The sequence below is a fragment of the Parasutterella secunda genome (assembly GCF_023336895.1).
Classification (GTDB): Bacteria; Pseudomonadota; Gammaproteobacteria; order Burkholderiales; family Burkholderiaceae_F; genus Aphodousia; species Aphodousia faecalis.
This window is the reverse complement of sequence record NZ_JAMBLT010000003.1, coordinates 1-57,671: the sequence shown is the minus strand read 5'-3', so window position 1 is coordinate 57,671 and position 57,671 is coordinate 1. Positions and strand designations below refer to the sequence as shown.

General features: G+C 49.0%; 49 protein-coding genes and 3 tRNA genes (1 of these 52 running past the window's edge). 21 read left to right on the top strand and 31 right to left on the bottom strand.

The annotated features are described in order from the left end of the window. A protein-coding gene (gene prfB / locus M3080_RS04285) for a peptide chain release factor 2 (protein ID WP_249092043.1) occupies positions 1–400 on the bottom strand; the annotation gives its coding sequence in 2 pieces (ribosomal slippage) (positions 1–318 and positions 320–400; 1,104 coding nt in all); it reaches 705 nt to the left of the window's first position. 37 nt (positions 401–437) lie between these two features. Then, positions 438–1,214, bottom strand: a complete 777-nt coding sequence (locus M3080_RS04280; protein ID WP_249092042.1) for a class I SAM-dependent methyltransferase — start codon at positions 1,212–1,214, stop codon at positions 438–440. A gap of 173 nt (positions 1,215–1,387) precedes the next feature. Here M3080_RS04280 and M3080_RS09360 point away from each other — a divergent pair, with 173 nt between their 5' ends. Beyond that, positions 1,388–3,637, top strand: a complete 2,250-nt coding sequence (locus M3080_RS09360; RefSeq protein ID WP_249092041.1) for an autotransporter outer membrane beta-barrel domain-containing protein — start codon at positions 1,388–1,390, stop codon at positions 3,635–3,637. A gap of 37 nt (positions 3,638–3,674) precedes the next feature. On the opposite strand, the gene parC is transcribed toward M3080_RS09360, so the two are convergent. From parC to M3080_RS04260, 3 genes are all read right to left on the bottom strand, one after another. Beyond that, the gene (parC, locus tag M3080_RS04270; protein ID WP_249092186.1) at positions 3,675–6,029 is read right to left on the bottom strand and encodes a DNA topoisomerase IV subunit A; all 2,355 of its coding nucleotides are present in this window, start codon (positions 6,027–6,029) and stop codon (positions 3,675–3,677) included. 290 nt (positions 6,030–6,319) lie between these two features. Beyond that, positions 6,320–8,290, bottom strand: a complete 1,971-nt coding sequence (locus M3080_RS04265) for a DNA topoisomerase IV subunit B (protein WP_249092040.1) — start codon at positions 8,288–8,290, stop codon at positions 6,320–6,322. Positions 8,291–8,384: 94 nt separating this feature from the next. Beyond that, positions 8,385–8,460 (bottom strand) — tRNA-Arg (locus tag M3080_RS04260). Between the two features lie 188 nt (positions 8,461–8,648). Between M3080_RS04260 and M3080_RS04255 the strand changes: the two genes are divergently transcribed. The 3 genes from M3080_RS04255 (at position 8,649) to M3080_RS04245 (ending at position 10,221) form a co-directional block, all read left to right on the top strand. Continuing rightward, complete coding sequence (locus tag M3080_RS04255) at positions 8,649–9,656, top strand: IS4 family transposase (protein ID WP_249092039.1); 1,008 nt, start codon at positions 8,649–8,651, stop codon at positions 9,654–9,656. A gap of 372 nt (positions 9,657–10,028) precedes the next feature. Beyond that, positions 10,029–10,104, top strand: a tRNA-Asn gene (locus M3080_RS04250). A 41-nt stretch (positions 10,105–10,145) separates the two neighbouring features. Continuing rightward, positions 10,146–10,221 (top strand) — tRNA-Asn (locus tag M3080_RS04245). A gap of 114 nt (positions 10,222–10,335) precedes the next feature. On the opposite strand, the gene M3080_RS04240 is transcribed toward M3080_RS04245, so the two are convergent. The 3 genes from M3080_RS04240 to argH are packed head-to-tail and all read right to left on the bottom strand — an operon-like array spanning position 10,336 to position 13,814. Further along, complete coding sequence (locus M3080_RS04240; RefSeq protein WP_249092038.1) at positions 10,336–11,457, bottom strand: aminotransferase; 1,122 nt, start codon at positions 11,455–11,457, stop codon at positions 10,336–10,338. A gap of 2 nt (positions 11,458–11,459) precedes the next feature. After that, complete coding sequence (locus tag M3080_RS04235) at positions 11,460–12,416, bottom strand: ornithine cyclodeaminase family protein (protein ID WP_249092037.1); 957 nt, start codon at positions 12,414–12,416, stop codon at positions 11,460–11,462. Between the two features lie 3 nt (positions 12,417–12,419). Next, entirely contained in the window at positions 12,420–13,814 is a 1,395-nt protein-coding gene (argH, locus tag M3080_RS04230; RefSeq protein WP_249092036.1) for an argininosuccinate lyase, read from the bottom strand. A gap of 469 nt (positions 13,815–14,283) precedes the next feature. Between argH and M3080_RS04225 the strand changes: the two genes are divergently transcribed. Then, positions 14,284–15,723 (top strand): amino acid permease, encoded by a 1,440-nt coding sequence (locus M3080_RS04225; protein WP_249092035.1) that lies wholly within the window; start codon positions 14,284–14,286, stop codon positions 15,721–15,723. Positions 15,724–15,881: 158 nt separating this feature from the next. Further along, positions 15,882–17,384, top strand: a complete 1,503-nt coding sequence (locus M3080_RS04220) for a UxaA family hydrolase (RefSeq protein WP_249092034.1) — start codon at positions 15,882–15,884, stop codon at positions 17,382–17,384. A 131-nt stretch (positions 17,385–17,515) separates the two neighbouring features. On the opposite strand, the gene lolA is transcribed toward M3080_RS04220, so the two are convergent. Together lolA and M3080_RS04210 are read right to left on the bottom strand one after the other, a co-directional pair. Then, positions 17,516–18,151 (bottom strand): outer membrane lipoprotein periplasmic chaperone LolA, encoded by a 636-nt coding sequence (gene lolA, locus M3080_RS04215; RefSeq protein ID WP_249092033.1) that lies wholly within the window; start codon positions 18,149–18,151, stop codon positions 17,516–17,518. Further along, positions 18,151–20,568, bottom strand: coding sequence for a DNA translocase FtsK (locus tag M3080_RS04210; RefSeq protein WP_249092032.1), 2,418 nt, complete (start codon positions 20,566–20,568; stop codon positions 18,151–18,153). The genes lolA and M3080_RS04210 overlap by 1 nt, the downstream gene beginning before the upstream one ends. Positions 20,569–20,715: 147 nt before the next feature. Between M3080_RS04210 and trxB the strand changes: the two genes are divergently transcribed. Genes trxB through M3080_RS04195 form a run of 3 tightly spaced genes read left to right on the top strand, consistent with a single transcriptional unit; the run spans position 20,716 to position 23,039 of the window. Beyond that, entirely contained in the window at positions 20,716–21,675 is a 960-nt protein-coding gene (gene trxB, locus M3080_RS04205) for a thioredoxin-disulfide reductase (RefSeq protein WP_249092031.1), read from the top strand. A 5-nt stretch (positions 21,676–21,680) separates the two neighbouring features. Beyond that, positions 21,681–22,385 carry a Smr/MutS family protein gene (locus tag M3080_RS04200; protein WP_249092030.1) on the top strand — a complete coding sequence of 235 codons (705 nt, stop codon included), beginning with the start codon at positions 21,681–21,683 and terminating at the stop codon, positions 22,383–22,385. A gap of 9 nt (positions 22,386–22,394) precedes the next feature. Continuing rightward, positions 22,395–23,039: a nitroreductase family protein gene (locus M3080_RS04195; protein ID WP_249092029.1), complete on the top strand. Its 645-nt coding sequence runs from the start codon at positions 22,395–22,397 to the stop codon at positions 23,037–23,039. A 255-nt stretch (positions 23,040–23,294) separates the two neighbouring features. Here the strand turns inward: M3080_RS04195 and M3080_RS04190 are convergent, their stop codons facing one another. The 3 genes from M3080_RS04190 to uvrB form a co-directional block, all read right to left on the bottom strand. After that, positions 23,295–23,927 (bottom strand): carbonic anhydrase, encoded by a 633-nt coding sequence (locus tag M3080_RS04190; protein WP_249092028.1) that lies wholly within the window; start codon positions 23,925–23,927, stop codon positions 23,295–23,297. A 6-nt stretch (positions 23,928–23,933) separates the two neighbouring features. Continuing rightward, entirely contained in the window at positions 23,934–24,461 is a 528-nt protein-coding gene (locus tag M3080_RS04185; protein WP_022472875.1) for a pyridoxamine 5'-phosphate oxidase family protein, read from the bottom strand. Positions 24,462–24,556: 95 nt separating this feature from the next. Continuing rightward, positions 24,557–26,587, bottom strand: coding sequence for an excinuclease ABC subunit UvrB (gene uvrB / locus M3080_RS04180; RefSeq protein WP_022472874.1), 2,031 nt, complete (start codon positions 26,585–26,587; stop codon positions 24,557–24,559). Between the two features lie 96 nt (positions 26,588–26,683). Here uvrB and yjgA point away from each other — a divergent pair, with 96 nt between their 5' ends. Together yjgA and M3080_RS04170 are read left to right on the top strand one after the other, a co-directional pair. After that, positions 26,684–27,250, top strand: coding sequence for a ribosome biogenesis factor YjgA (gene yjgA / locus M3080_RS04175; protein WP_249092027.1), 567 nt, complete (start codon positions 26,684–26,686; stop codon positions 27,248–27,250). A gap of 11 nt (positions 27,251–27,261) precedes the next feature. After that, complete coding sequence (locus M3080_RS04170; protein WP_249092026.1) at positions 27,262–28,188, top strand: 2-hydroxyacid dehydrogenase; 927 nt, start codon at positions 27,262–27,264, stop codon at positions 28,186–28,188. 23 nt (positions 28,189–28,211) lie between these two features. On the opposite strand, the gene M3080_RS04165 is transcribed toward M3080_RS04170, so the two are convergent. From M3080_RS04165 to orn, 8 genes are all read right to left on the bottom strand, one after another. Beyond that, positions 28,212–28,880 (bottom strand): TetR/AcrR family transcriptional regulator, encoded by a 669-nt coding sequence (locus M3080_RS04165; protein ID WP_022472871.1) that lies wholly within the window; start codon positions 28,878–28,880, stop codon positions 28,212–28,214. Continuing rightward, positions 28,877–29,974: an ABC transporter permease gene (locus M3080_RS04160; protein WP_249092025.1), complete on the bottom strand. Its 1,098-nt coding sequence runs from the start codon at positions 29,972–29,974 to the stop codon at positions 28,877–28,879. Before M3080_RS04160 ends, M3080_RS04165 begins: the two co-directional genes overlap by 4 nt. Further along, positions 29,971–31,065, bottom strand: a complete 1,095-nt coding sequence (locus M3080_RS04155) for an ABC transporter permease (protein WP_249092024.1) — start codon at positions 31,063–31,065, stop codon at positions 29,971–29,973. Before M3080_RS04155 ends, M3080_RS04160 begins: the two co-directional genes overlap by 4 nt. Then, positions 31,062–32,789 (bottom strand): ATP-binding cassette domain-containing protein, encoded by a 1,728-nt coding sequence (locus M3080_RS04150; protein WP_249092023.1) that lies wholly within the window; start codon positions 32,787–32,789, stop codon positions 31,062–31,064. Before M3080_RS04150 ends, M3080_RS04155 begins: the two co-directional genes overlap by 4 nt. A gap of 6 nt (positions 32,790–32,795) precedes the next feature. Then, positions 32,796–33,782: an HlyD family secretion protein gene (locus tag M3080_RS04145; protein ID WP_249092022.1), complete on the bottom strand. Its 987-nt coding sequence runs from the start codon at positions 33,780–33,782 to the stop codon at positions 32,796–32,798. A 105-nt stretch (positions 33,783–33,887) separates the two neighbouring features. Next, positions 33,888–36,065 carry a polyribonucleotide nucleotidyltransferase gene (pnp, locus tag M3080_RS04140; RefSeq protein WP_249092021.1) on the bottom strand — a complete coding sequence of 726 codons (2,178 nt, stop codon included), beginning with the start codon at positions 36,063–36,065 and terminating at the stop codon, positions 33,888–33,890. A 188-nt stretch (positions 36,066–36,253) separates the two neighbouring features. After that, positions 36,254–36,523: a 30S ribosomal protein S15 gene (gene rpsO, locus M3080_RS04135; RefSeq protein ID WP_022472865.1), complete on the bottom strand. Its 270-nt coding sequence runs from the start codon at positions 36,521–36,523 to the stop codon at positions 36,254–36,256. 141 nt (positions 36,524–36,664) lie between these two features. Next, entirely contained in the window at positions 36,665–37,234 is a 570-nt protein-coding gene (gene orn, locus M3080_RS04130) for an oligoribonuclease (RefSeq protein WP_022472864.1), read from the bottom strand. A gap of 43 nt (positions 37,235–37,277) precedes the next feature. On the opposite strand from orn, the gene M3080_RS04125 reads away from it, so the two are divergent. From M3080_RS04125 to potE, 3 genes are all read left to right on the top strand, one after another. Beyond that, positions 37,278–39,428, top strand: coding sequence for a M48 family metalloprotease (locus M3080_RS04125; RefSeq protein WP_249092020.1), 2,151 nt, complete (start codon positions 37,278–37,280; stop codon positions 39,426–39,428). Next, positions 39,400–40,341, top strand: a complete 942-nt coding sequence (gene rsgA / locus M3080_RS04120; protein ID WP_249092019.1) for a ribosome small subunit-dependent GTPase A — start codon at positions 39,400–39,402, stop codon at positions 40,339–40,341. The genes M3080_RS04125 and rsgA overlap by 29 nt, the downstream gene beginning before the upstream one ends. Before the next feature lie 102 nt (positions 40,342–40,443). After that, positions 40,444–41,772: a putrescine-ornithine antiporter gene (gene potE, locus M3080_RS04115; RefSeq protein WP_022472861.1), complete on the top strand. Its 1,329-nt coding sequence runs from the start codon at positions 40,444–40,446 to the stop codon at positions 41,770–41,772. Positions 41,773–41,909: 137 nt separating this feature from the next. On the opposite strand, the gene rplS is transcribed toward potE, so the two are convergent. From rplS to M3080_RS04065, 10 genes are all read right to left on the bottom strand, one after another. Next, positions 41,910–42,272, bottom strand: coding sequence for a 50S ribosomal protein L19 (gene rplS / locus M3080_RS04110; protein ID WP_249092018.1), 363 nt, complete (start codon positions 42,270–42,272; stop codon positions 41,910–41,912). A gap of 217 nt (positions 42,273–42,489) precedes the next feature. Then, positions 42,490–43,224 carry a tRNA (guanosine(37)-N1)-methyltransferase TrmD gene (gene trmD / locus M3080_RS04105; protein ID WP_249092017.1) on the bottom strand — a complete coding sequence of 245 codons (735 nt, stop codon included), beginning with the start codon at positions 43,222–43,224 and terminating at the stop codon, positions 42,490–42,492. An 11-nt stretch (positions 43,225–43,235) separates the two neighbouring features. Beyond that, positions 43,236–43,427 (bottom strand): Fe-S cluster assembly protein IscX, encoded by a 192-nt coding sequence (gene iscX / locus M3080_RS04100; protein ID WP_022472163.1) that lies wholly within the window; start codon positions 43,425–43,427, stop codon positions 43,236–43,238. Positions 43,428–43,429: 2 nt separating this feature from the next. After that, positions 43,430–43,765: an ISC system 2Fe-2S type ferredoxin gene (gene fdx, locus M3080_RS04095; RefSeq protein WP_022472164.1), complete on the bottom strand. Its 336-nt coding sequence runs from the start codon at positions 43,763–43,765 to the stop codon at positions 43,430–43,432. A 3-nt stretch (positions 43,766–43,768) separates the two neighbouring features. Further along, positions 43,769–45,640, bottom strand: a complete 1,872-nt coding sequence (gene hscA / locus M3080_RS04090; RefSeq protein ID WP_249092016.1) for a Fe-S protein assembly chaperone HscA — start codon at positions 45,638–45,640, stop codon at positions 43,769–43,771. Between the two features lie 9 nt (positions 45,641–45,649). Continuing rightward, positions 45,650–46,147, bottom strand: coding sequence for a Fe-S protein assembly co-chaperone HscB (gene hscB / locus M3080_RS04085; protein WP_249092015.1), 498 nt, complete (start codon positions 46,145–46,147; stop codon positions 45,650–45,652). Between the two features lie 11 nt (positions 46,148–46,158). Next, the gene (gene iscA, locus M3080_RS04080; protein ID WP_022473435.1) at positions 46,159–46,482 is read right to left on the bottom strand and encodes an iron-sulfur cluster assembly protein IscA; all 324 of its coding nucleotides are present in this window, start codon (positions 46,480–46,482) and stop codon (positions 46,159–46,161) included. A 1-nt stretch (position 46,483) separates the two neighbouring features. After that, complete coding sequence (gene iscU / locus M3080_RS04075) at positions 46,484–46,867, bottom strand: Fe-S cluster assembly scaffold IscU (protein WP_022473434.1); 384 nt, start codon at positions 46,865–46,867, stop codon at positions 46,484–46,486. A 23-nt stretch (positions 46,868–46,890) separates the two neighbouring features. Next, entirely contained in the window at positions 46,891–48,099 is a 1,209-nt protein-coding gene (locus tag M3080_RS04070; RefSeq protein ID WP_249092014.1) for an IscS subfamily cysteine desulfurase, read from the bottom strand. Between the two features lie 271 nt (positions 48,100–48,370). Then, the gene (locus M3080_RS04065; protein ID WP_249092185.1) at positions 48,371–48,865 is read right to left on the bottom strand and encodes a low molecular weight protein-tyrosine-phosphatase; all 495 of its coding nucleotides are present in this window, start codon (positions 48,863–48,865) and stop codon (positions 48,371–48,373) included. Positions 48,866–48,995: 130 nt separating this feature from the next. On the opposite strand from M3080_RS04065, the gene M3080_RS04060 reads away from it, so the two are divergent. The 7 genes from M3080_RS04060 (at position 48,996) to M3080_RS04030 (ending at position 57,569) form a co-directional block, all read left to right on the top strand. Beyond that, a complete protein-coding gene (locus M3080_RS04060) occupies positions 48,996–49,685 on the top strand; it encodes an alpha/beta hydrolase (RefSeq protein ID WP_249092013.1) in 690 nt (229 codons plus the stop codon). Between the two features lie 187 nt (positions 49,686–49,872). Next, positions 49,873–51,123 carry an MFS transporter gene (locus M3080_RS04055; RefSeq protein ID WP_249092012.1) on the top strand — a complete coding sequence of 417 codons (1,251 nt, stop codon included), beginning with the start codon at positions 49,873–49,875 and terminating at the stop codon, positions 51,121–51,123. Positions 51,124–51,303: 180 nt separating this feature from the next. Then, on the top strand, positions 51,304–53,133 hold the full coding sequence (locus M3080_RS04050; RefSeq protein WP_022473429.1) for a carbon starvation CstA family protein: 1,830 nt from the start codon (positions 51,304–51,306) through the stop codon (positions 53,131–53,133). A gap of 182 nt (positions 53,134–53,315) precedes the next feature. Next, complete coding sequence (locus tag M3080_RS04045) at positions 53,316–53,558, top strand: hypothetical protein (RefSeq protein WP_022473428.1); 243 nt, start codon at positions 53,316–53,318, stop codon at positions 53,556–53,558. A 5-nt stretch (positions 53,559–53,563) separates the two neighbouring features. Continuing rightward, positions 53,564–55,060, top strand: coding sequence for a sodium:solute symporter family protein (locus tag M3080_RS04040; protein WP_249092011.1), 1,497 nt, complete (start codon positions 53,564–53,566; stop codon positions 55,058–55,060). A 51-nt stretch (positions 55,061–55,111) separates the two neighbouring features. Beyond that, on the top strand, positions 55,112–55,879 hold the full coding sequence (locus M3080_RS04035; RefSeq protein ID WP_249092010.1) for a creatininase family protein: 768 nt from the start codon (positions 55,112–55,114) through the stop codon (positions 55,877–55,879). 22 nt (positions 55,880–55,901) lie between these two features. After that, a complete protein-coding gene (locus M3080_RS04030; protein ID WP_249092009.1) occupies positions 55,902–57,569 on the top strand; it encodes a M28 family metallopeptidase in 1,668 nt (555 codons plus the stop codon). The last annotated feature ends 102 nt before the right edge of the window (positions 57,570–57,671 follow it).

Below are 57,671 nucleotides of genomic sequence, written 5' to 3'. Positions count from 1 at the left end.
TTCCAAATAGCAGTTGGCAGAATCCATCGGCTGATTAAACATCCGCTGGAATTCCAATTTTTCAACAGATTTTTCTAACTCGAAAACGTCTCCGCCCACCGCTTCAACGGTTGGATAATCTTCTTCGGCCATGGATAACTCGAAGAGTTCGGCCGCGTCATTGACACCGGCTGTAAGCGTTTTGAAAGCGCCCACCGTGTCATCGAGACGTTTCTTTTCTTTACTGACTTTTTGCGCGTTTTCCGGATTGTCCCAAAGCGCAGGATTTTCCATTTCGCGATTGACTTCTTCTAACCGGCGTTCCTGTCGGTCGATGTCAAAGATACCCCCTCAGCTCAACCAATCGAGCTGTGAGGTCAGAGATCTTGGCCTCAATTTGGTTTATACGCTCAGCGTCCATATTTCCCTTGAAGAAATAAAAGTGTTGAAATGTTTGATTATAAAGAAATTACAGGTTCTTTGAACGTAGGATTAAGCGCTTTGAGCCCATTAACCCAACGAATGCATCCAAGCTTCCATCGAGCTCGAAGCATTTGGGCGCGCTCGTAGAGTTCATCAACGGTGGTCTCAAGCTTGTCACCAGCAAAAGCCAATACCACACGATTGCCCTCATCAATTTCCGGCATAACGAGTGTACGGCCGGCGAAAGCTTCGTTAATGGCTTGATAACTTTTATCAAAACGACTGCCGAAAAGATTAAAACTGGCAACCGATCCTTTTTTATTCATCGCACGGCGACACAAACGGTAAAAGTCCACGTCATCGTAAACCGGTCCACGCGCTTGTTCGTCATAAATATCCACCTGCAGCCAGTCACAAGGATTAAAGTCCTTACGGGCCGCGATGAATTCTTTGGCATCGGCCAAATGAATGTCGAGCCGATCATCGGGCATCGGACATTTAAACCATTGCTGAGCACTCATCACGACATTGGGTGAAATCTCCGCCACATCAATCCGAGCCTTCGTGTATTTCCAACAAAATTTGGTGAGCGACGCTGCCCCCAAGCCCAATTGAACAATCTGACCTGGTTCTGGGTAGAAAAGCCCGCAGGCCATCATTTGTCTCGGGTATTCCAACACTAATTCAAAAGGTCGGCCGACTTTCATGGCGCCCTGAATCCAAGGCGAACCAAAATGCAGGTAACGAAAGCCTTCCTCTTCGGAGAAAAAGAGATTGGGACAGGGATCGGTGTCGTGACGGTGTTTTTTCATGGCAAGGCAGATAAAAATTTTTGCATTATTTTAGCGCCGAACGCCTAGTTTACAGGCAGTTCATAGCATAACGATAAGAAAATAATTTTGATTTTTCTCATCAATTTTTACCGACTGCCCCCGATAGAATCAATGCCCTTTGTATAACCTCCCACTAAATGAAAGGATAAGAAGTGGCTACTATCCAAAACCACCTCCTCTCTTTTAGCGTGCTGGCTCTTCTCAATGCTCACCTACCGGCGAGTCTTGCTCACACGCACCTCAATCTTTCTTCCAAACAACTGACAATCCACGACTTCACCGACTACGACGGCGTTTTTGTCTATAAAGACATTGAAGGCGATGCAACCCTTGCAACCGATGGAATCGTCTGGCTTGAATATGAAAGCCCTTCCGAAATGAGTCCTGCCCAGGACGATGAATGGATAGAAACTGTCTTTTTTCGCCAAAGCGGCGGCAAACTCAATTCGGGGAATTCATTGTCCATTGAGCTTAAAGCTCAAAATGTTCAATCAGCCGTTGGCATGGAAAGTAATTTTATTGACGGCTTTATTGCCCCAAATTTCCACCATTTAAACCTCTCCCTAAACGCTTCCTCGACAACACAAACGCTGGAAAATGCCGTGACTTGGGCTATTAACGATAGTGTTCTAACAAATGAGCAATTGCCTGAAGTCATTGACATCAAACTGCAAACTCAGGGACTGGCTGATGATGCGATCGCCAATGCCCTGCAAGTGTCAGAGTCGACCGTGAACTACAAAGGAACGTTGCGATTATCCGCCCAAGATCTCGATCAAAATGAAAAAGTCTATGCGTTAAGACTTTATGGCAGTCAATTTCATTTTGAAAGTTCAGGAAACTCTGTCATCAAAGGCGATGTACGACTAAACCAAAACTCAAAACTTTACCTTCACCTATCTCATGCGAGCGACCTTTTTGAAGGACGCATCGTCAACTCCGCTTACGAAAGTGCTCAGTCTCATATTGTGCTTTCTTCATCGGCTAAATGGATCACGCATGGTGATAACGCTCTTAACCGGTTTGACTGGAAAAAAGACGGCATCCTCGACTTAACCCATGCGCAAGACACTGTTCGGATCAATAACCATAACCTCAATAGCGACTGCACCTCAACCACTCAGATTGAGGACGGTGCTATTTTGCGTGTGAATATCCGAGATTCCGACATTGCCTCCAATCACTATAAACTCGCGTTAGGCGAAGTCTCCCCTATTACTTCTGACGGCTCTCGCGTTTTCGTCGAAATCATTGATTCACGAACCGATAAAACGACCGATGAAATCAATGTAGGCCTGATTTCGGTTGAAAATGTTGACGACAGTCACAGTAAGTTTTTTGCCGAAGCTCTGCCCTCTTATTACGAAACGGCGCTCGGCTCCTTTAAAACTCAAGGAGCGATCGGCACAGACGGTCGTGACGGTTTTGTGATCACCTCCATGGTGACAGACCGCATTGGCGCATCCGGCCTCGTAAAAAATATTCTGGATTTCACCTCAGGCGCAACCGTTACCCATGAGCAAAACGCCGATCGGGTTTTCTCCGCCGTCAGCGATCGTCTCTCACAAAGCCAAAATCGAGGTCTCTGGACAGATGTCAGAATTCAGGAGACCGAACTTAATCTTGACCACCGCTCTCGCTCTCATCGCATTGACACAAAGGCCTTAACCCTTGGCTATGACCGAAATGTCAAACTGCCGGTTATGAACGATGGAATCGCCGGTCTTTGGCTCTCACACAACCAAACCGATTCCGATTTAGAGGCGGCAAGTGGAGAAATTAATGAAACCGCTTTCGGTTTTTATCTTCACGGTATTACAGAGGACAATTACCGATTAATCCTTCTGGGGCATTATGGGGTTGGGGACCATTCGATCACGTCCGACGGTGTTTTTGGCACGGATCTAATCCGAAAACGCTCCCACTTTAAAGAGGATACTCAAACCTATGGCGTTGGACTTTATTTCGGATTCGTTCATCCGGAACTCTCCAGTGAATGGTTTTTTGAACCGTTTGTAAGCGGCTACACCTATTGGATAAAAAGAGATCCCACCAACACATTTGAAGGCGTCTCTTTTCAAACAGAAAAGGAGCATCAATCCATCACGAAGATTGGTGTCACGGCCGGCCACCGGATAACGGGCAGCGCTCCCCTTTCGCTTTACGCCCAAGCTGCTTGGGTTCACCGCTTTGGTCAATCCATGACCCTTGAAGGACAAGAAAATGGCAATGCTGAAACCTTCAAGACGGAGAATCTGCAGGAGTCCTGGGGGTATCTGAAACTTTCCGGTCAATGGCAAATAGACCGACAGTTCGCCATCGGCGCACAGGCTTTAGCGTTTGCTTCAAAGGTAGTCAAACCAAAGTACGAAATCGGAATTAACGGCAGTTACCTGTTCTAGAGACAATTCAGGGGGCCGGAGCCCCCTGATAGTTTCGTTAAAAGAGTGTTTCGGATGGCTCTTGCGGAGTATCCTGACTATCCTCAGTCTGAGCTTCTTTCTTTGGTAAAGGTTTCAAATCCGTGGCTTTCCAGCGGATATCCAACTGTTTACCCTTTCTGGCTCGGTGACCCATGTGGTACTCAAGCACGGCCTTTTTCACAGCGTATTCTCTTTCCTTGCCCCCGCGGCCGATTCCGGTGACGAGCACACCCTCGGCATCAATGGGTTTAGCCAAAAGAAGCGTTTCTGTCAGATTAAGATCCATGAGAACAACGCCCTTGCCGCCGCCCGGAAGCGTTCTTACTTCATTCATGTCATAAATGAGCAGTCGGCCTTCTTCAGACAAGCAAGCCAGGAGTGTTTGACCGTTGGCAACCACCTGAGGCGGCAGGATCTTCACGCCTTTTTCGGGTGCCTTGATGAAGTTCTTACCGGCACGAACTCGAGCAAAGAGGTCTTTAAACTGACAAATAAAGCCCATCCCTTCACTGGTAGCCATCACCACACGATCGTCAGGTTTAGCCACGCAGTAACCGATGATGTTTGTTCCTTTTTCAAGATCAATGAAACTGTTAACCGGCAGACCGTCACCTCGAGCGCTCGGCAAATCTGAAACCGCTATGGTGTAAACGCGGCCGTTGTCAGCCACCGCCACCATTTGATCGGTTGTGCGGCACTCGAACGCCACTCCAAAAGCGTCACCCATCTTATAAGTCATCACCGTCGCGTCATGGCCATGACCGGTGCGCGAGCGGACAAAGCCCTTTTGACTGATGACCACTGTCACGGGTTCATCCAACACCGACTGGCCCATTTCCGCACGAGCGGCCTCTTCGACCAAGGTACGACGCTTATCGCCATATTCAGCGGCATCCTGAGCGATTTCCTTGGCAATGAGGTTATTCATGAGTTTTTCGGAACCAAGCAGTCTTTCAAGTGAACTCTTAGTCTTATTGAGTTCTGCCAATTCGGCTTCAATTTTGATACCCACCAACCGAGCCAATTGGCGCAGGCGAATTTCCAAAATGTCTTCGACTTGGATTTCGCTTAACGGGAAACGCGCCATCAAGGCTTCTTTGGGATCATCGGCTTCACGAATAATTGCAATCACTTCATCCAAATTCAGGTACACCAAATGACGGCCTTCTAAAATATGGATGCGTTCAACGGTCTTCGTGAGTCTAAACTGCGTGCGCCGACGGACCGTTTGCACGCGGAAAGCCAACCATTCGTTAAGAATGTCGATAAGAGCCTTCTGACGCGGCTTACCGTCTGAGCCCACCATGACAAGATTGATGGAAACGTTGCTCTCAAGACTTGTCTGAGCCAAAAGGGCGTTCACAAACTCATCGCGGTCCACGTTCTTGGTTTTCGGTTCAAACACAAGTCGCGTGGGGGTTTCCTTGTCACTTTCATCACGAACAGTATCCAAAAGCGCCAACATGGCGGCTTTAGCCTGCTGCTGTTCGGCAGACAAAGTCTTTTTACCGGGCCTGACCTTCGGATTGGTGATTTCGCCCACTTCATTTAACACACGTTGAGCCGATGTATTGGGCGGCAACTCCGTCACAATTAAACGCCAGTGACCGCGTTGCATTTCTTCAAACGTGTAACGTGCGCGAACCTTCAGTGTGCCGCGTCCGGTCCGGTACGCATCTCGAATATCGTCCTTTTTGCTGATAATTTGTCCGCCCATCGGAAAGTCCGGTGCGGGCAATACCGTCATGACATCATCGAGCGTTGCCTCGGGCTTATCCAAAAGCATCAGGCAGGCTGCGGCCACTTCCTTGATATTGTGCGGCGGAATTTCCGTGGCCATACCGACGGCAATACCGCTTGATCCATTCAAAAGCACAAAAGGCAAGCGCGCAGGCAGCATTTGCGGCTCTTGGAAGGCACCATCGTAGTTGGGCATAAAGTCCACCGTGCCCTCGTCAATTTCGTCGAGAAGCAGACGGGAAATCTTGGTCAGACGAGCTTCGGTGTAACGCATAGCCGCCGCGCCGTCTCCATCTCGGCTGCCGAAATTACCCTGGCCCAACACCAAGGGATAGCGCATATTAAAGTCCTGCGCCATGCGAACCATGGCGTCATAAGCGGCGGTATCGCCGTGCGGGTGGAATTTACCTAACACATCACCCACCACACGGGCGCTCTTTACCGTTTTGGCTTCCGCACGCCCCAACCCCATCTCATGCATGGCATAAAGAATGCGGCGCTGCACGGGCTTTTGACCGTCACCGATGGCAGGCAACGCACGACCCTTCACCACCGACATGGCGTACTCGAGATAGGCGTGGCTTGCAAAGTGGGCAAGCGTCAACTGCTCACCATCGTCACCTGAGAGCACCGGGCGCGCTTCAAGGGGTACTGGCGTTTCCTCGGGCTCGTTTTCTTGCTCTTTGTCTTCGAGATCCTCGGCTTTTTCTGCTTGAAGAGATTCAACTGAAGATTTTTCCGAAGACAATTCTTCGCCGCTCACACCCTCGTCCTTTTCCTCAGTCACAACAACGTCTTCGGCGGGTTCCTCTGTGACTGACTCCTGCGCTTTTTGTTCTTCGTTTTGCTCAACGTTTTCTTCGCCGAAAAGATCAGCCGAAAACAAATCATCGGTATGCTTATTGCTCACGTCCGATCTCCTTAAATATCCACTTCAACCTGATCACCGTTGTTTTCCATCCATGCTCGGCGCATCGCGGCTTCCGAACGGCCCATCAACATATCAAACATTTCCCGGCTTTCCGACAATGTCATGTCTCCAAACGTCACCGGCATTAATCGGCGGGTTTCGGGATTTAAGGTCGTTTCCCAGAGCTGTTTATCGCTCATTTCCCCCAAACCTTTAAAGCGTGACACGGACACTTTTTCCATGTTGACTTTCTCTTTTTCGAGTTTTTTACGCTCAACGGCAAGTTCTCTTTCGTCCAGACAGTAAATGGTTCTGGCGGGCTTTCTTCCCGTTTTCGGCACATCCATACGGAATAGCGGCGGTCTGGCCACAAAAATGTGACCTTTTTTGATCAACGCCGGGAAGTGACGGAAAAAGAGCGTCAAAAGCAACACTTGAATGTGAGAGCCGTCCACATCGGCATCGGCCATAATGCAGATCTTGCCGTAACGAAGTTCGGACAAATCAGGCTCTTCATCAGGGCCATGCGGGTCGACGCCGATTGCCACCGAAATATCGTGAATTTCATTATTGGCAAAAATACGGTCACGATCCACTTCCCAAGTATTTAAAACCTTGCCTCGTAGCGGCAAAATCGCTTGAAAGTCTTTGTTGCGGCCTTTTTTAGCAGAACCACCGGCGGAGTCACCTTCGACTAAGAAAAGTTCATTTTTACTGATATCTTCACTTTCGCAATCAGTGAGCTTACCGGGCAAAACGGCCACGCTTGAGCCTTTGCGTTTTGTGACCTTTTTAGCTGAATTTTGTCGGGCTTGAGCTTGCTTAATTACGAGTTCGGCTAATTTTTTGCCCTCTTCCACGTGACCATTGAGCCAGAACTCAAATTGAGCACGCACAAAATTACTCACCAAACGCAGCGCATCACGGTTATTCAAACGCTCTTTCGTTTGGCCTTGGAATTGAGGATCGAGTACCTTGGCACTTAAAATGGCGCTCGCACGGGCAAAAACGTCTTCGGTTAAAAGCTTCACGTTCTTTTGCATCAGTCCATGCGCCTCAATGAAAGCCTTCATTGCAAGGTAAAGACCTTCACGCAAACCGGATTCATGCGTGCCGCCCGCGGGGGTCGGAATGAGGTTGACGTAACTTTCACGAACCGGCACCCCTTCTTCTTGCCAGGCCACCACCCAGCTTGCGCCTTCGCCAACGGCAAAGCCCATGGACTCATCGGTCGCATAGCCGCTCGATTCAAAAGGAGCGATCAAGGGTTCAGCCGTCATCTCAGAGAGCAAATACTCACGAAGTCCGCCTTCAAACTTCCAGGTCTGTGTGGTGCCGTTTTTCTCGTTATTAAAGACTACTTCGCAGCCGGGCATGAGCACGGCTTTAGAGCGCAATAAGCGTGTGAGTTGCTCCACAGGGATATTGGGGCTGTCAAAATATTTTGGATCAGGCCACACATGAACTTGCGTGCCGGTAGCCGATTTCGGACGAGGACTTTTTTGGCTAGTCAACGGTTCGATAACGTTGCCATCGGCAAACACAATACGGTGTTCTTTGCCTTCGCGCCAAACGGTCACTTCCAATCTTGTCGATAAGGCATTGGTCACGGAAACACCAACGCCGTGCAAGCCGCCGGCAAAGGAATAGGCTCCGCCTGATTCTTTTTCAAATTTGCCGCCTGCGTGAAGTTGAGTGAACACAAGCTGAACCGCCGGCACTCCCTCTTCTTTATGCAATCCAACCGGAATACCACGGCCATCATCGGTTACCGTGACGGAGCCGTCAGTGTGAAGCGTCACTTCAATGCGCGAAGCTCCCCCTGCCAACACTTCGTCACTTGAGTTATCGATGACTTCTTGAATGATGTGCAAAGGATTGTCCGTAAGGGTATACATGCCGGGGCGTTGTTTAACCGGTTCCAACCCTTTTAAGACCTTAATACTGGATTCGCCGTAATCAGAACGTTTGCTAGTAGCCATTGAAAAATAATCCGTATACCAAAACCGAGATCGCCTCAGACAACTTAATCTCAGGCGCATGGAGATGTGCTTTAAATTTTTCTAATGTCGACAATGGTGGCCCCGCCGGGACTCGAACCCAGAATTACAGCTTAGGAGGCTATCGTGATATCCTGTTTCACCACGGGGTCACACATCTCAGAATCGGCTAATTTTAAATGATTTCACTAACAAATGATGAGCTTGTACAGTGTTGTCCAAATAGAATTTAAAAAGTGAAGTCAAATTCTGTACGTTTGCGGTAGGGAAATAACGGACAGAAAAATGGCGGTTTTCTTTGTAGATTTTGAGTTTCCACACTAAAAATCAAAAAACCGCCATGGACACTTATTTTAGCGAAACTGCCAACCAAAATGCTCCGATCAGCTTCTTTGCGCAGCTGTTGAAATATCTCCCCCAAGCCTGGATCTTTGACGAAGATAAACGATTAAGCCCTAGAAGTAATGCTCGTCAATTTACTTTTTGGGATCAACTGGTTTGCTTACTGTTTTGCCATTTGGCTGGCTGTGACTCGTTAAGAGAGATTGAAGACGGTCTCATTTCTGCCGTCGGCAAACTTCAACATGCATCCGCTAAGGCCATGGGACGAACCACCTTGGCCTACGCCAATGAGCATCGTTCCTATGAGATAGCTAAGAATCTTTACTTTCGTTTATTGCAAACTTACGCCCAGCTTTTTAAAGGGCATTTGGACCAAGACTATTTCCATCCCGTCTACGCACTGGACTCTACAACCATTTCTGTGTGCCTATCACGTTTCCAATGGGCTCGATATCGACGAGCTAAAGGCGGTTTTAAGCTCCATACTGTGTTAGATGAAGATCTGCAACTGCCCGTTGTCATGAATATGACCCACGGGAAAAGAGCTGACGTGAAAGAAGCCAAGGCGGCCATTGAAGCTTTAGGATCAAAAGATATCACCGTCGTCATGGACAGAGGTTATAACGACTACAAACTGTTTATGTGGTTAACCCAACGGGGAACGAAGTTTGTCACGCGCATCAAAGATAATGCCAAAACCACACGTTTAAAGGATGACATCATTGAGGAAAAAGATAACTATGGGGACTATGGCTTTCAATTCACACAAGAACAAGCGAGAAAAGTTTGCGGAAATACTCGCTTCAGACTGGTGCAATGGTATGACTCTGAGAATAATCGCTGGTTTGATTTCCTGAGCAATGATTTCGATCTGACGGCCACACAGATAGCCGATCTATACCGTAAGCGCTGGCAAATCGAGTTGTTTTTCAAAAAGCTCAAGCAGAATCTAAAGATTAAAAGCTTTATAGGGACCTCGGAAAATGCCGTGATGACTCAAATATAGACAGCAGCCGTCGCAACCCTACTGATTGAGATATTAAGGCGCGTTGCTCGTTATCGTTGGAGTTTTTCGAGACTGTTGAAATTTGTAGGTTTGAATCTTCTGACGTATAAAAAATTGGACGTATGGATAAATCGACCGGATTTTCGAATACAGAAGCAGTCGCCGCCTAAAAAACAGCAACAAATGGAGTTTAATTTTGGGTAAAAATCAGTCAGAGGGCCTACTTTTAGAGGCTACCCTGGCAAGCCCTGTATTTATTGAAAAGGACTCCCAGAAATTAACCTATGCATATTTTCTATTTGGACGGCACTGAAATTTTTCAGAAAGAACCTTGCTTTTTTTTAAAGAATGCGTAGAATTCTCAATCTCGATTCCCCGATAGCTCAGTCGGTAGAGCGACGGACTGTTAATCCGCAGGTCGTTGGTTCGAACCCAACTCGGGGAGCCAAACAATTTATATGATTGAGTTCGATTTTCGGACTTCTTCATTCCCCGATAGCTCAGTCGGTAGAGCGACGGACTGTTAATCCGCAGGTCGTTGGTTCGAACCCAACTCGGGGAGCCATATTGAAAAACCTGCACTTTTCGCGAAGTGCAGGTTTTGTTTTTTCAGCGCCTATTTAAAGAGCTATGCCGAATTCCAACACTTTATTCAGAATTCGGCATCTCTGTCACCGTACTACGGGATTTCTTTCAAGAATTCACTCGTCAAAGCGAGTCCCTTCTTCAAGACTTCCTTGTTATTAGCGTAGCCGATTCTGACATAACCTTCGGTATGCAAGGCAGAACCCGGCGTAAACATCACGCCTTTTTCTTTGACTAAACGCTCGCAGAATTCATGTGAAGACAAGACCGTATCGATTTTGACGAACGCGGTTGTACCGGCTTTAGGTTTGACATAAGAGGCTCGAGGCTCACTTTTAACCCATTCGTCCAAAATCTGAAGGTTCTCACGAATGATTTGACGATTGCGGGCCAAAATTTTGTCTTTAGCGCCAAGGGCGATTTCCGTAAAGTATTCATCGAGCATGCCAACACTGATGGTGTTGTAGTCACGATGATGCAAAACCGCCTCAATGAGTGTTCTGGGCGCTGCGATCCAACCGAAACGCAAACCGGCCAAACTAAACACCTTGGACATACTGCCTGTGCTGATTCCCCTTTCGTAGAGATCAGCCACAGAGGGGCTATATACATCGTCTTGGGTTAAACCACGATAGACCTCATCACAAAGAACCCAAGCACCAACCGAGCGGGCAATCTCGCAAATATCACGAAGCAGTTTTTCATCCATCAAAGCGCCCGTGGGATTATTCGGATTGTTGATACAAATGAGTTTGGTGTGCGGCTTGACCATGGCACGCAATTCATTTAAGTCCGGCAAAAAACCGTGTTCCGGTTTTAACCTCAAGGTTTCAATATGTGCGCCGAAACTTTCCGGAATGGAATAGTGCTGCTGATAGGTTGGAATCACGGAAATCACATGATCACCAGGTTCCACCAACGTTTCATGCACCAACATGTTCGCACCGATGCAGCCATGCGTTGTGAGAATGTTTTCTGGCGTTTGCTTTTGATACAGCCCAGCAATTAATTCACGGACTTTCGTGCTGCCTTCGATCCAACCGTAGGTTAATTTTTTATCCAGAAGGTCAGCAGTCATCTTTTGCTCGCTGACTCCTGCTAATTCAAGAAGTTCTTTAACCGTAATGGACTCCACGCAGGTTTCCGCAACGTTGTAGGCGCACTTCGTTTCCCACTCATTCATCCATTGTTCTACACCGAACGCTTCAATTTTCATTTTTATTTATCCTTCTTTTGAACTTCTTTGAACACTGCCAAAGCCACGGCAATATCTTCCAGACCTTGACCGATTGAGCGGAAAAAGACCGGTTTGTCATAGACGGGACAATCACAGGTGTGATTTACAAGGGCTCCTAAATCGCCTTTAACTTGCTCTGCGCTCCATATTCCGGCTTCAATAGCCTGTTTCATTTCGCCGGCCACCGTAGCGGTCGTAGCCGAGCAGTCGCAATAAACGTCCATCACGGGCAACAGGGCAGGATCAATTTCATGGGCGCCCGGCGCATTGGTGGAGATTGACGTAATTAAGGGAGCGCCATCAATATCTTTGGCTTCAAGAACGGAGGCGGCCGCGCTGGTGCAGAGCATGATCACATCGGCCTTTTCTATCGCCTGAGCTTTCGTCTGCACAAATTGCAGCTTGCCTTGACCGGCTTTAAAGAATTCTTCCCGCTTGTCTTCGGATAACTCATGACTGTTCAGGGACCACACTCGAATACTGTCCCAATCGCGAAGACCCTGTACGTAGCGAATATGCGCCAACGCTTGAGGACCTGTACCGATTACGGCCAGACGGCGAGCTTTGGCACAAGCCAAATATTTCACGGCAACGGCTGTCGTTGCCGCGGTTCTCTCGAGCGTAAGTCTGGAGCTATCGACTAAAAGCAAAGGATTGCCCGTTTGCGTGGACATTAAAAGAGTCCAGGCGGTGACTGTATAGCCCTTCTCCTGAACAATAAAGGGTGATGTTTTTAAACCGTACACGCCGGCACTCATCCAAACGCCACTGTAGTTGATGAAGTCACCTTTACCTTGAGGGAAAAGCGTTTGAACCTGTTTAGGCTGAACAGCCTCTCCCCGCCCCAAGGCGGCAAACATGGATTCAACCGTTGAAAAAACATCCACTTTTGGTAAAACACCGAGAACATCATCTTGCGTCAACGTTAAAACTGACATTTTTTAAACTCCGCAATGAGTAAGAGCTAGGCGGGCGCGAGCGCGCTCAATTTGTTCTTTGACCCGTTCCGGCGCGGTGCCGCCGAATGAACGTCGCGCGGCAACACAGGCTTCAAGCGTGATGAATTGATGAATATCGTCTTCAATCGCATCGGAAAACTGTTTGTACTCTTGCAGCGTCATGCGTTCAAGATCCGTATTGTGCTTAATGCAGTAATTGACGATGTGACCGACGATGTGGTGGGCCTGACGGAAAGGAATACCTTTGCGGGCGAGGTAGTCCGCCAAGTCCGTGGCATTGGAGTATCCCCTGCCCGCTCCCACTCTAGCCTGCTCCGCGTTAACCGTCATCTTCTCAAGCATGGGTTTCAATATACGAAGACTCATGTGAAGCGTATCCACAGAATCAAACGTCGGCTCTTTATCCTCACTCATATCGGTATTGAAGGCCAGGGGCAACCCTTTCATCATCGCAAGCATCGCCTGAAGGTTGCCGAACACTCGGCCGGCTTTGCCGCGAATCTTTTCGGCGATATCCGGATTTTTCTTATTAGGCATGATGGAAGAGCCCGTGCAGAAATCATCAGACAATTCAAAAAAGTGAATGTCTTGACTGGTAAAGAGCACAATTTCTTCGCACAAACGACTTAAATGCATCATGCAAATGGCGGCAGCGGAGTCTGTTTCAATCAAATGATCACGATCGCCGATCGTATCGACTGAATTTTCACTCGGTCCCTCAAAGCCCATTTCTTTAGCGGTCATTTCACGATCAATCGGGAAAGTGGTCCCTGCCATGGCGGCTGCGCCCAATGGGCAGACATTTAAGCGTTTATAAGCGTCTTCAAAACGCCCGATATCGCGCTCAAGCATCCAAAAATAAGCCATCATCCAATGGGAAAACAAAATGGGTTGCCCGGTTTGAAAATGCGTATAGCCCGGAAACATCACCCCCATGTATTGCTCGGCTTTGGCGATAATCGTTCGCTGCAAATCACGGATCGCTTTAATAATTTCCTCGATTGCGTGTCTCGTGTAAAGTCTGACATCCAACTGCGCCTGATCGTTGCGGGAACGGGCCGTGTGCATCTTTCCGCCCACCGGTCCCACGATTTCCGTGACGCGCCGCTCAATGGCCATCTGAATGTCTTCGTCCGCTACATCAAATACAAATTTGCCGTCCTCAACTTCTTGACGGACGGCTTGCAAACCCTGGAGAATCGCTTCGGCTTCTGACTGCGTCAGAATGTTTTGCGCAGCAAGCATATGCACATGCGCCGTGCTGCCGATAATCGAAAAAGGCGTCACGCGCTTTTCAATCAAAATCGTCGCATTGAATTCCTGAACCAAATGATCCATCGGCAGGTCAAATCGCCCGCCCCACATAGCATCGGACATTTCTCTCTCCGCTTAACACAAAAACATCCACTATTTTAATCGCCTTAAATCCGAACTTTGTAGTCGATTTTGCCTACAAGCGTCTTATTTCTGTCCCTAAAAACACACACCATAGATTGGAAAATATGCCCTTTTGATCGCTATTCATGGTATATATTGTGTGTAGTTTGACAGTTAGAAAAAATATTTCGTCCTGCTCTTGATATCGCGGTCATTTATCCCTAATATCGCGGTGTCAAACAACCAAAAACTGTTAAATGTGTTGACCACCGTATCGGGGGAGACAACCTCCGAGAAAACGCGAGATGAACGTTTGGACGACGGACATCTTTTTAAAACAAGTTGTTATTGTCGGACTAGCTTCGAAGCGAGAAACTACTCGTCGAAGACAAGATCCTGAGTCCTTGGGTAATAGCCTGTGTACCCTCGGCGCTAGAACGCAATAGCAGCACTTTGGGGGAAAGGCATTATGAACTCCCAAAACATTACGGCGAACAACGAGTCCCAATTTCAACGCTCGATGCAATTGCGCCATTTGATTATGTTGAGTCTTGGCGGCGTGATCGGCAGCGGACTCTTTTTTGGAACGGGTCATATCATCGCAAACGTCGGTGCTTTCGGTACCGTGCTTGCGTACTTGATCGGTGCATTTATGGTGTACCTGATCATGTTGAGCTTAGGCGAACTTTCCGTCGCTCACCCTGATCCCGGTTCTTTCCATCTTTATGCAAGCAAATACATCTCCCCTGCTTCGGGTTATGCCGTGGCATGGCTGTATTGGCTCAACTGGACCGTCACCCTCGGCACGGCTTTTACCGCTGTGGGCTTTGCCATGCAATACTGGTTCCCGCAGGTGCCGGTGTGGTCCTGGTGCTTGATTTTCGGCACGATTATTTTCTTACTTAATGTGGTGGATACGCGCTTTTTTGCTGAAAGCGAATTTTTCCTCTCCATTATCAAAGTCGTGACGATTCAGGTTTTCATCGTCTTGGGCGCATGCGCGTTCTTTGACGTGATTCCCTTCGGTGAATCCGGCTCTCCGGGTCTGACGCACTTGGTGGGCGAAGGAGGTTTGCTGCCTAATGGCATCACACCGCTTCTGTTTACGATGGTAACGGTCTGCTTTGCCTACTCCGGCACGGAATTGATCGGCGTGGCCGCCGGCGAAACCAATAACCCCGAAAAGGTTATTCCGATGGCCGTGCGCGCTTCGCTTTTGCGCCTGGTCGTCTTTTTCGTGGGTACGGTTTTGATTGTCGCAACGCTTTTGCCCTCAGAAGCGGCCACAGTCTCCAAGAGCCCCTTTATCACTGTCTTTGAACAAATGGGCATCCCCTATGCCGCCGACATCTTCAATTTCGTGATTATCACGGCGATTTTGTCTTCGGCCAACACGGGCTTATTTGCGTCCGGCCGTATGGTTTGGTCCTTGGGACACGACGGCATGATGCCCGCCGGTCTTGCCAAGCTCAATAAGCGCGGCGTGCCGGTCAACGCTCTTGCCTTTAGCATGCTGGGCGGTCTCTTGGCTCTGGCTTCAAGCGTCATGGCGGCTGACACGGTCTTTGTGATTCTCACCTCGATTGTGGGCTTTTCCACCGTGGCCGTGTGGCTCAGTATCTGCGTGGCCCACTACCGCTTCAGAAAGCAATTTATTGCCTCCGGCCACAGCTTGTCTGAACTCAAGTACAAGAGCCCGTGGTTCCCGTGGGTGCCGATTGTGGGCGGGGCCATGTGCGTCATTGTCATGGTGGGTATGGGAATCGATCCGGCACAACGCATCGCCCTTTACTGCGGCGTGCCCTTCACGGTTCTGTGCTACGTGATTTACCACCTCACACAAAAAGTCAAAAAAGGCAATTTGTCTCAAAAGAGTCAAGGCAATCAAACACGAGCCATTGCCGGCTGATTGCTCTTTGCCTTTCCTCTAAAAACTCAACCTCCCGTTTAGCATTCGTCTAACGGGAGTTTGAGTTTTGTCTAAAGAAAACCAGTTTTTCTATGCGTCCATAAAAATCAGCGTTATGCTATGGAGCGAAAAAACTATAACTTCCCGGAGGTCGCTTCATGGACATCAATGCGTTGTTAATGGACACTAAGGACAACATCGTCGTTTGTGTTAAAGACGTTGCCTTGGGTTCAAAAGTTATTTATTCGCAAAACGGTCAACTCTGTACTCTTAGCGCTAAAGACAATATTCCTGCCTGTCACAAGGTCGCCATTAAACCGATTGAAAAAGGAGCGGATGTTTTAAAGTATGGCGAACGTATCGGCCGCAGCACCTGCGCCATTGAAGTCGGTCAATTGGTTGATCACAATAATATTTACAGCGTTCCGCGTGATTACGAAAGCGAACTCATTGAAGAAACTGACGAAGAAGTTCCTCAGTTTGTACCAACAAAGAGCGGCGTTAAATTCTGGGGCTATCGTCGCGCAGAAGGCCGTCCCGGCATCCGCAACCACGTGCTTATTTTGCCGGGCTGCGCATGCGGCAGCGAAACCGCTCGCATCGTAGCCAGCCAAGTACGCGGCGCTGTCAACATCATTTTCAACACTGGGTGCTCGGACGTGGCCGCCAATACGGCCATGTCTCAGAAAATTCTCACTGGGTTTGCCTGCAATCCCAATGTCTACGGTGTTGTCATCATTGGTCTTGGTTGCGAGACGGTCGGACACAAACAATTGCGCGAAAAGATCTGCGCCATGACCTCAAAACCGGTTGTCTCCTTTGGCATTCAGGAAGAAGGCGGCACGCTCAAGACGATTGAAAAAGCGGTACGAGCCGCACGCGAAATGGCCGCCCAAGCCGGCATGCAACAAAAAGAGCTTTTTGATCTGAGCGAACTCTTTTTAGGTATTGAATGCGGAGGATCGGATGCGACTTCCGGTATCGGCAGCAATCCGGCCGTGGGTGAATTAAGCGATCTTTTGGTTGATCATGGAGCCAGTACGCTTTTAAGCGAATCCATTGAATGGATTGGGGGTGAACATGTGCTTGCCCGACGCGCCGCGACCACAAAATTGCACAACGAAGTCATCAAAATCTGCCGCGACTACGAAGACCATCTCAAAGCTGTCGGTCAAGACTGCCGAGCCGGCCAGCCCACTCCAGGCAACAAAGCCGGAGGCCTCTCGACTTTGGATGAAAAGAGCTTAGGCTGCATTCGAAAAGGCGGCACGCGTCCCATCGTTGAAGTGCTTCAGCAAGCCGAACGCCCCACTCGCCAAGGCGCCATTGTCATGGACACCGCGGGCTATGACATCTCATCGGTCACATCAATGGTTGCGGCCGGCTGTCAAGTGGTAATTTTCACGACAGGACGGGGCACTCCCACGGGTAACGCTATTGCTCCGGTGATGAAAGTGACCGCCAATGAGCGGACTTATCGGTGCATGGAAGACAACATGGACTACGATCTCTCACCTATTGTGCGCGGTGAAAAAAGCTACCAAGCGATGGGAGCGGAACTCTTTGACGAGATCGTCGCTATCGCCAACGGCAAACTCACGAAAGCCGAAGCATACGGTTTCTCCGACATCGCCGTTGATCACGTTTGCCGCTTCGTCTAAAGCGCTTCTGCAGACTTGGAGAAAACTTCAGGTCTTAGCACGCAAAAAACTCCCGCTTTGAGAATATGGTTTAAGCGGGAGTTTCTATTTCGTGTAGGGCTCTGGTTATTAACGTTGAAGAATCTGAACTACTAAAAAGAACTACTATCTTTAAGCACTTCCACACCCTTGGGAATCTTGAAAACAAAGTCTGAAGCCTGCAATTTAACGTTGGTTTTGAAATTTTCAAAAGACAAGCGTGTTTCCTGCCCGAAATTATCTTTAAGTGTCATTTCCTGCGGCAAACCGTTTTTAAAGCCAATTCGCACTTCAGAAAAGGCATTACTGTCATCTTTCGGTGTTGCTTTTAGCCAATCCAACCCGTCTTTTGAAGCTAAATTTTCGACATTGAAATCTTTACGAAAATCCTGTGCTCCAAATAAAAGCAAGGCAGGAGACGCAGGAATCGCTCCTGATAATTGTTTTTGCGTAACTTGCTCAAGTTCCGTGTCATAGAGCCAAAGCGTTTTCCCATCGGTCACAATGAGCTCTTCAAAAGGCGCGTTATAGTGCCACTTAAATTTGCCGGGGCGAAGAAAAGCAAAATCGCCGGTACCGGCCGCCTCTTTATTTTCACCTTCACGAGTAAAAACTTTTTGCTCAAAGGAGCCTTGCGCACTCGTCACATTCTTTAGAAAACGACTCAAATCATCGGTCGCGGCTGCAAAAGAAGCCAGGCTGAAACAGCCAAGCGCTGTTAAAACTGCCGCACTCACAAAGCTCTTCATCACAAGTCCCCATTATTTCTGGCGTTAATGGTTCGGCGACCGCTGGAATCGGCCGGACTGACAATCCCCTCGGCTTCCATGTCTTCGACTATGTTGGCCGCTCTCGGATAACCCACTCCAAGCCGTCTTTGCAAATAGGTAACCGAACACTTGTTGCTCTCAACCACAATCTGAACGGCTTTATCAAATAGCGGATCTTTTCTGCCGCCGTTTGTGCCGCGCGGCTCATCGGAATCTGCCGCTTCCTCTTCTTCGGACACGAGAACATCGTCAACATAGTTGGGTTTAGCCATCTGACGCAGGGCTTGTGCAACGCGTTCCAATTCTTCATCCGTAACAAAAGCCCCCTGGATACGTTCAAGCACTTGAAGGCTTGGCATCTTAAAGAGAAAGTCCCCGTTACCCAAAAGATTTTCAGCTCCTGTCTGATCCAAAATGATGCGGCTATCGGAACCGGTGGCCACCTGAAACGCCGCGCGAGAAGGAATATTGGTGCGCAAAAGCCCGGAGATGACATCGGCGCTGGGGCGCTGCGTGGCCAAAAGCAAATGAATGCCGGCCGCGCGAGCCTTTTGAGCCAGACGAATAAGCGACTCTTCCACACCCTTTTTATCAATCATCAAAAGGTCCGCCAATTCATCGACCACGACGACGATATAAGGCAGTTCTTCAAGTTCAACTTCCTCGCCGGCATTTTTCGCCAGAGGATTCATGAGGGGCGTGCCCGCTTCACGCGCTTCTTTAACCTTGGCGTTGTAGCTTTCAAGGTTTCTCACCTTAATGCTATGGGCCAATTTATAGCGGCGCTCCATCTCCTTAACACACCATTGCAAACCGTGCTTTGCCTCATTCATTTGGTCGACGACCGGACAGAGAAGATGCGGGATGTCTTCGTAGTAGGCAAATTCCACCTTCTTCGGGTCAATCAAAATCAGACGTAACTTTGAGGGCTCAAACTTGTAAAGAAGGGACAAAATCATGCTGTTGACGCCAACCGATTTTCCTGAGCCCGTGGTACCGGCTACGAGCAAGTGAGGCATCTTGGCTAAGTCAACAACAAACGGCTCACCGGTAATGCGTTTGCCCAAACACAAAGGCAAAAGCGCCTTGGATTTTGCAAAGTCCTGAGAGCCTAAAAGCTCCGAAATTCTCACGAGCTGACGACGCGGATTAGGCACTTCAATACCCATGTAGGGCGTATTGGGCACAGTGTCGAGCACACGGACAGACTGAACGGACAAAACTCGAGCCAAATCAGACTCAAGACTTTTAACGCTTGAGCTTTTCACCCCTTCGGCCAATTCAATTTCGTAACGGGTAACAACGGGACCCGGGTTGGCGGCTTTCACCTTCACTGTCACGCCGTAGCTGGCCAGCTTACTTTCAATCAATCCGCTCATAACAGCCAGTGAAGCCTTATCAATAGATGGCTCGGTATTACCCGCCGGATCAAATAAACGGAGCGACGGACGGATCGGCTGAGAAGCGTCTTCAAACAAAGTGTCTTGTTGAGCTTCAAGCGCCACTTCCGACTTTTTCACTTTTGCCTGCGGATTAATTACCGGGCGGCTAACGGCAGGAAGCACGGGTTCCGGTTGCACATCAATGACATCATCCGAATTTCTCAACGCAGGGATGTCTTGCTTAAACTGTTGAGCCAATTCTTCCTGAGCGGTTTTTCTCTGCTCCTGATCAACCTTAGCCTCATGCCGATCGGTAAAGAAATGCCAAAAGCGATCCAAGCGCGTGCCGATTCTCTCGGTCACATCCAACCATGAAAAGTCGAAAAAGATGGCCGCGCCGCTCATGGCAAGCACCACCATCAAAAGCGTTAAGCCCAAAACACCGACCACCGGGACGCAAGCGGTCATGACGGATTGGCCCAGAACACCGCCCGCCTGTCCGGGCAAGGGCTCGGCCAAGTAATACAACCTGAGCGCCTCAAGAGACGTGCTCGCGCACAACAGAATCAGTAAACCGAAAAGGTGCCAAATTCTGCCGAAAGAAAGCTTTCTGTAATGAGGACTCAGGCAGCGCCAGGCGCTCATCAAGGCTACGGGGAAAAGCCAATAAGCCGACCACCCTAATGCAAACAAGGCAATATCGGACACCCAAGCTCCCAGTAGACCGATCCAATTTTTAGGAGCAACATTGGGAGCCGCGTGTGTAAAAGACGGATCTGCCTGGTTATAGGAGATCAGCATCAAAAGGTATAGAACGGAGAAAACGAGCAGGCAAACGCCTGCCACCGATCCGAGCCTGACTTTTCTGCGTTTATCCTCAACGGGAACAGGATCGTTAACAACGGCGCTCACCGTGACAGGAGCGGTTGCGGCCTTCGTACGTGAAGATTTTCGGGCTGACGGTTGCAATATGTTTTTCTTAGCTTTTTCTTTTATGAGAGCCGGTTTTTTCATCAATCTATCGTCTGAAATCAACCCTACCATTTTACGGTGTTTGTTTTCATTTTGAACGCTTCTTGACTATTGTTTTCAATTTTTCTGTGCTTTTCGTAATGGCACTCGGATACAATGAACTGATCTACTGAGTAAAGAGGTTTAAAAATGTCAGAAAACATTCAACATGAAAAGCTTATTATCATCGGTTCCGGTCCCGCAGGCTACACGGCAGCCATTTACGCTGCCCGCGCCAATTTAAATCCCCTTTTAATCACCGGCATGGAGCAGGGCGGACAACTGATGACGACCTCTGAAATCGAAAACTGGCCCGCAGACGTCAACGGTGCTCAAGGACCCGATCTCATGCAACGCTTCATGGATCACGCCGAACGTTTCGGCACGCGAATTGAATTTGATGTCATCACGGCCGCGCATTTAAAGGAAAAGCCTATTCGCTTGGAAGCCGATTCCGGTAAGACTTTCACGTGCGATGCACTCATCATCGCCACAGGCGCCAGTGCCAAATACCTTGGTTTGGAATCGGAAACCCGTTACAAAGGACGCGGCGTTTCGGCTTGTGCCACTTGCGACGGATTTTTCTATCGTAAGAAACCCGTTGCCGTGGTGGGCGGCGGCAATGCCGCTCTTGAAGAAGCACTTTATTTATCCAACATCGCAAGCATCGTGCACCTCGTTCACCGCCGCGACACTTTCAAGGCCGAGCCTATTATGGTCACAAAACTGATGCACGCAGTCGAAGAAGGTAAGATCGTGCTGCATCTGTTTGCCGAAGTCAAAGAAGTGCTCGGTGACGATCAGGGCGTTACCGGCGTTCTGTTAAAGAGCACCGACGGAAAACCCGATGAAAGCATCTCTGTAGATGGCCTTTTTGTCGCCATCGGCCACTCCCCCAACACGAAGATTTTCGCCGATGAGTTGACTCTTGAGGGCGGCTACATTGTTACCCAAGGAACCGGTCATCACGCCGCTACGGCCACCAACATCGAAGGCGTATTTGCCGCAGGTGACTGCCAAGACCCTGTTTACCGTCAAGCTGTAACCAGTGCCGCCACCGGCTGCATGGCCGCCTTGGACGCCCAACGCTACTTGGAAAGCCTGGAGTAAAAGCCATGCGGGCAAAAGGTTTTGAAGCTTTAAAAGGCATTAAAACAAAACTTTCGGAAGAGTCGATCATCCGGGAAAAGCAAGCCGCCGCCCGACTTCAAAGACGCGAAAAAGAAGACGATGATCGCGCCCTTTTTGCCGCAGAGATGAAGCGCATCGGGGTTACACCAACCGAAAGGGATGTTTCTGAAATCGATCTTTTTGAAAAAGAAATGCAACGCCTGGGTGTCACTAAGCTGGAAAACAAAAATGTGCGGGCGATGTCGACAAAAAAGCCTCCCCGCCCTAAGGTTCAACAAACCCCTTTGAAATTGCGTGCCGAAGTGGGTCTCTCGGATAGCTACGATGGGGCCAGCGCTGATGATTGGGGTGATCGTGAGTACATCGCTGTGGGTTGCGGCATCGACCTTGCGCAAAAATTATCCCGGGGACTTTGGCCTGTCGGAGCGCACCTTGATTTACACGGCTACCGTACCGAAGAAGCCAGACGTGCCCTTGTGGACTTTATCCTTCAGGCTCGCGAAGCTCATATCCGCTGTGTTCGCATTGTCACGGGAAAAGGCATTAACAGCGGCGAAGAAGGACCGGTTCTCAAAGGTCTTGTCAGACGGTGGCTGCGACAAATGCGAGAGGTTCAGGCATTTGTTCAAGCTCCGATCGAAGAAGGCGGATCCGGTGCCCTGCGTGTTCTGATTGCTAAAAAGTTTTAGGAGTTCGCCATGGATATTCTTGAATTAATGCGCACTCGCTACACCACCAAACACTACGATCCGAATCGCCGAGTAAGCGATCAGGACATGGATACGCTTCTGGAAGTACTGCGACTCTCACCCTCTTCGACAAATATTCAACCGTGGAAGTTCTACGTCATCGACACGCCCAAGATGAAAGAAAAAATCATGCCGGCTGTTAAGGACTTTAACTTTGAACGCATGCAGGCTCCGCAACTGATCATCTTCACGGTTCCAACTTGCTTTAGCGAAGAATTTTTCGAGGAACTTTACCGCCAAGAAGAAGCAGATGGCCGTTATACCGGGTGGAAAAGTCCTGAACGGCCGGATGTGATCCGTCTGACTTACTCGCACAAATTTGATAATGATCCGGAAGGACTCTTTCGGTATGCGAGCAATCAGGCCTTTATCGCCTTAGGATGCGTGACTGTGGCGGCTGCGGCAATTGGCGTTGACTCGACCATATTGGGCGGGCTTGACTTTGATAAGCTCGATGAGATTCTTGGCTTTAAAGCTAAAAATGAACGCTCGGTTGTAGGCATCGCCTTGGGTTATCGGGCAGACAACGACTCTAATGCCAGTCGGCCCAAATCTCGCCTTCCGAGAAAACGTGTGATCGAATTTTTGCGCTAGATAATTCATAGAGTCGGGTGACTGGACATCCGACTCTATTTTGAGACATCAAAATGGAAACGAACTTTTCAGTTTTCGTTCATCTCCTGGATTGTTGGGTTTGCATTCCACCCAATCGATGTTGAACTGCGTTGCATTTAATAAAAGAAAAGCGCACTAACCGTAGCATTAAGTTTTGCATTTTCAAACGCTTAAATCACCTTCTGACTCAATAGGCAACACTACGCAGCCTCCGCCCGAGTCAGAGCATCCAACCTACTTGGCAATAGGCTCAAAATTTTCCGAGTCACCATTCCACACGCTTAATAATCCTTTGCGCATATCGTAATAAAGAGCGTGCAGGGTTAACGTTCCCGCTTGAACCGCTTCCTCCACCCAGTGGTACGAGAGCAAATTTTCTATTGACAACAAAACCGTGGCTTCTTCACACAGGCGCGCCTTTTCTGCCTTAGACTCATCCGGATTTTCTTCATCGATTTTATGAACAGCCGGACACGCCAAAGAGACCCAACGATTGATATATCGCTCATCTTTTAAGGTTTGCGGATTAAAAAGTCCGGCAATGCCTCCACAATTTGAGTGACCCATAACAACGATATTTTCAACGTTGAGGTGTTTGACGCCGTACTCCACCGCGGCCATGACCGCGTCATACTCACCGGCTTTTTCCGGAGGCGGCACAATCGCCGCCACGCTTCTGACAACAAACAAGTCTCCGGGCTTGCATCCCAAAACGATGGCCGGATCCGTTCTGGAGTCGCAGCAGGCAATCACCATTGTCTTGGGACTTTGCGAATGAGCCAATGCCTCAAAGAATTCTTTTTCTTTGAGAAAATAGTTGGCTCGAAAATGGTGAAAGCCTCCTATTAAATCGTGAAAATTTTGCATATCAGACTACTTTCTGAAAGCCATTTCCTGACGAGTCTTGGCGGACAATTCGTGTACACGAAGAGCCCAGAAGGCCATATTGTCCAGCATCTCCTGAGGATAGGTCCAAGAAAACTCGCCGTTGTCTCCCATATAGTGGTGCATGATGGCGTCCATCGCCTTAACGCGATCATCGCCCGTTAAACGTTCCATCACACCACGACCCACCACAGAAAAATAGTTCTGACCGGAACGGCATGCGGGGTTATCTTCGATGATGGTTGCTGCCGGTTCGGCCACGCAGAAACTGACATGAGGGTTTTTGTTATAAAGCTCAATCTTGTGGCCTTCAGCCGCGCCATGGAAGTAAAAAATCAAGCCGTCATTGTTGACTTCGTAGCCATAGCTCAACGGGACAATGTACGGGAAAGGCTCATCGTGAATAGCCAATGTCACCATCTTGCAGCGATGCAAGAACGCTTTGATGATGGTGGGATCATCCACCGCCCGATCTTGGCGGCGCATTTCCGTATGAATTGTTGTGGTAATCGACATTTTTAAGTCCCTTTTTGATCATTCGACAGTTTTGTCATTTTAGTCTATTGGCGCAAACCGACTGACTTAGACGTATACACAATCGGTCAATTTTGTCAGGTTTCCGTCGGCGCTCCTGCCCCCAACACCCGACTCTTTAATTCAGCCAGCTTGTCACGTACAGCGGCCGCCTTTTCAAAATCAAGATTCTTAGCGTACTCGAACATTTCTTTTTCGAGTTTCTTAATTCGGGCTGAGAGTTCTTTTTCAGTCATCGAACCCACATTTTCCGCGATATCTTCCCGACTGGGTGCATCAGGCCTATAAACACCGTCAATAATGTCGCGAACTTCTTTTTTAACACTCTTAGGCGTAATGCCATGCGCTTCGTTATAAGCTTTCTGTTTAGCGCGGCGGCGCTCCGTTTCTCCGATTGCCCGCTTCATCGAATCGGTCATCTTATCGGCGTACAAAATAGCGGTACCCGCCACATTTCTGGCCGCGCGGCCAATCGTTTGGATCAATGAACGCTCACTTCGCAAAAAGCCTTCTTTATCAGCATCCAAAATAGCCACGAGCGACACTTCCGGAATATCCAACCCTTCACGCAAAAGGTTGATGCCAACCAACACATCAAAAACACCCGCGCGAAGATCGCGAATGATCTCGACACGCTCAACCGTATCGATGTCGGAATGCAAATAGCGAACTTTGACACCGTTGTCACTTAAAAAGTCCGTCAAATCTTCAGCCATCCGTTTTGTGAGCGTTGTCACTAAAACCCGTTCGCCCTTTTTCACCCGCTCATTGATTTCCGAGAGCACATCGTCAACTTGAGTGCTGGCCGGCCTTACGATCACCTCCGGATCAACCAACCCTGTCGGTCTGACCACTTGCTCGACCACTTGAGAGGAATGCTCAAGCTCATAGTCCGCAGGCGTTGCCGAAACAAAGATGCTGCGTCGCATCTTGCGTTCGAATTCATCAAAGCGCAACGGCCGGTTATCCAACGCAGAAGGCAATCTGAATCCATAGAGCACAAGCGTTTCTTTTCTGGAACGGTCTCCTCTGTACATACCGCCTAACTGACCGATCATCACATGGGATTCATCGAAAAACATCAGACAGTCCGAAGGCAGGTAATCAATTAAGCACGGGGGCGCAACACCCGGGGCCAAGCCCGTCAGATGGCGCGAATAATTTTCAATTCCCTTGCAAAAGCCCACCTGATCGAGCATTTCCAAGTCAAAAAGCGTGCGCTGCTCAAGACGCTGTGCTTCAACAAGTTTGCCCTCATCCAAGAAAAATTTCTTTCGCTCCCGCAATTCTTCTTTGATGGTTTCTATCGCCCGAAGAATTTCATCACGAGGAGTGACGTAGTGGCTTGCCGGATAAATCACAAAACGTGTGACTTTTTGAACAATTTTTCCGGTAAGCGGATCAAAGAGCGCGATGGATTCCAATTCATCATCAAAAAGCTCAAATCGAACCGCCATCTCGGCGTGTTCGGCCGGGAAAACATCAATAGTGTCTCCCCGGACGCGGAAGGTGCCGCGAGCGAAATCCATTTCACTGCGCTTGTACTGCATGCGAACCAGCTGCGAAATAAAATCCGAGCGGCTTTTGACATCACCCGTTCGCATAATCAAACGCATCTGTGTGTAACTTTCCGGTTTACCGATACCGTAAATTGCCGAGACGGTGGCCACGATAATAGTGTCACGGCGCTCAAGAATGCTTTTGGTGGCAGCCAAACGCATCTGCTCGATATGCTCATTGATGGCCGAATCTTTTTCTATGAAAAGATCTCGACTGGGAACATAGGCTTCCGGCTGATAGTAGTCGTAATACGAAACGAAATATTCCACCGCGTTATTAGGAAAAAATTCCCGCATTTCCGAATACAGCTGCGCGGCCAATGTCTTATTCGGAGCCATGATCAAGGCGGGCACTCCCTGACGTGCGATGACGTTAGCCATCGTAAATGTTTTACCCGACCCGGTTACCCCCAACAGTGTTTGAAACGCCAAACCGCTCTCGAGCCCCTCATTTAATTCTTCAATGGCCTGAGGCTGATCACCGGACGGCTCATAAGGAGCGTGCAGTTCAAATGGCGAATGGGGAAATGTTTTAACGATATCGCTCACAAACTTTCTCGAGATAGTCTTAATCCATCAATAATAATGCTGAAAAAGAAAATTTCCCGTTACAATCCGTCTATTATCTTTAGGAATAACTGGATCATGGCTCAATACCGAGACAACCGCGACGATTTTGAAGACGAAGAAGACGGTTATGACCGTCCGAGTAAATCTCAAATTAAACGAGAATTACAAGCCCTGCAGGATTTGGGCAAAGAAATGACCAAGCTCGGCGCAGATACTTTAAACCGCATTCCGCTTCCGGAAGATGTTCGTGAAGCGATTGATGAATACGCCAAAATGAAGTCTTTCGGAGCGCAGCGCAGACAACTGCAGCTGATCGGCAAACGCATGAATGGGCTGGATCCTGAAAAAGTACGGGCCGCTATTGACATGGCCACGGGTGAGAGCCGCGCGGCTGTGGCCGCGCACCATAGAGCCGAGCGTCTGCGCGATAAATTAATTGCAGACGATGCCGCTCTCACAGACTTTATCAAAGATTTCCCCGAGGTTAATGTTCAAAGTTTGCGTCAACTTATTCGCTCAGCACGCAAAGAGGCCCAAATGGGCAAGCCCCCGAAGAGTGCACGTGAACTTTACCGACTCATCCATCCGATGGTCAGCCCTGAAGTAACGCTTGAAAAAGAAGACAATCAGGAAAACGAATAAGGAGTAGCATCGTGCGAATTGTGAGTTTTTTTAAAAAACCTCTCCCTGAGAGCCTATTAAATGGGCTCAAAGATATCGCAGAGATTCAGTACTGGGAGGATTTAACAGACAAAGAACGCTCAGAACTCGATGATGTCGAAATCGTCATCAGCAATCCTCCGGTGTCGATGCAGCAAGATCTTCTGTCGTCTTTTCCTAATCTCAAAATGATCGCCAGTCTCGGTGTAGGTTTTGATAAGTTTGATCTTGAGGAAATGAAGCGACGCAACATTGTTCTGACCAATGCGCCAACAGCAACAAGCGATGATGTGGCCGATTTTGCCTGGGCGCTTCTTACAGCGCTTGCCCGTCAAACACCTCAAGCGGTCAATCATGCCAGACAGAAACTTATGACTTTCTCGGGCTTTCCCCTCACCACTCGCATTAGCGGCAAACGGTTGGGGGTCGCGGGCCTTGGACATATCGGCAGGGAAATCGCCCGCCGCGGCGAAGGTTTTAAGATGCAGATCGGCTACACAAATTTAAGTGCCTGCGATGTGCCGTATCAACGCTTTGAAAATCTCAAAGAATTGGCTGCATGGTCTGACTTTCTGGTCTTAGCCATGCCGGGGGGTGCCTCGACACATCATATTGCCAACCGCGAAGTGCTCGAAGCACTGGGACCCCAAGGTTTCCTCATCAATATCGGAAGAGGAGAGTTGGTGGATACCGACCAGTTAATTGAGGCATTGGAGAAGAAAACCATCGCCGGTGCCGCGCTTGACGTTTTTGAGGGCGAACCCGCCATTGATCAACGTTTAGCTCAATTCGATAATCTTCTTATCACGCCGCACATCGCAAGCGGCACCTTTGAAGCTCGAGAGAGCACCGGGCTGCAAGCGCTTGAAAATATTCAGGCATTCCTTGCCACCGGCACCGCTCCCAATCGAGTGATTTAAAGAACTCTTCCATAGCGCAAGACCTATCGGTCTTGCGCCTTTTCTTTGGCGATATTGTCTTTCATAAACGCAAGTCCCGCCATCACCTGGCGAACAATGAGATTATTCATCCGACTGCGTTCGTGAACAAATCCCGGCACCACGATGTTTCTTAATTCAGGCGCAACCAACATATGAATCAGCACCGCTGACATGGCCGTCATAAAAGCGGCTCCGACTCTCGGATCCCGATAGTCATCGACTCCCAGGTAATCAGCAAAAAACTGCTGAAGCGCCTTAATGCGCATCACGCCGACTTTTCTAGCTAAACTCAGAATATTTTCCGAGGGCGTTCCGGTTACTTCGCGAGCCCAAACGCGCATGGGCCAGCTGCGTTTATCATCCACGCGTTCCAGATGGTGGGTGAAAAAGTACTGCAGGGCTTCCTGGGCCGTTTCGTACTGAACCATCTCGATTTCCAACTCTTGACTGAAAATCGTATCAGGAATTCTTGATAAAACCGCTTCATACAGTTCATCGCGTCCGCCAAACCAATAGTTAACACTCGCGCAATTGACGCCAGCCATGTCGCAGACGTCCTTAGCCGCCACATTGGCCCAGCCTCGCTCTGCTGCCAAAGTGCCCGCAGCCTCAATGAGCGCTTCACGTGTTTTTTCGCCGTCACCGCGAATTCTTGCTGTTTGTTTTCTCATAGTCGTTTCTTAAAAAAGTAATAAGCTGCAGGCAAAGTCACCGCGGCCATCACAACGACCGGCCACATTGACACAAGCACCGCAGACAATGGCGCTCCCGCGAGATAAATTCGTCTGACGGCAGACAATGTAAAGCGCAGCGGATCGGCGTAAGTGAGAAGCTGAATCCATTGCGGCATATTGGCCACCGGAGCGAACAAGCCCGATAAAAGCACCATCGGCACCAAAAAGACAAAAACAATCAATAACCCCTGCTGCATCGTTTGGCTGTAGGCAGAAACCGCCAAACCCAATCCGACGACCGAGAGGATGAATAACAAAAGAACAAAATACATGGCTAGCACACTGCCGCCCATGGGAATCTCAAACCAAAATAGATCCACCAAAAAGATCAGCGTACTTTGAAAAAGCCCGATTAATATGGGAACAATGGATTTGGCGGCAAGCAGCTCAGCCGTTGTGTAAGGCGAAACCAATAGCTGCTCAAACGTCCCCTGCTCCCTTTCCCGCGCCACCGACAAGGCTGACAGCACAACCACCTGCAACATGGAGAGCATGACAATCAAGCCCGGCATGATGAACCATTGAGTGATGACATTGGGATTAAATAAAAATCGCGTTTTTATCAGTTCGGGCACACCCGTGAGCGTGGCGTTCATCGTCTGAGCGATCTGCGTCAAATAACCGGCGGCCAATTGAGCGGTCGTTGAATTGCGCCCATCGATGACGACCTGAACCTGCGCGCTTTTGCCTTCTTTGAGATGCTGAGCAAATTGCGGCTCAATCACCACGGTTAAAAGAGCCTCGCCTTCATCCATGAGCGCTTTGATTTGAGAGACACTCTGGACAGTGGCCACACGTTCGAAAATTTTGTTGTTATCTACTGCACGAACAAACTGAGAGGAAGCCTCGGAGCCCGACAAATCACACAGCGCGTACGGAATGTGATTTAAATTGAAACTGGCGATGTAGCCAAACAAAATAATGTACAAAACAAGAGGCGCGACCAAAATCATTCGGCTCGTTTTCTCTTTTAGTGTCGCCAAAAGCTCTTTTCGAACCAGTGCCCGGAAACGTATCATCCGCTTACTCATACCCGCACCCTCTTTTGACAAAAATGACGTGCAAGCAACACGAGCACCGCGGCAAAAGCGGTGAGCACTAAAAGATTTTTAACCACCAGTGCGTGCATGCCTCCCGTAAGAAAACCCACTTTCAAAAGTTCCAAAAAATAAACCGGAGGCATGGCGTAAGCGATGACATTGGCCCAATCTGGAGCACTTCTTAAATCAAAGATAAAACCCGACAAAATCACAGCCGGCAAAAAACTTGCCAAGAGCGCAATTTGTGAAGACAAAAACTGCGAGCGTGTCGCTCCCGATATCACCAATCCGATGCAAAGACTCACCAAAAGATAAATCGCAGACGAAAGAGTAATCAGTCCCAAACCACCTCGAATCGGAATATGGTAGACAAAGACCGCGGCCAACATACAAAGCGCCCAGCCGAAAGCCCCTAAAACAAAATAGGGAATAATTTTCGACAGCAACAATGCCCAGGGCGAAATCGGCGTGGCAAGCAAGGCTTCCATCGTTCCCCGTTCCCACTCTCGAGCAATCACCAAGCCGGTTAACATCGTTCCGATCATGGTCAAAATGATAACTATGAGACCGGGCACTAAATACCAGTGGCTTTCGGCCGATTCGTTAAACCAGATACGAGGAATGACCGTGATACCGGAAGGCTCTGTCGTTGCGGAGCCCGCCGTCTGAACAGTGGACATCACCGCATTGGCAATCATGGTGGCGCGCGGCGCATCAATGCCGTCAATCAACAACTGCGTTTCATGGGCTACGGGACGCTTTTCAAAAACAATAACAGCCTCCACGTCAAAGCGATCCAAAGCTTCGAGCGCCTCTTTGCGGGTAGGAACCACCGTGACATCAAATGAATCGTTATTGACCAGAGCCTGCGTGTAGAGCGTTGTCTGAGAACTGTTTTGATCGCTGACCACAGCCAAACGAATATCCTTCACATCAAAAGAGATACCGTAACCAAATAAAATCAGCAAAATGAGCGGTAAGACGACGCCAACCAAAATAGCGCTTTTATCCCGAATAATTTGGCGACTCTCTTTTAAGCTTAAGGCGTAAACATGACGCCAGAAATCCATCCTTTGCGTCATGATTGACTCCTTTGAGCACGAAACTCTTTGACAACCCTGATAAACGCCTCGTCCATACTCAGACTTTGCCCGCGCACCTCGGCAGGAGAGCCCATAATAAGCGGCAATCCGCCATCTTGGATAAGAAGCCTGTCACAGTAAAGAGCCTCCTCCATAAAGTGGGTCGTCACAATAATGGTTGTGCCTGTTTGGCTCAGAGCTGTCATCCAGCGCCAAAATTGTCTGCGAGTCGGCACATCCGCTCCGCTTGTCGGCTCGTCTAAAAATAAAAGTTTAGGATTGTGAATCAACGCGACAGCCATGGCCAAGCGCTGTTTGATGCCGCCGGGTAAGGTTTTTGCCTGCGCAGCTGAAAATGACATCAATTCAAATTCATTCAACAAAAAGTCTATCCGCTGCGCTTTCTCCTGCCCGGCTAAACCATAGGCGCTCGCAAAAAAGTCCAGATTTTCGCTCACACTCAAGTCACCGTAAAGCGCAAATTTCTGAGACATGTAACCGAGCTGCTCTCGGGCCTCTTCGCGGCTATCTAAAACATTGACGCCCGCCACCTCAAGCTCTCCGGAGGTCACCTTTAAAAGACCGCACAGCATCTTAAAAGTGGTCGTTTTACCGGCGCCATTGGGTCCCAACAATCCAAATATTTCACCGGCTTTGACATCAAAAGATGTTCGATCAACCGCGGTAAAAGAGCCAAAACGCCTGACCAGATCTTTGGCGATAACAACAGATTCGTTTGAAGTGTTCGGAAGTTGCGCAGAACTTTGTGCAATGACTGAATACGGATGACGGGGCACTGTTTTGGCGCGGTTGACTAAATAGCCCTCTTCCAAACCTCCTGCCACAGGCTCAAATTGGAGTCCATATTTTTCTTGGAGGGACTCTCTGTCTGCATAGTCACGAAGCAGCACCCGCACATAACCCGATCGGGGCACCGCGTCCAAAATATAGTCCGTATCGTCAAGCAATTGTGCCTGCAGATCCCTTACTCTTGTGCCAGAAGGCACTTTGACATTAAAGGCTAAACCGGTTGCGAGAGCAGCAATGGCTTGAGGACTGTCATGCAGAATAATTTCACCGTTTTCAAGAATCAACACATCATCACAAAGCGCGGCTTCGTCCATATAGGTCGTCGCTACGACAACGGTCATCGCCTCAGCGTGAACATTTTTCTTCAAAATTGACCAAAGCTCACGTCTGGATAACGGATCCACGCCTACGCTCGGTTCATCCAAAAGGAGAATTTTCGGATGGTTTAAGAGTGCACAGGCTAAACCTAACTTTTGCTTCATTCCTCCGGATAATTTACCGGCAGGCCTCTCTGTAAAATCTGTCAGTCCCGTTATGGACAAAAGTTCAGTGAATCGTTTTTTTCTTTCCGCCTCACTTAAGCCAAATAGGTCAGCGTAAAGCGTGAGATTTTCTTTAACGCTTAAATCGGTATAAAGACCAAACTGCTGAGGCATGTAGCCGCATAACGTTTGTAGGCGCGACAACTCTTTTGAATAAAGCTTCTCGCCAAATAGTTTGACAGCCCCCTCTTGGGGTTTCAGTAAGCCAGCCATCACACGCATCAACGTCGTTTTACCGGCCCCATCGGCACCGACCACTGCAATCAATTGCCCTTTTTTCAAATCCGCCGTAATGGATTTCAAAAGAGGCGAAGTCACACCCTTTTCAAAGCGTGACACTGACTCCAAAGTGATGGCTGAAAGTTCTGACATGATGACTTACTTCAACAGTAGAGCTGTCACAGGCATCCCTAAACGAAGCAATCCTTGAGGATCGTCTACCGTTAAACGCACCTCATAAACCAAATTGGTGCGAATGGCCTCTGTCTGAACAGTCTTGGGGGTAAATTCAGCCACTGAAGAAATAAAGCCGACCGTAGCATCAAAGGTTTTATCGGGGAAACTGTCCACACTGACGGCAACCTTTTGCCCCATTGTGATACGGCCTAAATTGGGTTCATCTATGTAAACCCGCGCCCAAAGCGGATTCATTAACGCCATTTCATAAATGGGGGTGCTTGCACCGACCATATCGCCTGGCTCTTTAAGACGAGATCGAATCACGCCGTCTGCGGGCGCATAAAGCAGGCAGTTATTCAGAGCCCGCTCGGCATCAGCAAGCTGCGTTTGCGTTTGTTTAAGCGTTGCACGCGCAACTTCAATTTCTTCGGCACGCGTACCTGCTAAGAGCATTTCCAGGGTCCGTTTTGCTTCATCCCTTGCTGCCCTGTCGGCACTGGCTTTGTAGCATGCCTGATCACGAGCCAGAGCGCTGGAAGCCTTCCCCATATCCTTGTGCCGCTTACAGGTCCGCTCAGAGAGCACCAAATTTGCTTCCGTTGCCTTAAGCCGCGCTCGAGCGACATCAATTTCTTCGGCTCGAGTCCCTGCCAGTAAAAGCGCGAGCTGCGCCTGCGCCACTCCCACTTGCGAAGCGGCCTGATCGCGAGCAATTTTGTATCGGCTGTCATCGAGCTTGGCGATCACTTCACCCGCTTTTACCGAGCCACCTTCTTCAAATAAAACCGTCTGCAATCGACCGGACTCTTCAAAAGCCAAATCGACTGTGCGCATATCAATGCTACCGTAGAGTTTCAGTTGAGCCTGGGGCTGACTCCAGTGCCAATAACCGACACCACCGACTGCAGCGGCGGCTAAAAGAGCCACAATGGCCACTTTTTTCTGAGATAGGGAAGGAAAAGGCATAAGAAATTTTTTCAAATTTAAATTTCAATTTAAATTATATACCATAAAAAACTCCCACCTCTTTTGCCGAAGTGGGAGTCTTTTCACAAAACTAAGCGATCAAGCTTATTGAGCGTCTTGAGTCGGTTGTTGTTCGGCCGCGGGAGCTTCTTCAGGCTTTTTCTCTTCTTCTTTCTTTTCTTCCAAGAGAGCCTTCATTGACAAGCGGACACGACCCTTTTCATCGGCCTCGATCACCTTCACGCGAACCACTTGACCTTCCTTCAAGTAGTCGGAGACAGCGTTAACGCGTTGGTTGGCGATTTGGCTGATGTGCAACAAGCCGTCTTTGCCCGGCAACAACTGAACGATAGCGCCGAAATCCAACAAGCGCGTTACCGTGCCTTCGTAGATTTGGCCCTTTTCAATTTCAGCCGTGATTTCAAGAATCTTCTTCTGGGCGGCAAGACCGGCTTGCGGATCCACAGAAGCGATCGTCACGCTGCCATCATCCTCGATATTGATCGTGGCACCGGTTTCTTCAGTGATACCGCGAATCACAGCACCACCCTTACCGATCACGTCACGGATCTTTTCAGGATTGATCTTCATCGTGATCATGCGAGGAGCAAAGCGGGACAATTCCTTGGCGCCGCCCGCAGCCTGTGTGCGCATTTCATTCAAAATGTGCTGACGGCCTTCATGGGCTTGAGCCAAAGCCACCTGCATGATTTCTTTATTGATACCTTCAATCTTGATATCCATTTGAAGGGCGGTGACACCGTTTTCAGTACCGGCCACCTTGAAGTCCATATCACCCAAGTGATCTTCATCACCCAAAATGTCGGTCAAGACGGCAAACTTGTTGCCTTCCTTGATTAAGCCCATGGCTACGCCGGCCACATAATCCTTCAGGGGCACGCCGGCATCCATCAAGGACAAGCATCCACCGCAGACGCTGGCCATAGAAGAAGATCCATTGGATTCACAGATTTCGGAAACCACGCGGATTGTGTATTGGAAATCTTCTTCAGAGGGCAACACAGCGGTCAATGCGCGCTTAGCCAAACGGCCGTGACCGATTTCGCGGCGCTTGGGGCTGCCGACACGACCGGTTTCACCCGTGGCAAACGGGGGCATGTTGTAGTGAAGCATGAAACGTTCATGCGTTTCACCCAAAAGACCGTCAACGATTTGTTCATCCTGCTTGGTACCCAACGTGGTGATAACCAATGCTTGGGTTTCACCGCGGGTGAACAAGGCAGAACCGTGCGTGCGGGGCAATACGCCTTGGCGGATTTCGATCGGACGGACAGTCTTGGTGTCACGGCCGTCGATACGCGGTTCGCCATTCAAAATGTTGGAGCGAACGAGCTTGGCTTCCATTTCAAAGAGGATGCCGGCCACTTCGTTGGGATCAACTTCGTTGTCGCCAGAGAAGCGTTCATCCTTGGCCAATTCTTCATCGACCATGGCGTAGATTTCACGCAATTTTTCCGTACGGGCTTGCTTGCTGCGGATGCCATAGGCCACCTTCAATTCTTCGGTTGCCAATTCAGCGATGCGAGCGATCAAGGCTTCGTTCTTCGGAGCGGGCTGCCAATCCCAAGCGGGTTTGCCTGCTTCTTCAACCAATTCGTTAATCGCGTTGATGGCCACTTGTTGCTGTTCATGACCAAACATCACGGCGTTGAGCATCACGTCTTCAGGCAAGCAATCGGCTTCGGATTCAACCATGAGCACTGCGCGTTCCGTGCCGCTCACGACCAAATCCAAACGGCTGTCTTTCATCTGAGACAACTTCGGGTTGCAGACGAATTCACCGTTGATGTAACCCACGCGGCAAGCGCCGATCGGGCCGTTAAACGGGATACCGGAGATGGACAAAGCAGCCGAAGCACCCAACATGGAAGGAATATCCGGATCCACTTCCGGATCCACGGACAACACGTGAATAATCACTTGAACTTCATTGAAGAAGCCTTCCGGGAAAAGCGGACGGATCGGACGGTCGATCAAACGGCTCGTCAACGTTTCCTTTTCGCTCGGACGACCTTCACGCTTGAAAAAGCCGCCGGGGATCTTGCCGGCTGCGTAGGTCTTTTCAATGTAGTCGACCGTCAACGGGAAAAAGTCTTGACCGGGCTTGGTTTCTTTCTTAGCCACAACCGTAGCCAAAACCACCGTATCGTCCATTTGGCAAATCACAGCACCGGAAGCCTGACGGGCAATTTCACCGGTGGTGAAAGTGACGTCGTGGTCACCGAAGCGGAAAGACTTGCTCACTTTATTAAACATCGTCATTTCGTTTCTTCCTTAAAAAAGGGAAAAAGACGTGTTTTCGATACGCTGCGGTGTGAACGCTCTGACTTAAAAACCCTCACATCGCAACGCACAAACCGAAAACAAAAACCTCGTCTTTTCCCAAAACCTTCAAAACTTACCAAAAGCGACCTGTCAATGCAGGTCGCTTTTGAGAAAGCCGTCTCGAATTACTTACGCAAGTTCAAATCCGTGATCAACTTGCGGTAAGCGTCCAAATCGGTGCGCTTGAGGTAGTCCAACATCTTGCGGCGACGGGACACCATCTTCAACAAACCGCGGCGGGAGTGATGGTCCTTGGCGTGTTCCTTGAAGTGCGGGGTCAATTCGTTAATGCGGGCCGTCAACAAAGCCACTTGAACTTCGGGAGAACCCGTGTCACCTTCCTTGCGTTGGAACTTGGCAACGATTTCAGACTTTTTGATATCTTGAACAGACATTTTCTAACCTTTAAAAAAATTAAACATGCGAACGTGGAAGTTAGGCCACGTCGTGGAAAGACCGCAATTGTACCCGAAAATAAAAACTTTTTCGAGTGCTATCTTGCGAAATTTTCAAGCTTTTTCCAACCAAACGCTTACTCAGCAATTCATCAAGTGCTTGCGATAGTGTTTGAGCTCGTCAATGCTTTCCAAAATATCGGAAAGCGCTTCATGGCGCGTACTCTTTTTAAAACTGTTGGGAACAGACGGTGCCCAACGCTTGGCCAATTCCTTAAAAGTCGAGACATCGATATTTCTGTAATGGAAATAGCTTTCAAGTCTCGGCATCCAACGAGCCATAAAACGACGGTCCTGACCGATCGAATTGCCGCACATCGGACTTTTACCGCAGGGCACAAAGCGGGCAAATTCAGCCAAAAGAATGTCGCTTGCGCGTTCTTCATCGATATTGGAGGCAAGCACTCGGTCAATGAGACCTGAACGACCGTGTGTTTCCGTATTCCATGCATCCATTGACCCCATCGTTCGAGCCGATTGATGAATCGCTATGACGGGGCACTCATGAATAACATTTAGCTGCGCGTCCGTAATCACGGCCGCCACTTCAATCACGCGATTGACTTCAGGCTGCAGCCCGGTCATTTCCATATCCACCCAAATTAAATTGTCCGCGCTAAAGAGGGGATCTTTTTGCAACTCAGTCGCCATTTTGTAGCCTAAATCCTTTAAAATGAACCGTTTGGAAACGATATTGTCTCATAATTTACCGATGACTTTTACTTTTGCTCAAGTCTTCTTGGCCGCGCTGTGCTTTTATTTTTTGGTACACAGCGTTACTTGTCTGGCCGAGATCATACACCTCAAGCGCACGATCCATGAGGTGCCTGAACCCTTGCGCGAAAAGATCACTCTACCGCAACACAAAAAGGCTGCCCATTACGATATTGCCCGTACTAAGCTCAATTGGCTTGAAGTCACGGTGACCACCCTTTTGATTATTTATCTTACGGCCGGCAACGGCATCAACACGATTTCCGATTGGCTGATGAATACGGTCGGAGACCAGTTCGCCTTCCATTGGATGCTGCCGGCAAGCATCGGTTTTATTTTCGTTCTTTGTGACTTGCCGTTTTGCTGGTACAAAGAATTTCATTTGCGTGAAGCATTCGGCTACACAAAACAAGACCCCTCGTCTTGGTTTAAAAATTACTGGTTAACCACCCTTTTGGGATGGCTCACCGTTTTGCCTCTTCTTTGGATCGGTTTATTTTTGTGGCAAAACAGCGGCCCCATGTGGTGGATTCTCGGTTGGGCTATTTTTGCCGTTTATCTGGTCTTTTCCCTAAATCTCGCCAGACGTTTGGTTTATCTTTTTAAGCCCAATCGTGCCCAACTGGCTCATAACGATGAACTCAAGCGCGTTATTGATGCCTTGGGTGAAAAAGCGGGATTAAGTGTGGCTGAAATTCGTGTGGCTAAAGCAAAAGACAATGAGGAATTGCCGCCGGCATTTGCTTTCGGCCACAGACATGGTGTCAAACTCTTTTTCCGTCACGACATCTATAACCGCATGACACTGTCTGACCTGCAAGCCGTCGCCGCCCATGCCCTGTCCCGCAACCTCAGCCATATGTATTTTCAGGCATGGTTTTTGTGCGCACTCGCAGGCTTTTTCGTCTTTGCCTTCCTCGCTTGGTTTGCTCCGCAGTCATGGTTTTTAGACGAAATCGGCTTCCGAGTTTATGGCCCGGGCCCATACTACGGTTCAGTGCTCACATTTGCCATTGTGGCGTTGCCGGTGTTGCTCTTTCCTTTCAGACTCCCGATGGACGCGTTCCTGCGCCATCTGATTTTTGCTTCCGACACTTTTGCCATGAAGCATACGGGGCTGAAAGTCACGGTTAATTCGTTAATTGAGCTTTTCCCCACGCCGATGCGCCACTCCAGCGTAACGCTTGGCTTTTTCGATTTGCTCTTTTCCCATGAACCGAGCCTGATGGCTCGTATCTGCCACGTGCAGCGCAAATCTGAAATTCTTGAGGCTCGTCGTCAAGAAGAGGCTTTACGCAACGACAACCTGACGGTATTGCATCAACTCGAAAATGTCTCCTCGGCTCTTATTTCCAAACAGGAACAAAAAGTCTTGGATGCGGAAGCCAGAGAAAAGAGACTACACAAGTTAAGTCGTCAATTTGAAAAAGCCCTCAAACGAAAAGCCGAGGGTGAAATGGGTGTACGCCCGGCTTTGCCGCTTGAAGCCTACCGAGATCCTCACTATGAAGAGGCGATGCAAGATCTAGCCGCATCCAACATCAGTCATCCGATGTATGGCAAGAGCTTGTTGGATGGTCTGCGTGATATTGTCCAAAAATTACGCGAAGCCAGAAAATCTAAAAACGCTTCAGAAAAGCCCGATGAAAAGGTTGTTGCCCCGGCTTCTGAAATTGTTGAAGAATCGACGCAATCCTCAGAACCCGCTGAGCCTGCTTTACAAACACCAATCGTTTCAAATGACGAGATGGTTGCATTGCCTCTCGAAGAGGTAAAAAAACAGGAAGCCCCCTCGATAGCCGTTCAGGTGGAAACACCGCCTGTGAACGAAGAGCCCCAATCTTCACAGCCGACCAATGAGACTTTGGACGAGAGCCAAGAAAAACCTCTAGAGCAAACCGCTGAGAATTCCATTCAAGAGGAAAGCGCTGAAATTGCTGTGCCTGAAGTGCCGCAATCGAGTGTTTCAAACGAAGAAACGACTGCTCCTGCAATTGAAAGCGAGGCTGAACCAAGTCAAACCAATGATGTTCCCCTTTTCGGGAAAGCCTCACGCCGAGCGACTGCTCTGAGAATCATGGCTCAGCGTCAGCGAGAACTTTTTGAGAAAACTCATTCCAATGCCGCCTAAAGATCAACGCCGCACAAATTGCTTTCATGCTCAAGTGGTCTCCTGCCACGGGCGGCACCACTTTGTGCGGGACGATCAAGGCAATCTTTATGAAGCTCATCGAAGGGGTAAAAAGGCCGATGTGGTTGTAGGCGATGAGGTTCTCTGCTCAGCTGCCGTTGACAATACTGTTGCTATTGAATCGGTCGCCAAACGCTTCAGTCTTTTATTCAGACAAGATGAATGGCGAACCAAAACACTGGCCGCCAATATCGATACGCTTGTCATCGTCTACGCCTCCCATCCTCGTTTTAATCCCTGGTTTGTCTGGAAGGCTCTTTTAGCTTCACACGTTGCGGGCGTACACCCTATCGTCATACGAAATAAAACAGACCTAACCGAAGGTTCTTCTGAGGCTGAAAATTTTCTGACATCCCTTTCAACCTTGGGTTATGAAACGCATGCCATCAGCGCTGAAATAGCCTCTGAAAAAACCATTGAAGAATTGGATGGCATATTCAATGGACGACGCTCACTTTTGGTCGGTCAATCCGGGATGGGGAAATCCACGATCTTAAATCTTTTGGTCAAAGACGCCAACGCTAAAACCCAAGAGTATTCTCAAGCACTCAATTTAGGGCGCCAAACCACGACGGTCACAACGCTCTACGATTTAGACAGAGCTCAGGGCTTTGTCATTGATTCGCCGGGCTTTCAAGAGTTCGGACTTGCTCACCTAACCCTCAATGATGTCATCGGGGCGATGCCGGATATTGCCTCTCACACCGGCGGCTGCCGCTTTGCCAACTGCAAACATCTCAAAGAGCCGGGTTGCTCAGTCAAAAAAGCACTCGAAGAAGGTGCCATTACGCAAGAGCGCTATGACTTTTACTGCGCGATCGCCACTCAATTGGAAAAATCCAACACGTGGTAAAGACTTCATTTTTCTGTTTTCTATCTCTTTGATTCTTTAGTTAATTTCGGTACAATCCCAGGACTTTTTTCAACCTACTGAAAGATAACTGACAAAAGAACTATGGCCACCATTGAAAAGCCGAAAATGACGTGCCTGCAATTGACGATGGCCGTCATGCTCAACATGCTGGGATCATCCATCATTTTGATGCCCACTAAACTTGCCGAAGTTGGAACTCAGTCCATTTTGGCCTGGTTAGTGACCATCAGCGGTGCCACCGCCATCGCCTACACGTTTGCCAAATGCGGCATGTTCAGCAGAAAAAGCGGCGGCTTAGGCGGCTATGCGTCTTACGCCTTCGGCAAATCCGGCAGCTTCATCGCCAATTTCAGCTACGGCGTATCGTTGATCATCGCCAATTTGACGATTGCCATTTCCATCGTTGGTTACGTCATGGTGCTTTTCGATTGGGCACTGACTCCTTTGGAAATGGGCCTAGCCAGTATTTTTGTCATTTGGCTTTGCAGCCTGCCTAACATTGGTGGCGCCCGTTTTATCGGAAGACTTTCTCATTTTTCCAACTATGGAATTTTGATTCCCATTTTGGTGCTGACCGTCATCGGCTGGAATTGGTTCTCGGTTGACCGCTATGTTGAAGCCTGGAATCCGCAAAACCTCACGCCTTTCGAAGGACTATCGGCAGCCATTTCCATGACGCTATGGGGCTTTTTGGGACTAGAGACCGCCTGCGCGAATTCTGAAGCGGTGGAAAATCCTGAAAAATCGGTTCCCCGTGCCATGGTGCTTGCCACGATCGGCGCCGGTGTTGTTTATATTCTGGCCAATAACATCAGCTTCGGTATCGTTGACAACGCCGTGCTGTCGCGTTCCACCGCCCCGTTCGGTTTGGTGTTTGCAACCATGTTTTCGCCTGAAGTCGGCAAATTCGTCATGGCTCTGATGGCGCTGGCTTGTGCCGGGTGTCTGACCAGTTGGCAATTTACGATTGCTGAAGTATTCCGTGTCTCTGCCAGGGAAGGCTATTTCCCGAAAATTTTTGCCAAAGTCAGCGCTTTGAATGTTCCGATCGCAGGGATTGTGATTATTTTGCTTTTGCAATCTCTTGCCGCGTTGCTCACCATTGACCCTAGGTTGGAACAGCAGTTCTACATTCTTAAAGATTTAGCGGTGGTCACCAATCTGGTTCCCTATCTTTTGGCCTTTGCTGCCGTGAATGTGATTTTGCACCGAGAACCGGTTAATCCGACCATCGTCAAGCGAACCACTGTCATAGCTTCTTTCGCTTCGGCTTACTCGCTTTACGCTCTTTATGCCTGTGGACCTAACGCCATGATGTGGGGCGCACTGGCCACTTTTGTCGGTATTTGGCTTTATGGCTACGCTGCAAAGTCTCTCGAAGTTAAAGGCAAGCTGCAGGGACAAGAATAAAAAATACGTCATTTTCAAAAAGGCACTCGCAAAATTGAGTGCCTTTTTTTGTTCTTGCTAAAACAAAAACGGTTGGCTTTTGCCAACCGTTTGCGAAGTCTAAACAGCAGGTGCTGTATTTTCGGATCAGACTCGAATTACTTCGAGAGCTTTTCCTTAATACGGGCAGCCTTACCGGCGCGATCACGCAAGTAGTAGAGCTTGGCACGGCGAACATCACCGCGGCGCTTCACTTCGATGCTGGCGATCGTCGGAGCGTAGAGTTGGAACGTGCGTTCAACACCTTCACCGCTGGAGATCTTACGAACGATAAAGGAGGAGTTCAAACCGCGGTTGCGGCGAGCGATCACAACACCTTCGTAAGCTTGGACGCGCTTGCGGGAACCTTCAACAACGTTCACGTTCACGACAACCGTGTCACCGGCAGCGAATTCAGGATAGGTCTTGCCAGCGGTCACGCGGGCGATTTCTTCTTGTTCCAACGTTTGGATAAGATTCATTTTTTTCTCCAAAACCATCATCATGTGACCTGCGATCGGATCCAATGTCCGCGCATCGTCGTCACCGATAGGATGGGTTTTAATTAAACAAAATACTTCCTGTTCAACCGAACAGAAAGATCGTTATTGTATAGCAATCTTTTCCTTTTTGCATCAAGAAGTTGATTCAATCATTGGGGTAGATTCTCTGCGATTGTCCGCCCCTGTATCAAACCAACTAGGCGTTCTTTTTGAGCCAAAGCAAATCGGCCTTGGTAAGTTTCCCGCAAGACCTGGCTTTCTCAATTAAATCCGGGCGGCTCCTCAAGGTGATTTCCAGCGCTTTTTCTCGAGTCCATTTGGCAATATTGGCATGGTGCCCTGTTAAAAGCACTTCCGGCACCGTCTCCCCTTCCCAAACCTCGGGTCTTGTGTAGTGCGGCGCATCCAAAAGACCGGTTGAAAAGGATTCATCCAAAGTCGAGAGTTCTTTGATGGCCCCCGGCAACTGACGAACCACCGCATCAATCAAAATCATTGCAGCCAGTTCTCCGCCTGAGAGAACAAAATCGCCCACACTCACCGTTTCATCAACATAATGATCCAAAAAGCGCTGATCGATGCCTTCATATCGACCGCAGATCAAAACCATGTCTTCGTTATCGGCCACCCAACGCCTCACCGTCTCATCGGTAAGCCTCGTACCGTTGGGAGCAAAACTGATCACCCGACCGCGGTTACCTGAACGTCTGATTCGTTTAAGCGTTCTAGCCAAAGGCTCAGCCATCATCACCATGCCCGGTCCGCCGCCAAAAGGCCGATCATCAATCGTTCGGTGATTGTCTTCGGTCTCTTCTCGTGGATTCCAAGTGTTGAGCGACCAAAGTCCTCTTTGCATAGCCCGAGACGTGATGCCATTTTGAGTTACAGCATCAAACATCGGTTCAAACAGCGTGATGGCGTCAAAGCGCATGGTCAATCTCTTTAGAGCTCATCGAGCCAAGCTTGCAAAATCGCTTCCAAAATTGCCTCGTTGCTTTTCTCAGGATCATCGTCAAAACCATCCAGCTCAAGCACCATGGCGTGCAACTCCGTAAACCGCAGCTTCAACGGATTGACATCGGGATGCTCATCATAGAGCGCTTCGGCAATCTGTTGAGTATCAGTCCAGCGCATAATTAGTGCTCCTTGGCGTGATTGCGGCTGTACTTGGGAATTTCAATCACAAGATCCTCATCACCCACCACGGCCTGGCAAGACAATCGGGATAAATCCGTCACGCCCCATGCTTGATCGAGCATGTCCAACTCTTCATCTTCGGGTTCATTTAAGGAATCAAAGCCTTCTCGGACAATAACGTGACACGTTGAACAGGCTCCGGAAAATTCACAGGCATGCTCAATGCCCACGCCATTGGCAAGTAAAGCTCGCGCTAATTTAACGCCGGACTTGACTTCAAAAGTCTTTCCTTCGGGACAAACGCTTGCGTGAGGCAAAACGGTAATCTTGGGCATAGTCTATTTTCCTTCAATATCTTCAACGCTCTTGCCGGATAGCGCCTGAGCAATCGCTCGGTCCATACGGCGTTCAGCAAAGCTTTCAGTCGCCTGCGTCAGTTCCTTTTCAAGCGTCTTAATGGTTTCCAATTCGTGAGCTTCAACCGCTTTCAATAAACGCGTGATCAGATCTCGGATATGGTTTTCTTCTTCCTTGGTTAAAAGATCCGCGTCCGATGCCAAAGCGCCCACCGTGGATTCAATCAAGCGGCGAGACTCCACTTCCTCTTCGCGCAACGCTCTTTCACGCATATCCTCTTCGGCGTTACCCGTGCCGTCTTTGAGCATGCGCATGATTTCTTCATCGCTTAGACCGTAAGAGGGCTTGACGGTCACATGGGCTTCAACACCCGTTTGCGTTTCTCGGGCAGAAACCGACAAAAGACCATCGGCATCAACGCTGAAGGTCACACGAATTCTGGCGGCCCCCGCCACCAAAGCCGGCAGTCCTCGAAGTTCAAAACGAGCCAAGCTGCGGCATGCATCCACAATTTCACGTTCACCTTGCACCACGTGGATGGCCATGGCTGTCTGACCATCTTTAAAGGTGGTGAAATCCTGAGCCATCGCAACCGGAATTGGCGTGTTTCTCGGAATGATTTTTTCAACCAAGCCACCCATGGTTTCCAACCCCAAAGACAGCGGTGTGACATCGAGTAAAAGCCAATCGTCTCCGGCCGTATTACCGGCTAAAAGGTTAGCCTGTTTAGCCGCACCCACCGCGACCACTTCATCCGGATTGATGTTATCGAGCGGCTCAAAACCCAAATAATCCTTAACCGCTTCACGAATCACCGGCATACGGGTGGAGCCGCCCACCAAAACGAGCCCCTGAATGTCTTTTCGATCAAGCTTGGCATCACGCATTACCGCATCAAGCGTATCAATTGTCTTTTTAACCAAGCGGCAGGTTAGGCCTTTAAATATCTCGCTCGTGATCGTGAGATCAATTTTTTTACCAGATGAAAGCGTGACGTTGATAGCCGCCTTATCACTGAGGCTTAAAGCTTCCTTGGCTGCGCGGGCTGCCACCATAATCAGGCTTTTGTCTTCCGGGGAAAGAATTTCAGTGACTTCGGCTTCTTGCAGCACCCAGCAGAAAATTCTGTGATCAAAATCATCGCCGCCTAAAGCGGAATCGCCGCCCGTGGCAAGGACCTCAAAAACGCCTTTAGTCAAACGAAGCACAGACACATCGAAGGTGCCTCCGCCCAAGTCATAGATGACATAAAGACCCTCGGCTCCTTCATCGAGCCCATAGGCCAAAGCCGCCGAAGTCGGTTCATTGAGAAGCCGCAACACATTAAGACCGGCAAGTCTTGCCGCATCCTTTGTGGCCTGACGCTGGGCATCATCAAAATAGGCAGGAACCGTGATCACCGCGCCGACCAATTCTCCACCCAACGCCTCTTCGGCGCGGTCCTTTAAGACTTTTAAAATTTCTGCGGAAATTTCCACCGGACTTTTCTCGCCTGCCACGGTCTGAACACGCAGCATGCCATCGGACTCGGCAAAACGGTACGGAAGGCTTGACGCCTCCTTAATCTCTGCGCTCGAGCGTCCCATAAAACGCTTGACGCTGGCTATCGTATTTTGGGAATCTTCACTGATCGCTAAACGCGCCTCATGTCCGACGACGGTTGTACCGTCTGACAAGTACCTGACAACAGACGGCAATAACTTTCTGCCTTCATGATCGGCAAGCACCACTGTCTCGGCGCTTTTCACCGTCGCCACCAACGAATTGGTTGTTCCCAAATCAATGCCGACAGCCAAACGATGCTGATGCGGATCAGCCGACATACCCGGCTCGGCAATTTGCAATAAAGCCATGAAAAAATCCTAGTGTTGAATTTGTGTGATGAGTTTATTAACAAACATCAACTCACGCGTCGCTTCAAAAGCGGCCTTATCGTCATGATCGGTATCAAAAGCCTTGCGCAGAGAAGCAATCAGTAGACGCTGGTGCTCTTTAACCTCTTCAAAAAGCCTTTGACGCGCGCCCTCATCGCCCGTTTGCTCACACGCTTCCAGCGCCTCGTGCCACTGCATCTGAAGCATCAGAAAATCAGCAGGCATCGGACGATGCTCATTGACATCAAAGCCCTTGAGTTTACACAGATACTGCGCTCGCAAAAGATCATCGGCAAGTGTGCGGTACGCTTCGTTAACCTGTACGCTCATCTGTTGGGCGATGCGCTTTTCAAGCGCGCTGGCCGTCACAAAACGATCAGGATGCAGGCGCTGAAGCAAAACGTTTTTCACCGCCTCCAAAGACGACAAATCAACCGCAAAAGTCTGCGGTTGATTTAAAAGGGAAAAATAATCTTTTTGACCCATGAGGCGCTCAATCACACCTGAAAAGACTCACCGCAACCGCAGTGACTTTTCTCGTTGGGATTGTGGAATTTGAACCCTTCATTGAGGCCTTCGCGGGTATAGTCAAGTTCGGTGCCGTCAATGTAGGGCAAGCTCTTTGCATCGACCACAACCTTCACTCCGAAAGATTCCCATACTTGGTCATCTTCTTCGATCGCGTCGGCGAATTCAAGCTTGTAGGCCATGCCGGAGCAGCCCGATGTCTTCACCCCAAGGCGCAAACCTATGCCCTTGCCGCGCTTTGTTAAATAAGCGTTGACGTGGCGAGCGGCGTTTTCTGTCAATGTCACAGCCATCTTACTTTCCTTGTTTTTGACGGTAATCGGCAATCGCGGCCTTGATCGCATCTTCAGCCAAAATCGAGCAGTGAATCTTCACCGGCGGCAAAGCCAATTCTTCGGCAATCTGCTCGTTGGATAACTGCATGGCTTCATCAAGAGACTTGCCCTTCACCCACTCGGTCACCAAAGAGCTCGAAGCGATGGCTGAACCGCAGCCATAGGTTTTAAATTTAGCGTCTTCGATAATGCCTTCAGGATTGACTTTGATCTGCAAGCGCATCACATCGCCGCAGGCGGGAGCCCCCACCATGCCGGTGCCGACATCCTTTTCGTTCTTATCGAGCGTGCCCACATTGCGGGGATGCTCGTAGTGATCCATCACTTTGTCACTGTATTGCATCTGTCCTATCCTCTTTCTGATTTTTAGTGTTCAGACCACTTCACTTGGTTGAGATCCACACCCTCTTGGTGCATTTCCCACAACGGGGACATTTCACGAAGCTTGGCCACTTTTTCCTTTAATTGCGCCACCACAAAGTCGATTTCTTCTTCCGTGGTAAAGCGACCCAAAGTGAAGCGGATGGAGCTGTGAGCGAGCTCATCATCGCGGCCCAAGGCACGCAAAACAAAAGACGGTTCAAGACTGGCTGACGTGCAGGCCGAGCCCGAAGACACCGCCACATCTTTGAGTGCCAACATGAGGCTTTCGCCTTCGATAAAGGCAAAACTCACATTGAGGTTGGTGGAGACACGGTGTTCCCAGTCACCATTCAGATATACATCCGGAATTTCTTGAATACCGGCCCAAAGCTTGTCACGCAACTTCTTAAAGCGAGCGTTTTCTTCATCCATTTCAAGGCGGGCCAAACGATAAGCTTCACCCATACCCACGATTTGGTGCGTGGCCAAGGTACCGGAACGCATTCCGCGTTCATGACCGCCGCCGTGAATTTGTGCTTCAAGACGAACGCGAGGTTTGCGTCGGACATAAAGCGCGCCGATTCCCTTAGGACCATAGACCTTGTGACCCGACATACTCATCAGATCAATCGGATCCTTGGTCATATCAAAGTGCAGTTTACCAATGGCCTGAGTGGCATCAACGTGGAAGAAAATGCCACGTTCACGGCACATTTGACCGATGGCATTGATATCTTGGATAACACCGATTTCATTGTTGACAGCCATGACGGAAACCAAAATGGTGTCATCACGCATGGCCGCTTTCAGTGCATCCAAATCCAAAAGACCATTGGGCAAAACGTCCATGTAGGTCACATCAAAGCCTTCCGTTTCCAAATGACGCATGCTGTCCAAAACGGCCTTGTGTTCGGTCTTCACCGTGATGAGATGCTTGCCGCGGTCTTTATAAAAGTGAGCTATACCTTTGAGCGCCAAGTTGTCCGACTCGGTAGCCCCGGATGTCCAAACAATTTCGCGCGGATCGGCGTTGATCATCTGAGCGACCTGAGAACGGGCTTCTTCGACAGCCTCGCGGGCTTCCAGTCCGTACGGATGAGAATTGCTGGCCGCATTGCCGAAACGCTCGTAGAGCCAGGGAATCATCTTTTCTACAACACGGGGATCAACCGGAGTCGTGGCACCGTAGTCCAAGTAAACAGGTTTTCTCAATTTGAGCTCCTTAACGAATCAACGCCTATCTATATATAGACAAGTCTGAAAAAAGACCTCTTCAAGCTAGGGATAACCCCTGCTTTTTCAAACGAAAGTAGATATTACTGACTTCACTTTTTAAACGCAAGATAAATTATGAGAAAATTCTCAAAAATCAGCATAAAAAACTCACTTATCCTATTGTTAATAAAAGGATAAATGAGTCAATTCAAAAACTGTTTCAAAGCGCAAAATGTCTGTAATCATTACAGACTAAAGATTGTATTGATTACAAGGTTTTCGCATGAAGTCCGTTTTGATTAACCAATGTGGACAAAAGTCCGTGACAGGCATCCTCACAATAAAGGAGTACTTTTTTAAATCCGTCTGAATTCCCGTAGTAAGGATCAGGCACAATGGAGACGTCATAGCTTGTGCTGTAGCGCATCAAAAGTTCGGGTTTTTGACTGTAGGCTGCAGGCGCCATTCGTTTAAGTTCATTGATATTGTTCCAGTCCATGGCCAATATCCGGTCATAGCGCTCAAAGTCAGAAGCAGAAATTTGACGGGCAATGTGTTTGGACAAGTCATAGCCTCTGGCCGTGGCGCATTCAATAGCTCTGCGATCGGCGCCTTCGCCCACATGAAAACTTTCAGTGCCAGCCGAGTCGATTTCAAATTCTTCAGTCAGGCCCGCCCGATCCACCAACTTTCTAAAGACAGCCTCCGCCGTGGGGGATCGGCAAATGTTGCCCGCGCAGACAAAAAGAACTTTAAGCATAATCCATTAGCTCCCTTTAAATTTTTTTCCCTTTTTCAGAATTTAAATTTACACTTCAAACAGGCTATTTTTGTGAAGTTTTTTTGAATTTCTCATACAATAGCGGCCCATCACTAATTGTTTGACCTTAAGCATGGATACCATTTTTCAGGAACCGCTCGACCAAACTCAAAAGCCGATCACTTTGATTTGGCTGCACGGCTTGGGTGTGGACGGCTCTGATTTTGAATCTTTTCAAAAGGAACTTTCTCAATTCGGCGAACTCAATAACGTTCGGATGGTTCTGCCCTCTGCCCCTTTGCGCGATATTACGGCCTACAACATGAAAATGAACGGCTGGTACGACCTTTTCGATGAGACATTCGAAGAAGAGACAAAAGAAGACATCAATGGCATGAATCAAGCGGCCGAAACAATTACCGCCCTAATTGAAGAAGAACGTCAAAAGTATCCCGACTCGCCGATTTGGTTAGGCGGCTTTTCACAAGGGGCTGCGATGGCCATTCTGGTGGGTTTGTCGCAAATTACACCCTTGGCCGGTGTCATTGCTTTATCGGGTTATGTTCCTAAACATCCCCGTTTCGATGAATTAAGCGATGTGGCCAAACAGACGCCCGTTTTCATGGCTCACGGCACTTTAGATCCGGTCATCTCTCTTGTCCAAGCAAAAAAGGGACTGGAAGTGCTCAATAAGGCAGGCGCTTCGGTTGAATTTTTCGACTACCCTATGGTCCATGAAATTTGTCCTGATGAAGTGGCCGATATCGCCGAATTTATTCGGGCCCATGGCGCAACTTCTCAACAAGAGACTACGCAAGCCTAATTGCGGTTTTTCAAGCCTTTCAACTCCGACCCTAGCGTCGGAGTTTTTGTTTGGAATTAGGGAAAACGCTGGATTAAAAAGGGCTTTAACTTTGATTCAAGGCCGTACTTTTTGATTTTTTTCAGCATAAGATAAATGCTGAGAATTTATTTTGTATGCGCTTTTAGATTTTGGATTGGGGAATCAAATGCCCTATTGGAAAGCACTGGTCTGGTTTTTGACCATCACTTCTGTTTTTATGTCGGCGAGCTACACGATGCTCGTGCCTTTCCTGCCGATGTACTTGATTGACGAATTGGGCGTCGCGCAAAGCGACGTCAATATTTGGTCGGGTCTGATTTTTTCTATTTCGTTTTTGATCAGTGCCATCATGGCCCCAATCTGGGGGGCGCTTTCCGATAAGAAAAGCCACAAAGCGATGGCCGTACGTGCGGCCGCCTGTTTAGCCATCTCGTACGTTTGGGGCGGTTTTGTGCAAACCCCGTGGGAGCTTTTTGCCATGCGAAGCTTCCAGGGCTTTTCTGCGGGACTGTGGCCAGCTTGCTTAGCCATCATGACATCGACGGCCCCGAGAGAAAAAATGGGGTGGTGCTTGGGACTCATGCAAGGCGGCTCGACCGCGGGCGGCGTCTTTGGGCCGTTGATCGGGGGCGTTCTGGCTGAAGTGTTCGGTATGCGCGCATCGTTTTATTTTGCCGGCGCCGCTTTGGGTCTGATCGCTTTGGGTTTGATCGTCTTCATTAAGGGCGGCGAGCAAAAGAAAGTGGTCAAGACGGTGGAAAAGAAAAAGAGCGGCGGCTCCATGAAGCTTCTCAAAGTGCCGGTCATTCAGCGCATGCTTTTTGCCGCGGCGGTCGTTCAGCTTGCCGTTATGTTGGTTCAACCGGTTTTGCCCCTTTACATTGCTGAATTGCAAGGTTCAATGGACAACATCGTGATGGTTTCCGGCATCGTCTTCTCGGTTGTCGGCATTTCGGGCGTTTTCGCCGCTCCGATGTGGGGACGGTTGGGTACTAATATCGGCTATCGTTGGGCGTTGTATGTGGCTTTGTTGGGCGGCGGCATTTTTGGTGTCGTGCAGGCAATCCCCGGAGAAATCACTCCCTTTGTCATTTGGCGTTTTGTCGGTGGTATTTTCTTTGCGGGTATCTTCCCAGCTATTAACGCGCTTTTTGCCGAAAATACCCTGCCGAGTGAGCGCGGACGAATTTATGGTTTAAGTTATGCTGCCCAGCAAATTGGCTCGGTCGCCGGCCCAATTTTAGGCGGTCTGATGGCCACCTACTGGAGCAACTCCATTGTGGTGATGGCGCACGGCTTTGTCATGATTCTTTTGGTGATCATGCTCTATCTGAAGCGACCGAAGAATCAAGATCCGGGCAGTGGTGAAACAATCAACGTTGAGTCCGATTCTGCTGAAGAGACAAAAACAGCCTAAATAATTACAGGCTAATCCGAAGGCTCTAGGGACCATCCCGAGAGCCTTTTGTTTTAGTCACAAAGGTTTATGACTTTAAGCAAAGATTGTTATTTTTCCTTTTTAATCAACACAGAAAAAGTTTGTGTGAGCCTTCAATCTTGATAGACTAAGACCGGACTCATTTTTACGGAGGCTCCTATGGATACGTCAACCGGCGTGAACGCTGTAACAATTGTTTTCGCCGCTCTCTGCGTTTTTGCGATCGCTTACCGTTTCTACGGTTTGTTTATCGCTCAGAAAGTTCTCAATGTCAATGAAGCCCGTCAAACGCCCGCTATGCGTTATTCTGACGGACAAGACTATGTCCCCACAAACAAGTATGTGCTCTTTGGGCACCACTTTGCCGCCATTGCCGCGGCCGGTCCTCTGCTCGGACCGGTGCTTGCCGCGCAATTCGGTTACATGCCGGGACTATTGTGGATTTTGATCGGCTGCGTGCTCGCCGGCGGCGTCCACGATATGGTTGTGCTCTTTTGCTCGGTCCGCCACCGTGGCCGCTCCTTAGCTCACATCGCAACCACTGAAATTGACAAAACCACTGGACTGGTGGCCGCTTGGGCCGTGCTCGCCATTTTGATTTTGACCTTGGCCGGTCTTTCCATCGCCGTGGTCAACGCCATGCACAATTCGCTTTGGTCTACCTATACAGTCGCTGCAACCATTCCTATCGCCATCATCATGGGCCTTTACATGCAAGTTTGGCGTAAGGGTGATGTTAAGGGCGCAACGTTAATCGGTGTAGTTTTGCTCTTTTTGTGCATTCTGTCCGGTCCGTGGGTTGCCTCTCATCCCGAATATTTCGGTTGGCTTGACATTGACAAACCGGCTATGAGCCTTTTGATCCCGATTTACGGTTTCTTGGCTTCTGTGCTTCCGGTTTGGCTCTTGCTCTTGCCGCGTGACTATCTATCCACGTTCTTGAAGATCGGTACCATCGCTGCTTTGGCAATCGGTATCGTTTTCGTGATGCCGCATTTCCAAATGCCCGCATTCACAGAATTCGTCAAGGGTGGTGGTCCGATCGTCGGCGGTCCGGTCATTCCTTTCATTTTCATCACAATTGCCTGCGGTGCTTTGTCCGGTTTCCACGCAACGATCGGTACCGGTACTACACCGAAGATGATTTCCAACGAGCGTGACGTACTCTTTGTCGGTTACGGCGCTATGTTAATGGAAGGCTTTGTAGCTGTTATGGCTTTGGTTGCCGCTTGCGTGTTGGTCCCTGCCGACTACTTCGCCATTAACGCGCCTGCTGATAAATTTGCCGCGCTTGGCATGGCTGTGCAAGAGCTGCCGCACTTAGAAGCCCAAGTCCAGGAAAGCCTGATGGCCCGCCCGGGCGGCTCCGTTTCTTTGGCTGTTGGCATGGCTCACATCTTCTCTCAGATTCCCTTTATGGAAAATCTGATGGCCTATTGGTACCACTTCGCCATTATGTTTGAAGCAGTGTTCATCTTGACGGCTGTGGACGCCGGCACCCGTGTTGGTCGTTTCTTCCTGCAGGAAATGATGGGCAAGGTTTGGCCGAAGTTCTCTGACAAACAATGGTGGCCCGGCATTATCATCACTTCGGTGATCTTTACGGGTTCTTGGGGCTACCTCGTTTACTCGGGCGATATCAGCTCCATCTGGCCGCTCTTTGGTATTTGCAACCAATTGCTCGCCTCGGTGACGCTTTTGATCGGCACAACGGTTATTCTTCGTCTGAACAAGACCAAATATGCCCCGATCACGGGTGTCCCCGGTATTTTGATGACCATCATCACGATCTGGGCTGGCTGCTGGTTGGTGATTAACCAATACATTCCTGCCGGTCAGTATCTACTTGCTTCGCTTTCTGTCATCGTGATGCTGCTGATGCTCTTTGTGATCATCGGTACACTGCGTCGTTGGTCCGTGCTCTTGAATATCAAGACCACAACTCATGACAGCTATGGTGTTGAAGTTAAAGCGATTGTAAACGAATAACTTCCATCACCACCTTAACCAACGCGTCCGATTGCAAAAATTCGGACGCGTTTTTTATGAAAAAAAATCTCAACATTTGATCTATGGAGAATTTAATAGAGATTAACACCTAAACCAAACTATCAATCTTGAAAAATTCTTAAGTAAACTGAGGTAGTTATTTTTCTTGAAGGAGTGTTTTTATGCATCCTTTTACTAACAAATTCGAGAAAAAATGGTTCTGGTTTTTCATGGCCCTTTGGGGATTTATCATGTTGCCACTGCCATGTTTCTACGATACCGAATACAATCCCGGCTTTTTCGGCGTTCCCGTCTTCATCTGGGGCTGGTTGGTTTACGGTCTTTTAACCATTGTGTGCATTGCCCTTTGGGCCTCTTCATGTCTGAAGCGTCCCGAATATCACGAATTCGATGAAGAGGAATAATCATCATGCATTTTTCTATTGATACAACCAGCATGACGATTCCGTTTCTGTGCGTGATCGTTACATACTGCGTCGTTTTGACCGGTTTAGGCTGGTATGGTTCCAGACAAAATAAAAACCTTGCCGACTTCTTTACGATGTCTGGTAAAGCAGGCGCCATCCTCACTGGTGTCGCCTATTTTTCTACTCAGTACTCCATGTCGACCTTCATGGGTGTGCCAGGCTCCATTTACCACGTGGGTTATGCCGGCATGTCCGTTTCGGTTCCGGGCATTGCCTTTTCCATGTTGATTCCGGCTTTGCTTGTCGGCCGTCGCTTAATCACATTGGGTCATCGCTACAAGATGCTGACAATGGCCGATTATCTAGCCGACCGCTTTGACTCGACCGGTATCCGTGGCTTATTGGCTGTGCTCATGTTGATTTTCCTTGTCTCCATGATGGGTGCTCAGACTATCGGCGGCGGTGTGATTTTCTCCACCTACACGGGCTGCGATGAATGGGTCGGTATCGTGGTGATGGGTATTACCGTTATCCTGTACTGCATGGCTGGCGGCATCCGCTCCGTGATGCTCACGGACTTGATCCAAGGTATTTTGATGGTTGTCACCGCTGTGGTGACCTTTTTCGTTTCCCTTAAGTTGGGCGGCGGCCTTGAAGTGATCAATGAAAAATTGGCCGCTATGGACACCAATTATGTGAGTTTCCCGGGGCACAACAATGCCTATCCGTGGCAAAACTACGTTTCCATGATTGTGATGTGGTCCTTCTTTGCGATCGGTCAACCTCACCTCTTTACGAAGTTCTTCACGATGAAGGACCACAAGACGATGTTTAAGGCCGTCATTTTGGGTACATTGGGCATGTGGTTCTCGGCTTCCTTCATTGAATGGTGCGGCGTCACCGGTATCATTTCCTTCCCCGGCTTGGAAGGCAAGAACTCTGACTTCGTTGTACCTTTGATTTTGCAAGGCGGTTTGCCTCCGCTCATTTCTTCGTTGATGGTGGCCGGTATTTTCTCTGCCGGTATGTCCACGATTTCGTCCTTGTTGCTCACGGCCACTTCTGCCGCTTCGCGTGATATCTATCAAAAGATTCTCAACCGCAATGCAACAGACGAAGAAACCTGGAAGCTGTCTAAGGTCATCACCGTTGTTCTGGGTATCATCGCCATCGGCATCGGTGTGATGAAACCGGGTTCCATTTTCCAAATCGTTTTGTTTGCTTTCGGCGGTTTGGGTATTTGGGCGGCTCCGATTTTGCTCGGCATGTACTGGAAGCGTACGACGACCGCCGGTGTTTATGTCGGTGTTATCTCGGCTGAAATCCTCTACGTGCTCATTACGTTGAAGTTTACGAGCTGGTCCTTTGGTTTTAACCCCTTGATCGTTGCCTGGCTCTTTGCCATGATCGTGATCATCTTGGTAAGCCTTGTGACCAAGCCTGTTTCTCAAGAAACGCTTGATCGTCACTTCGCTGACTTGGAACACGTTAAAGGTTAATTTTGATAAAAGCCCGATCGTCGCATCGGGCTTTTTGTTATGAGGCACAGTATGCAATTAGCTCATTTGAATTGGCGTCAAGCCCAGGAAAAACTCGCGGATCCCAACACCGTTGTTGTTATTCCCGTCGGCAGTACAGAACAGCACGGCCCCATTGGCCCGCTCGGCACCGACTGGCTGATTCCGCAATGGATCACCGCCGAAATGGAAAAGCGCACCGACATTTTGGTGACGCCTGTGATTCCTTTTGGGGTTGCCACACACCACACCTCGTTTGCGGGCACCATTGACATGGGACTTGAAACCATGATCAATATCATGCGAGGCGTTTTCCAAAACTTAGCCAAACACGGCGCCAGGCGTTTTATCGTCGTCAATGGCCACGGCGGCAACGACCAGGCTATTGAAAAGGCCGGTCTTGAATTAGCCAGAGAAACGGGCGCGTTGATCACATTGCTTGATTGGTGGGGCATCGCTCCGGAATTAAACAAAATCTGGACCACCGGTCACGGCGATGCTCAGGAAGTATCGGCCATCATGCATATCAAACCCGAACTCATTGATATTGCTTCTTGCCCGGAAACGACCGTCAATGATTTAAGCGACAAGCTGCACTTCACACACTTAAGCTCTGTGAAGTTTGGTGACGCTCATATCAAGCTTGTCCGTGACATCAAAAAAGGCATTCCCATGGGCGGTTTCGGTGGCATTGACAGTCAAAAAGCCAATGCCGAATGGGGCAAGGACATGATGCAAGCGGTTGTCGATTACTTTGTGGCATTCACCGAAGAATTTCGTCGCTTGCCGCTTGATAAGTAATCCTTAAATAAGGAGTCTTTAAATGCTTGACCAAACGCTTTTAATGCAAACACTGCAAGACATCGCCAATACCGGTGAGAGATTATCAAATCCATCGGAAGAAAACGCCTTTATTGTCATTGCTGAGGCCTTTAAAAATGTCGGAGCAGAAGTGAACATAGAACGCGTTCCGCTTTTTGTTTCGACGGTCGACAACGTTCGCATGACGGCGGATGGTCAACGCATTAAGGCTCTGGGCAACGCTATGACATTACCTCTTGATGGAAACAATCCCCGACAAGGAACGGTTTCTGTTCAAGGGCGTTTGCGTATTCTTTCTGCCTCGGATTGGCAAAGCTATGAAAAGAAGGGCAATTCTGACGAGATTGTTCTTCTTAACGGTTTGGCCAATTTGAATGATTTGAGAAAAGCCCAAGCGCTGGGCTTAAAAGCAGTGCTTTTTGATACTGGGGATCGCATCCATCGCATGATTGTTAGTGACGTCTGGGGCAGTCCGACACCAGGCTGCGAAAGTCGTTATGTCACGATGCCCAACGCTTCTATAAAGCATTCAGACGCGTTGACATTAAAAGATGGAATGAGGATAACTCTTGAATTGGCAATCAATAGCCGTTGGACGACATCGCCCGTTTTGATGGCTCATGTCCGTCATAATGAGCAAAATTCCGAAGCGTTTACGGCGATCGTCACCGGTCACATTGACAGTTGGGGAGACGGTGCATTGGATAATGCTTCGGGAATCGCCGCAATGGTGGCAAGCGCCAAGGAAATTCTCACGCTCAAAAACCGCAAACATGATGTCTGTTATGTCATTTGGTCCGGGCACAGTCATGGGCGCTATGCCGGCAGCACGGCTTGGCACGATAAGCATTTCAATTGGCTCAATGAGAAAGTTTTTCTAAATCTCAACTGTGATTGTCTGGGCGCGGTGGGTTCAACGATTTTAGGAAAGACACCGGTCATGGCCTCCACAGCCGCACTAGCTAGAAAAGCGCATGAAGGCATAAGTTTTACTGAAGCCTTCACCCGCTTTAATCGGTCCTGTGATCAATCGTTTATGAGCATGGGCATCCCTTCAGTCTTTTCCAATATTTCTGAAGTTCCGCCTAGTGGCAGCGTCAGCATGAAAGTGGCCGGTTTATCCGGTGTATACGGTCCTTATTGGCACACCACGGACGACACGATGCAAGGAATCGATCCTCAAGCGCTCATGCGAGACACTGAGATTTTCACAAACGGTTTGATTCAATCCGTTATTGAAGGCCCTGACGCACTGGATTTGATGGCTGAATGGAACGAATTCAGTACAACCATTCGTGAAAAACTAAACGTGGTTAAAGAAAAGCAGTCCACGGACAGCATCAGCGAAGCATTTGTGAATGAACCTATTTGGCAAGAGCTCTTGGATAAATTAAGCGAAATGAACATCGTTATTCAAAAGCGTGCTGTCGAAGCTAATTCTCAAGTAAAAGTACAAACGTTAAAACATATTGTGGCGATGGCTTATAGTGCATCAGCTCTGGGTTTACAGGACAGAGCAGGGCAAAAAGCCCGCAGTCTTTTGGTCGAAGCCTTTGAGAAATGGACAAAAGCCAAAGAAGAATCCTTTGAGTATTTCAGTGCATGGACGGCAATGGTGAGAGGTGCTAATCAATTGTTTGCGCAATTGAAAAGCATCGAACGACTTTAAAGAAAAGAGTTTCTATTGCAGGCTTTTTTCGCAGAGACTGAGAAAGTTGACATCCTCCTCGCCGTGAACGACGAGGATTCCCTACTGTGTCAGTGGCTCGCA

Bases quoted from the DNA above. Each gene is read 5' to 3' on its own strand.
- M3080_RS04280 (WP_249092042.1), bottom strand. From the start codon at position 1,214: ATGAAAAAACACCGTCACGACACCGATCCCTGTCCCAATCTCTTTTTC.
- M3080_RS04265 (WP_249092040.1), bottom strand. From the start codon at position 8,290: ATGGCTACTAGCAAACGTTCTGATTACGGCGAATCCAGTATTAAGGTC.
- M3080_RS04255 (WP_249092039.1), top strand. From the start codon at position 8,649: ATGGACACTTATTTTAGCGAAACTGCCAACCAAAATGCTCCGATCAGC.
- M3080_RS04240 (WP_249092038.1), bottom strand. From the start codon at position 11,457: ATGAAAATTGAAGCGTTCGGTGTAGAACAATGGATGAATGAGTGGGAA.
- M3080_RS04235 (WP_249092037.1), bottom strand. From the start codon at position 12,416: ATGTCAGTTTTAACGTTGACGCAAGATGATGTTCTCGGTGTTTTACCA.
- argH (WP_249092036.1), bottom strand. From the start codon at position 13,814: ATGTCCGATGCTATGTGGGGCGGGCGATTTGACCTGCCGATGGATCAT.
- M3080_RS04225 (WP_249092035.1), top strand. From the start codon at position 14,284: ATGAACTCCCAAAACATTACGGCGAACAACGAGTCCCAATTTCAACGC.
- M3080_RS04220 (WP_249092034.1), top strand. From the start codon at position 15,882: ATGGACATCAATGCGTTGTTAATGGACACTAAGGACAACATCGTCGTT.
- lolA (WP_249092033.1), bottom strand. From the start codon at position 18,151: ATGAAGAGCTTTGTGAGTGCGGCAGTTTTAACAGCGCTTGGCTGTTTC.
- M3080_RS04210 (WP_249092032.1), bottom strand. From the start codon at position 20,568: ATGAAAAAACCGGCTCTCATAAAAGAAAAAGCTAAGAAAAACATATTG.
- trxB (WP_249092031.1), top strand. From the start codon at position 20,716: ATGTCAGAAAACATTCAACATGAAAAGCTTATTATCATCGGTTCCGGT.
- M3080_RS04200 (WP_249092030.1), top strand. From the start codon at position 21,681: ATGCGGGCAAAAGGTTTTGAAGCTTTAAAAGGCATTAAAACAAAACTT.
- M3080_RS04195 (WP_249092029.1), top strand. From the start codon at position 22,395: ATGGATATTCTTGAATTAATGCGCACTCGCTACACCACCAAACACTAC.
- M3080_RS04190 (WP_249092028.1), bottom strand. From the start codon at position 23,927: ATGCAAAATTTTCACGATTTAATAGGAGGCTTTCACCATTTTCGAGCC.
- M3080_RS04185 (WP_022472875.1), bottom strand. From the start codon at position 24,461: ATGTCGATTACCACAACAATTCATACGGAAATGCGCCGCCAAGATCGG.
- yjgA (WP_249092027.1), top strand. From the start codon at position 26,684: ATGGCTCAATACCGAGACAACCGCGACGATTTTGAAGACGAAGAAGAC.
- M3080_RS04165 (WP_022472871.1), bottom strand. From the start codon at position 28,880: ATGAGAAAACAAACAGCAAGAATTCGCGGTGACGGCGAAAAAACACGT.
- M3080_RS04160 (WP_249092025.1), bottom strand. From the start codon at position 29,974: ATGAGTAAGCGGATGATACGTTTCCGGGCACTGGTTCGAAAAGAGCTT.
- M3080_RS04155 (WP_249092024.1), bottom strand. From the start codon at position 31,065: ATGACGCAAAGGATGGATTTCTGGCGTCATGTTTACGCCTTAAGCTTA.
- M3080_RS04150 (WP_249092023.1), bottom strand. From the start codon at position 32,789: ATGTCAGAACTTTCAGCCATCACTTTGGAGTCAGTGTCACGCTTTGAA.
- M3080_RS04145 (WP_249092022.1), bottom strand. From the start codon at position 33,782: ATGCCTTTTCCTTCCCTATCTCAGAAAAAAGTGGCCATTGTGGCTCTT.
- pnp (WP_249092021.1), bottom strand. From the start codon at position 36,065: ATGACGATGTTTAATAAAGTGAGCAAGTCTTTCCGCTTCGGTGACCAC.
- rpsO (WP_022472865.1), bottom strand. From the start codon at position 36,523: ATGTCTGTTCAAGATATCAAAAAGTCTGAAATCGTTGCCAAGTTCCAA.
- orn (WP_022472864.1), bottom strand. From the start codon at position 37,234: ATGGCGACTGAGTTGCAAAAAGATCCCCTCTTTAGCGCGGACAATTTA.
- potE (WP_022472861.1), top strand. From the start codon at position 40,444: ATGGCCACCATTGAAAAGCCGAAAATGACGTGCCTGCAATTGACGATG.
- rplS (WP_249092018.1), bottom strand. From the start codon at position 42,272: ATGAATCTTATCCAAACGTTGGAACAAGAAGAAATCGCCCGCGTGACC.
- trmD (WP_249092017.1), bottom strand. From the start codon at position 43,224: ATGCGCTTTGACGCCATCACGCTGTTTGAACCGATGTTTGATGCTGTA.
- iscX (WP_022472163.1), bottom strand. From the start codon at position 43,427: ATGCGCTGGACTGATACTCAACAGATTGCCGAAGCGCTCTATGATGAG.
- fdx (WP_022472164.1), bottom strand. From the start codon at position 43,765: ATGCCCAAGATTACCGTTTTGCCTCACGCAAGCGTTTGTCCCGAAGGA.
- hscA (WP_249092016.1), bottom strand. From the start codon at position 45,640: ATGGCTTTATTGCAAATTGCCGAGCCGGGTATGTCGGCTGATCCGCAT.
- hscB (WP_249092015.1), bottom strand. From the start codon at position 46,147: ATGGGTCAAAAAGATTATTTTTCCCTTTTAAATCAACCGCAGACTTTT.
- iscA (WP_022473435.1), bottom strand. From the start codon at position 46,482: ATGGCTGTGACATTGACAGAAAACGCCGCTCGCCACGTCAACGCTTAT.
- iscU (WP_022473434.1), bottom strand. From the start codon at position 46,867: ATGCAATACAGTGACAAAGTGATGGATCACTACGAGCATCCCCGCAAT.
- M3080_RS04060 (WP_249092013.1), top strand. From the start codon at position 48,996: ATGGATACCATTTTTCAGGAACCGCTCGACCAAACTCAAAAGCCGATC.
- M3080_RS04055 (WP_249092012.1), top strand. From the start codon at position 49,873: ATGCCCTATTGGAAAGCACTGGTCTGGTTTTTGACCATCACTTCTGTT.
- M3080_RS04050 (WP_022473429.1), top strand. From the start codon at position 51,304: ATGGATACGTCAACCGGCGTGAACGCTGTAACAATTGTTTTCGCCGCT.
- M3080_RS04045 (WP_022473428.1), top strand. From the start codon at position 53,316: ATGCATCCTTTTACTAACAAATTCGAGAAAAAATGGTTCTGGTTTTTC.
- M3080_RS04040 (WP_249092011.1), top strand. From the start codon at position 53,564: ATGCATTTTTCTATTGATACAACCAGCATGACGATTCCGTTTCTGTGC.
- M3080_RS04035 (WP_249092010.1), top strand. From the start codon at position 55,112: ATGCAATTAGCTCATTTGAATTGGCGTCAAGCCCAGGAAAAACTCGCG.
- M3080_RS04030 (WP_249092009.1), top strand. From the start codon at position 55,902: ATGCTTGACCAAACGCTTTTAATGCAAACACTGCAAGACATCGCCAAT.